This window comes from Kiloniella sp., assembly GCF_965205715.1.
Classification (GTDB): Bacteria; Pseudomonadota; Alphaproteobacteria; order Kiloniellales; family Kiloniellaceae; genus Kiloniella.
Map to the genome: position 1 here is coordinate 629,376 of NZ_CBDBHW010000013.1, position 57,671 is coordinate 687,046.

Below are 57,671 nucleotides of genomic sequence, written 5' to 3' on the forward strand. Positions count from 1 at the left end.
TGATGAGGAAGTTTGGCATGGAAACAGAGGATTCTGCAGGGATATTACCAAGCTTCGAAAAGACGAATTGTTACGTGCCGATGAGATCCATCGGGAGCGGGTTTATAATCGTATTCTTGAGATCGCTCGCAGTGAAATGGTTCCTGTTAGAATGCTTGTTTCTACGGCGTCGTGCTTAATCCCGGCGTTACCGGTTGATGCAGTAATGATAAGCCATTTTGATGGTGAAATTTGGCAGGCCGTTGCCGAAGAAGGCATGGCCTTGCAACTGGATGCAGTCGCAAGGGTACAGGCAGCGTTGGAAATGGGAGAAACGGTTTATCAGGAAACAAGTCCTGACGGTATTCTTGTTGCGGTCAGTACTAAATTCAGAGGGCAGGCTAATGGGGCGATATGTCTTTGGCGTAAAGGCGCAAATGTAAATTGGTCTGATGGTGAGGCGTAGCTTCTTGAGCGAATTCAGATACAAATAGGTATTTCTCTTCAACAGTTTGGGCACCACAGAGAACTGCAAACACTATCTAGTACTGACCCATTGACAGGGCTCTTAAACCGTCGTCATTTTGAGCACTTACTCTCAGGATTCCTGGAAGACAACATTGGCGATGAACGTACTCATTTATTGCTTTATTTGGCACTTCTCCGCTTTGTTGAGTAGATTTAGGATTTCAAATAGAGCATAGATTGATTATCTGGAATGGATGATTGTCTAATTTTGAGTTTGAAGTATTCGGTATCCTTGATGCCTCTGGCTCGCTTACGGATCATTCCTATACTGACATTACCAGCCTCTATCCTGGCGCTTGTGAGCTTGTGTTTGGCGTAGTTGCAGATGCCCACACAATGTTTCCGTAGGGATTTCGCGAACTTTTTTAGATAGAGCATCTGTGACTGATCTGCTATCAGGCACCAACGTTCCAGTTGCTCCGCCATCGCCTCAAATGAAGCGGCACTCCACAGCAGCTGAAGCTGTTCTTTCAAGACGTAAAGTGCATTCAGGTTGCTATTGCTCTCCAGCAACCTTTGCAGCTTGTCACTTTGTTTTTCACTCAACTTATCCGCATTTTTGAGCAACAGATAATGTGTCCCTTTCATCAACTCTTTACCACTTGGATCGGCCTTTCTGAACTCAAGTCGACGCTGATTATGGATAGCTTTGCTGTAGTTTTTCATGACGTGGAAACGGTCAAATACTATGTCGGCCAACGGCAAGGACTCTCTGACAGCCTTTTGGTAGGCAGGCCCCATATCCATCGCTACGGCCTTTATTTTGCAGGCTGTATCTGGTTGCAGTTGTTTCAAAAACCTTGAAAAAACCTCGGCAGTTCGGCCTGCTTCAACCCAGATCAGATGACCGCCAACCATATCGTAGACCACCGTCATGTAGTCATGACCTTTCGCCCGGGCAACTTCATCTACACCAATATATTCCAAGCCAGTTAGCTCTGCAGGATCAAGCGTAGGGAGAGTTTCAATAAGGTATGCCCTGTCGATATTCTTGACCGTTTCCCATCGTATATCCAAATGTCTGGAAACCGCTTGAATAGACATATGCCGACATAATCCACTGATCAGTCGGCAAAATCGGTGAGTGAAACGGCACCCTTTATCAACAAAATCACACCCCTCAATGCGGCGTTCGCCCTTGTTAATATAAACCTGCGCCAGCTCAATCTCGACCACACAAGGATACCCAAAAAGGGGGATGTCGTTTACTTGTCGGCGGACATGCTGGTTGATGCTTCCCTTCTGGCCTGTAGCAGGGTCTATAGCCCTCCTACGCGCGTCTCGGCTGCAGTGAATGACAATCTTAACACCGCCGTCATCCAGTTTAATTTCATTTACACGTTGCCCTTTGAGGCCTAAAATATGCTGCGAGATGTTGATTGTCATATACCTGCTCTATGTAAAGTTATCAGAAACCATACATATCAACAGGTTACTTGGCGGTCGGCATCTTTTTCTACTCAACAAAGCGGAGAAGAGCCAACAAAATTAAACACAGACTCTTCGCAGTTCAGGAATATAACAGACAATGAACAGACGGCTTTTTATCCGTAACGCCGCAACGTTTGCTTTAGGCTTTCCACTTGCAGCATCTCTTACATCAATCACACCAGCCTTTGCTGCCGGTGAAGTGACCGATCAAGATCGCATCCTCGGCGATACAAACGCCCCCGTCACTATGATCGAGTATGCTTCTCTGACCTGCCCTCATTGCGCAAACTTCCATCAAAATGTTATGCCAGACATTAAGAAAAATTGGCTCGACACTGGGAAAGCAAGATTGGTTTATCGCCACATGCCGCTGGATGGTGTTGCCTTACGCGGCGCTATTATCGCCGAATGCTTTGAAGGTGATCGTTACTTCTCCTTCCTGGATCTGCTGTTTAAGCAGCAACAAATGTGGGCCTTTGGCGGTGATCCGATGGCAGGGCTACAAAAAATCGCTCTACTCGCCGGCATGAACAAAGAGCGCTTCGATGAATGCCTCAACAACGAAGAAATTGCCAATCGAATCATTACACAAGCACGCGACGGCAAAGCTGTTTTCGGTATCAACTCAACACCAAGCTTTGTTATAAACGGTGACGTTTATCCAGGTGGCAGAGATTACGACGCCATGAATGATCTGCTCGAAGACGCCAGCTAGAAGCGGCACACTTCTCACAAAAGGCCCCTTGGATTCCATGGGGCCTTTTTTTGTGTCAAAAGTAAGCTCTGACCGCATGGTTGCAGAGTACTGCTCATCAAGTTACTCTTTGGATAATGACAACCGAAACAACAACATATATCCCGAGAGCTAAATTTATCCGGGCAATATATATTGAGCCGGAGATCCGTAACGTTGGTACAGTTTAACAAACTACGCCTGAGCGGATTTAAATCCTTTGTCGATCAGACTGAACTGCTGATCACATCTGGCATGACCGGAATCGTAGGACCTAATGGATGTGGGAAGTCCAATCTGGTCGAGGCTTTGCGTTGGGTTATGGGGGAAACATCTGCCAAACGCATGCGTGGCAGCGAAATGGATGATGTCATTTTTGCTGGTTCCGCCACCCGCCCCGCTCGCAACATTGCCGAAGTTACGCTGCTTCTGAATAATAGTGATCGTACCGCACCTGCCGCCTTCAACAGTTATGACGAAATCGAAATTGTCCGCCGCATTTCACGAGGGAGCGGATCAAACTACAAAGTCAACGGCAAGGATGTGCGGGCCCGGGATGTACAGCTCCTATTTGCTGACGTTGCTAGTGGCTCACAATCAACGGCACTCGTCAGCCAGGGACGCATTGGAGAGATCATCAATGCAAAACCAATAAGTCGCCGAGGCCTCCTCGAAGAGGCTGCAGGGATCACAGGCCTACACTCTCGCCGACACGAAGCGGAGTTAAGACTTAGGGCAGCAGAGGCTAATCTAGAGCGATTAGAAGACGTCCTCGTTACGCTCGGCGCTCAACTACTCGGCCTAAAAAAACAAGCCAGACAAGCCAATCGATACAGAAATTTAGCTGCGCTTATTCGCCAACACGATGCAATTCTCCTACATTATGAATCCCTCGATGCCAAAATCACTCTCGACCAGGCTGACAAACAATTGAGTTCGGCCCAAAAAGATGTCTCTGAGAAGACCTCATTAACAGCTCAAAAATCGACAATTCAAGTCAACATTAGTGCAACCTTGCCAAAACTTCGCGAAGCAGAATCCACCGAAGCCACAAAACTTCAAAGATTACTAATAAGTCAGGAAAACCTTCAGCAAGAAGAAGAACAGGCCCTAAGCTCTCTTTTACAAACCCAGAATCGATTACAACAATTAAACAAGGATCGATCTCGTGCAATCAGCATCAACTGTGATGCTCTTGAAGCCGAAGACAGCTTAAAGAACGAGCAAAATGAAATTACAGAGAGAAACAAAACAAACGTACAAGACCAAAAGGATTTGGACGAGAAATGCAAAACAGGATCAAGAGAAGTCGCTGAAACAGACCAGCTGATTACCAAAATCAGTACAGAAATTGCTGCAAACGAAGCACGTTCTTCTGCTCTAAACCGCCGCCGATCAGAACTTTCCCAACAGATAAAACGGCAGCAGATCCTCATCACACGACAAGAAACTCAGTACAACCAGCTTTCTTCTAAGCAGGAGGATGAGACAGAAATCAAAGAAGCCGCCGCCCTTTTAGCGAAGGCTGAAACCTCACTTCAACGATCAAAAGATAAGAGCACTGAGCTAAACCAAGCACTGAAAAATCACCGCAAAAGTGAAGAGCACCTTCGGCAAACTCTTCAAGAAGCACAAAACAGACATCACAAGATTACTGCTGAAGTCCGTGCTCTTACCGAATTGCTACACGATGAGAGCAGCAGTGTTTCAGACCCTATCCTGGATGAACTGACTGTAGAACCCGGGTACGAAAAAGCTTTGGGGGCGGCCCTAGGCGAAGATTTGAATGCCGGATCACGGGAAGAGGCCGTTGCTCATTGGCATGATTTGCCCTTGCGGACAGACCTTCCCCCGCTACCAGAAGGCATCCCACCTCTCCTCGATGTTGTCACGGCACCACCGCGCCTCCACACTCGCCTGTCACAGATTGGTTTGGTCAAGACCAAGTATATTGAAGAAGCAAGTTACACCAAACTTGCTCCGGGGCAGCGATTGGTTTCACGTGAAGGCACGCTTTGGAGATGGGATGGGCTAACTGTTCGCGATGACGCACCGTCACCTGCATCAATAAGGTTAGAGCAGAAGAACCGATTACAGGAGCTCACAAGGCAAAAACAAGCCACAGATATAGCTTATAAAGAAGCAAATAATAATCACACCGCAGCAAAAAGAGATTTAGAAAAAGTAACAGTAAAAGAAAAAGAAAACCAAACCACAATTAATAAGTCATTTAGTGATGCGACAGACAAAAGAGCCTGGCTCGTAGAGCTGACACAAAAAAGAGAACACCTTTCACTCCAACTTAAAACCGCTGAAGAAAGCTTGCTGCATTCAAGGCAGGAACATCAAGAAACAATCAAAAACAACGATACTGCTATAAGTGAACTCTCTAGCCTTCCCGACTTCGAGACAGAGAAACTTCGAGTGACCGAATTACGGCAAAAGCTCTCGACTTATCGACAAGAATTAGCATCAAACAGGGCAAATCTGGAGCAAGTAAAACGAGGTTCAGATGTTCGAAGCCGTCGACTTTTGAGCATAAATGAAGAATTGGCCTCTTGGTCTCGACGCACAAAAGAAGCCAAGCAGTATCTTAGCGAAATCGACAGTCGAATAAAACGGGCCGAATCTGAAATAGAAGTATGGAGAGTTAAGCATGAACAACTGCAAAAACAGCGAGCAGCATTAAAAAACTCATTAGAAGAAGCAGAGATAAAACAACAAAAGGCAGCTGAAAAGCTGCGGAATACAGAACTGCAACAAATTGAGGCAGACCAACAGCAAAGAGAATCTGAACACAACCTGTTTCAGGCGAGAGAAACAATGATCAGAGCAGAATCCAATGTTGCACAAGCCAATCAGGCCATTGAAGCTCTCACCAATCGTGTCCGGGAAAGGCTGAACTGCTCTTTAGAACAAATACTCTCTATTACTGAAATTAAACTCGGCGATGACCTCCCCATTAAAGAAGTCGTTATAAAAAAACATGCGCGCCTGATATCCGAGCGCGACAATATGGGACCGGTTAATTTACGAGCTGAACAAGAAGCAGAAGAACTCAACACCCAGATCAGCGCGATGCATGGCGATAAAGAAGACCTGATCCTTGCCATTAGTAAACTAAGGCAAGGCATAGCGGACCTTAACAAAGAAGGCAGAGAGAGACTTTTAGAGGCTTTTAATGTCGTAAATGCTCATTTTTCAGATTTATTTGTAAGACTATTCGGTGGTGGCAGGGCTCACCTTGCCCTCACAGAGGCCGACGACCCACTTCAGGCCGGTCTGGAAATAATGGCCAGCCCTCCAGGCAAACGTCTTCAAGTCATGTCCTTACTATCAGGAGGGGAGCAGGCTCTCACAGCTCTGTCACTTCTTTTTGCCGTGTTCCTGACAAACCCGGCACCCATTTGCGTCCTGGATGAAGTTGACGCCCCCCTTGACGACGCCAACGTCGATCGGTTCTGTAAACTTGTAGAAGAATTAATCCATAGTACGTCCACAAGGTTCATGATCATATCTCATCACAGAATGACGATGGCACGGGTCCATAGGCTTTTTGGTGTAACAATGAGTGAGAGAGGTGTCAGTCAGCTGGTTTCAGTTAATTTGGAAGCTGCAGATGAACTGATTGATAATAAAAAGGAAGTCTAATAAAGATTAAAAATTAAATTTGCCTCAAAGGTTCTCAAGGCAAATTCCAAGTATCTATATTCATCAAGCATTTACCTCTACATATTCCAACGCTCACAACCCCTTCTAAGCAATTGCGGAAAATTTACCGTGCATGCTATCCGGAATTAGGGCGAAAACAGGGCGGTTTCTCTCTTGACATAGCCATGAACCTACCAGTATGTTGCGCCCGCGTTTAACAGGTGCTACTTCAGCTCAATTAGTAGCTATCAGGGAGGCTTAAATTATGCCGGATCCTGAAGATCGTTCGTCTTTGACGGACCTGGATAAAAGACTGCGCGCGGCTCGCGAGCGTCAAGAGCAGGTAAACAAGCCTGCATCCAGTAACCGAGCTGAGGCAGCCGGCGGTATGGCGGTAGGTTTCCGCATATCGGTAGAAATAGTTGCAGCCCTGATCATGGGCTTCGGGATAGGTTATTATCTCGATTTATGGTTAGGGACAAAACCTTGGTTGATGATAATTTTCTTCTTCCTGGGTATCGGGGCGGCCTTCGTCAATGTGGTAAGGGTCGCTAAACAGTTAGAAAACAAGAAGCATTTTCGCGAAGATCGCGAAGATGACGCAGAGTAATTTAGAGGGGAAGGCTCGTGGCATCAGGTTCAATCGACCCAATGCACCAGTTTGAGGTAAATACGCTTTTACCAATTCAACTAGGTAGTTACGATATCTCCTTTACCAATTCAGCCCTATTTATGGTGCTGTCAGCTATTCTAATCACAGGTTTTCTTGTCTATTCAACCCGCGGCCGGGCTCTTGTTCCTGGTCGTTGGCAGAGCATGGCTGAGATGAGCTACGAGATGGTTGCTAACCTTCTCCGGGACAACGTCGGTTCGGCCGGTCGCAAATATTTCCCGTTTGTTTTCTCCCTCTTCATGTTTATCCTTTTCGGAAACATCATCGGTCTTGTGCCGGGATCGTTCACCTTTACCAGCCACATCGCGGTTACTTTTGCTATGGCAATCGTTATCTTCCTGGCTGTAACTGTAATCGGTTTTGCCCGTCACGGAGCTGGATTTCTACGCCTCTTCTTCCCACATGGTGCGCCATTGTGGACAGCGGTTATCCTGATCCCGATTGAACTTGTTTCTTACCTTTCACGACCTATCAGTCTGTCTGTTCGACTGTTTGCAAATATGGTTGTTGGCCACGTTCTACTAAAGGTCATCGGCGGTTTTGTAATCATGCTCGGTATTTTTGGGGTTTTACCTCTTGCCGTTCTGGTTGGCATTACAGCACTGGAATTCTTGGTGGCGGCGTTACAAGCTTACGTCTTCACTATCCTGACTTGTATCTACCTGCATGATGCGATCCATCTGCACTAAGATCCAAATCAGTAATCGTCACTTTATTTATCTATCTAACGCACAAGCGTTATAAGGAGCTCGAGAATTATGGAAGCAGAAGCTGCAAAACTCATTGGTGCTGGTCTTGCTACTCTAGGTATGATTGGTGCAGGTGTTGGTGTTGGTAACGTATGGGCTAGCTACTTTCAGGCCATCGCTCGCAACCCAGCGTCTAAAGACGAAATCGGTGCGAACATCTGGATTGGCTTTGCTGTTACTGAGGCTATCGCACTGTTCTCACTACTAGTTGCTCTGATCCTTCTGTTCGTAGCTTAATCGAAACAGATTGTTAGGCCGATTACTCTGGCATTCTTTTTAGTATGCTAATTTGAGTGTCGGCCTATCAGACTTTTATCTGGTTCGACGTTGTTAACAGAACGGGGCGCGTAGCACGATGCCACAATTTGATCCATCCACGTGGGTAAGCCAGGTTTTTTGGTTGGTTGTTACCTTCGGTTGTCTCTATTTTCTGATGGCGAAACTTGCTTTGCCGCGTCTTGCTTCCATTTTGGAAGAACGTGAAAATAGAGTTACTGGCGATCTGGAAAAAGCAGAACGCTTAAAGCAAGAAGCTGAAGAAGTCCTCGCGGATTATCAGAAAGCTATTGCTGATGCACGTGCTTCTGCTATTGCATCTCTGAAAGAATCTGCAGATGAAATCGCAGCTAAAGGCGCAAAGCGTCAGGCTGAGTTTAATGCACAACTTTCAGAAAAAACTCAGATTGCTGAAGACAAAATCAATGCCGCTCGCAGCGAAGCCATGGGCCACATCAAAGATGTAGCCGTTGAAGTCGCTAGTGCAGCAACGGGTAAACTCCTTGGTGCTGATATAACCGAGACCAAAGTCAGCAAAGCTGTTGACGAAGTTCTGGGAGAGAGAGGCTAGTCATGGAATTTTTGAGTAATCCCGGATTTTGGGTTGGCGTTTCTTTCTTCATTTTTATTGCACTCGTTGTATCAAAGGGTGGCAAGGGCATTATTGCTGGCCTCGATGCACGTGGTGAAGCAATTCGCAAGACGCTTGATGAAGCACAGAACCTTCGCGAAGAAGCCCAAAAGACTCTTGCTGAATACAAACGCAAGCAACGTGATGCTTTAGGTGAAGCTGAAGAGATTATTGAGCACGCTAAACAGGAAGCACAACGCCTCCAGGTTGAAGCTGCCAAGAATCTTGAAGAATCCCTCAAGCGCCAAGAACAACAATCCTTGGACAAGATCTCTCAAGCAGAGCAAGCAGCTTTGAATGAAGTTCGTGACCAAGCTGTTGAAGTTGCAATTGCGGCAACCAGAAACATTCTGGCCAGCAGCATGACCAAGGCAAAATCCAAAGCGCTGCTAGATGATTCTATCAGCTCACTTGGTGACAAATTTGACTGATCTATAACTCTATAGAACAGTCAAAAAAAACCGGCTCATTCGAGCCGGTTTTTTTGTGGATATAATTTGGGTTCGATCTAAAGCGATATAATTTCTTGGACGTGTGATTTATCAGCAATCAGAATATGAGATTCAGGAACCTTGTTCCAATCGGTATGATCATCGGTTAAAGGCTCAGAAACCACGACCAGGCGCCCATCTTGATTGCGCCAGTACAATGACGGTGCAAAACGGTCACTTGAATGCCTGAGGCAATACAATCGATCTCCATCGGTTATTGCCATGGTACAACGGAATGCTTCTTTAATATCGTATTTGTGCTGTAGATTGGTAACTGTTTCAACCATCTTTCTAATTGCCTTGAGAGGGTCCTGCTCAAGACCAAAATTGAATAACATATAGAACAAGGCCTCACTATCAGTCGTCCCCATACGTTTGGCGTAGTGTTCGTCCGTAATATGTGATTCGAGTGACCTCCTAAAGAGTTCGTACCCCCCGACCTGTCCATTGTGCATCCCCATCCAATTGTTATAGGCAAACGGATGGCAATTAGCCCGGGATGTTGCCGTTCCTGTAGAAGCACGAACGTGTGCAAAGAAATGAGAAGACCGGATTTGAGTAGCGAGATGTTGGAGATTACAGTCATTCCAGGCTGGCATAATTTCACGATACAAACCTGGTACAGTTTTCTGACCATACCACCCGACCCCAAAACCATCGCCGTTTGTTGCTACCTTAGCCTCGGTTGCATGTAGAGATTGCTCTACCAAAGAATTTTCAGGCTTAAAAAGTAGTTCATCCAGAAAAATTTCATCTCCGGAATAGGCGAGCCAGCGGCACATAAAAACGCTCCAACTTATTTAATTGATATAAGAGTAACCCCATAATTTTCAGAGGTGATGAACGGCAACTGATATGGGGAATGCCTCCATGGTACTCCCATTCCTTAAATCGGCAATAGACATCTTGGTGGCAATAAAATAAAAAAAGGAGTTCGCGTTTACACGCGAACTCCAGTCCCAGCAATGGGCGGGAATGGGGTGCGGCCCCTTTCCAAGTACGTTAAGCCGTCCCTTGCCTAACATACGCGCCCTATGAGGACGGAGAGATCAGATAAATGAGACACCCAGCAATGGCCTCATCTGGTCTATCCGCTGTAGCGACCTATTCGGCCGCGTCTCGATAGCTCTCGATTGAAGGGCAAGAGCAAACTAAGTTTCGATCACCATAGACGTTATCGACCCGCCCAACTGGTGCCCAATATTTACCATCACGCAAAGCTTCGACAGGATATGCAGCTTCTTGGCGTGTATAGGGATGATCCCAAGTCTCAGACAACATGGATGCCGCAGTATGTGGTGCATTGCACAACATATTGTCTTCCAGTGGCAGTTCACCCGAAGCAACCCGACCGATCTCTTTACGAATAGCAATCATGGCATCAGCCAAACGATCGATTTCGTACTTTGATTCTGATTCAGTAGGTTCAATCATTAGAGTACCCGGCACAGGGAATGACATTGTCGGTGCGTGGAAACCATAATCAATCAAACGCTTGGCGATATCATCAACAGTAACACCGATATCGTCTTTGATCGGGCGCACATCGATAATGCACTCATGCGCCACCATACCGTTCTTTGAGCTGTAAAGAACTGGATAGTGATCAGAGAGGCGTTTTGCCAAATAATTTGCATTCAGGATTGCCATTTGGGTGGCTTTTTTCAAACCAGCAGCGCCCATAAGCTTTAGATAGCTCCAGGTAATTGGCAGAATACTGGCAGAGCCCCAAGGAGCCGACGTTACGGCACCTTGACCGGTTTCAGGACCTGCTTCTGCAACGAGCGAATGGTTTGGCAAGAAAGGAGCGAGGTGTTTACCAACACCAATTGGACCGACACCCGGGCCACCCCCGCCATGAGGAATGCAGAATGTTTTGTGCAGATTGAGGTGAGACACATCGCCACCAAAATGTCCTGGCTTGGCAAGCCCAACCATCGCATTCATGTTTGCGCCGTCAACATAGACCTGACCACCGAAATCATGAACAATGCTACAGGTTTTACGCACCTCTTCTTCGAACACACCGTGCGTAGAAGGATAAGTAATCATCACCGCTGCGAGATTTTCCTGGTGCTTTTCAGCCTTCGCATAAAGATCTTCGTTATCGACGTAACCTTCATCGTCACAGTTGACAACCACAACTTTCATGCCAGCAAGCGCAGCAGACGCCGGGTTCGTACCGTGTGCCGATGCAGGGATCAGGCAAATGTTACGTTGGAAATCACCGCGGCTCTCGTGGTATTTACGTATAGCAAGCAGACCTGCGTATTCACCCTGAGAACCAGAATTTGGCTGAAGAGATACTGCGTCATATCCTGTGACCTCAACCAGCATATCTTCAAGATCTTTAATCAGCTCAACGTATCCTTGAGCTTGATCGAGAGGAACAAACGGATGGATTTCTCCAAACTCTGGCCAGGTGATAGGAATCATTTCTGTCACAGCATTGAGTTTCATTGTACATGAACCCAATGGGATCATCGCGCGATCCAAGCCGATGTCTTTATCACACAACTTCCGCAAATAACGCATCATCTCAGTTTCTGAGTGATAGCTGTTAAACGTCGGATGGGTGAGAAAATCAGTACGCCGCGTAAGCGCCGACGGAAGATTACTGTCAGTTGTCTTATCTAGTGCTGCTACTGTTTGACCATCAACACCAAAGATAGACCAGAGAACATCGATATCTTCGCGAGTTGAAGTTTCGTCAAAAGAGACGCCCAATGTATCACCATCGATAACCCGGAGGTTCATCTTGTTATCGCGCGCTTTCGCTGCGATATCGTCGGCTTTACCAGAAACTTTAATCGATAAGGTATCAAAAAATGCTTCATGCAGAAGCTCAATACCACCAGCTTTAAGACCAGCAGCAAAAATGGATGCTAGGCGAGATACCCGACGCGCAATAGTCTTAAGGCCTTCTGGCCCATGATACGTTGCATAAAACCCTGCCATATTGGCGAGTAGAGCCTGAGCAGTACAAATATTACTTGTCGCTTTATCACGGCGAATGTGCTGTTCACGAGTCTGCAGAGCCATACGCAAAGCAGGTTCTCCATGAGAATCCACCGACATGCCAACCAGACGCGCTGGAATTGAACGCTTATAAGAATCATGCGTCGCAAAATATCCTGCGTGCGGGCCACCAAATCCCATCGGCACCCCAAAACGCTGCGCTGAGCCAATGGCAAAATCAGCACCGAGTTCACCGGGGCTCTTGATAAGGGTCAGTGCCAATAAATCAGCAGCCAAACCAGCAAGGCCTTTGTTGCTTTGGATAGCAGCGATGAGGTCGCTATAATCATCAATCCGTCCAGAAACCCCTGGGTATTGGAAGAGAGCACCATAAACAGCCGTCGGGTCAAGATCCTTACGCGGATCACCAACAACAATTTCATATCCAAGAGCATCAGCACGCGTTTTGATCACGGCAATGCTTTGGGGTAAAAGATCCTGGTCGACGAAGAATACGGTCGCTTTACTTTTGGCTACCCGACGGCAGAAAGCCATCGCTTCGGCTGCGGCAGTTCCCTCATCAAGCATGGAAGAGTTGGCCAACTCCATACCTGAGAGGTCACTAATCATGGTCTGATAATTCAAAACCGCCTCTAGGCGCCCTTGGGAAATTTCAGCCTGATATGGCGTATAAGCCGTATACCAACCAGGATTCTCCAAAACGTTTCTTAAGATAACCTTTGGAACGTGTGTACCGTAATACCCCATACCAATGAAAGATTTGAAGACTTTATTCTTCTCAGCAAGCGAACGAGCATGTGCCAGCACATCTACTTCTGTCTGACTACCTTCCATGGCGAGAGCATCTGTCTCACGAATTGCTTCTGGTACAGTTTTGTCGGAAAGCTCTTCCAGAGATCCCAGACCAAGCAGTGCTAGCATTTCGATCTGCTCAGCATCATTAGGACCGATGTGGCGACGAACAAAGTCCGTTTTCTGTTCCAAGTCCACAAGAGACATTTTTGTATCAGACATGGCGAATTCCTTAATCATCAGACAAATGCCCAGCCCCAGAGGGGCTGGTATCAATCAAACGCACTCGTTAGTGCAATCTTTCAATAAAACGGGGTACCCAGACGTATTAGCCCTGGCCTTCAACGAAAGTTTTATAGGCGTCCGCGTCCATCAACTCTTCGAGCTGTGCAGGGTCGGAAATTTTAACTTTATAAAACCAACCTTCGCCCATAGGAGCAGAGTTCACTAGGCTTGGCTCATCAGCCAATGCTTCGTTACCTTCGATTACTTCACCATCACAAATGGCAAGAACTTCACTCGCAGCCTTCACTGATTCGACCACTGCAGCTTCATCACCCTGCTCGAGATCTTTACCTTCGTCTGGAACTTCAACGAAGACAACATCGCCGAGCTGCTCTTGAGCAAATTCTGTGATCCCAACCGTGCCAATGTCTCCATCAACAACGATCCATTCGTGGTCTTCACTGAATTTAACTTCGCTCATAATCCTGATCCTTTAATTTACATTTTTATTTACGGGCTTCGAAATTGGGACGTAGCCCTGTTTTATAGAGGGTATTTCCCTCAGAAATTCAGTCCAAAGGGACTTTACCCACGGAAATAACTTTTCTGTTCAAATGGCATCTTCACGACACGGCAAGGCATTTCCTTACCGCGCACCAACGCGTTCAAAGCAGTGTCCGGCGTTTTGTAATCAGAAGCGACATAAGCAATAGCAATGGGGCCACCAACAGATGGGCCGAAGCCGCCACTTGTAACTTTTCCAACAACTTCGCCACCGGCATTCGCAATCTCAACACCTGCGCGAAGCGGTGCACGCCCTTCAGGGAGAATGCCAACCAACCGACGCGGAGCGCCATCAGCGATTTGCTTTAAAATGACATCATCACCGGGGAAGCCGCCTTCGGCACGGCGGCGTTTTTGAATTGCCCAAATAAGACCAGCTTCGATTGGTGTCGTGGTGGTGTCGATATCGTTGCCATATAGGCAAAGCCCGGCTTCCATGCGAAGAGAATCACGCGCTCCAAGACCAGAAACTTCGACTTCAGGTTCCTCTAGCAGGCGGCGAACAATGCCGTCAGCCTTATCGCCAGGAATTGCGATTTCATAACCATCTTCACCTGTGTAACCCGAACGGCTTACCTGGCAGCTGACACCTTCTATTTCCAAAGACATGAAGGTCATAAACTTCATATCGGCACAGCGGGCATCAAAACGAGCCAGAACATCAACAGATTTTGGCCCCTGAAGAGCGATCAACGCATTATCGTACTCGACTTCAACTTCAACCTGATCGCCAATTTTGGATTTGATATGAGCAATATCTGCGTCTTTACAGGCAGCGTTAATTACCAAGCTTAATCCACCGGGCACTTTGGTGATCATAAGATCATCTAAAATGCCACCGGATTCATTGGTGAAGAAACTATAGCGAATTGAGTTTTCGGCCAAATTGGCTAAATCGGCTGGTAATAGGCTTTCAAGTGCCGGGATCGCATTTTCGCCCATCAAACGAACAATACCCATATGAGACACATCAAAAATAGCCGCTGCAGTACGGGTATGTTTGTGCTCGGTCATGATACCGGCAGGGTATTGAACAGGCATGGAATAACCTGCGAAAGGAACCATTTTGGCACCCAGTTCCACATGCAGGTCATAAAGGGGTGTTTTTTTAAGATCTTCCGACATTACCAAGCTCCAGAACACAAAGGACAAAACACAATAGTCAACTGACTATCGCATCCCCCTCTGTCTTCGAACCTGAGAGATTCACAAAGAAAAATGTCCTTTGCTTACTCCGTCGGTGCTTTACGTGATGCAAAGCTTTCCAGAGTTGCCTGCCTCTGCGGTCCGTGTGCCTGAGAGTTTCCGGGGCGGTTGCTCCTTCGGCGCCATTTAAAAATTTCCTGTAAGAAACTTTTTAATAGACTCTCCCGCGAGAGGTATTACGGCAAGTTATCAAATTGTATCACTACAAGTTGATTTCTATTGGTTTACGCTGTTCTGAAGAAAAGTCAACTACACACGACACAATTTTAAGTGATCGCGACAAGTCTCATTTGATTACAAACACTTATTTCCTAAAGGAAATTAAAAAAGAACCGGCTTTTAGAAATGACACGATCGGAAACAAATCAACTTAGGTAGATTCGTGCCCACAGAAAAACCGTCCCACAATCGACTTTGATAAGCACTTATATTTGGAAAAGAACCGTCTGTTTATAGCTTGGTTCTATTGTAATAAAGCTCACTTCGAGAAAGCTCAAAACCAATAAAGATTATGTAATCTTCACCCGTATCCCCGCGCCCCAATGTAATTGAAGGATAAATATTATCAACAATTGCGACCGAAGTCCTGTTACCCTCGAAAGGAGCAACAAGCGAGAAAGATTCTCTGGATAAAATCTTGCGATCTTGTGTTGCAACAGCAACAAAATAATTAAACTGGGCCCCACCATCGCTCGCAGGTCCCTGATTAAGTTCAAACCGCACCACAACTTGATTGTGCAGTCTGCCAGTCTCTTCATCCAGCTTACAGCCGCCGACAAAATTATTGATCGAGGCCTCAAAGGTTACATCGGTTAAATCACGGCCGTTACCCTGGAAACGGGTCATTTCTTGCGCTTCTTTAAGAACAATAATTTCAGGGCAAGCTGGCGGGGCTTTTTCTGGTTCGATTATTCCACAGCCAGCAAGCCCGAACAATGTAACTACAGCCAAAGAAGGCATAGATAACAGACGCGATACTGACCAATTCGTTAAACGACCCATAAACATTTTAATCCCATATTTAAAACCGGGGGCAATAATATGCCGGCCTCTTTCCTACTCATCGTAGCTATATCGAAAAGCTTCGTGAATGATTCGCGGCAACTTTAACGACTATTTGTATCGTTGCAAAGCATGAACGCATGCTTGTTTTTTTTACACTAAGGCAACTCTTGCTGTCTTTAAGGCTTTTCTAGCCTTGAGCTGTGTATTAGTTTGGCCCAGAATCAAGATGAGCTATTCTCTTGGCAAAATATGGATAAGCTTCATGACGAAACCAACTCTTACCGTTTTACTCGCAAGCCCAAGAGGTTTTTGCGCTGGCGTAGATCGGGCAATTGAAATTGTTGAACGCGCTTTAGTCAAACATGGTGCACCCGTTTATGTACGACACGAGATTGTCCATAATCGGTATGTCGTGGAGAACTTAGAACAAAAAGGAGCAATTTTTGTTCAAGAGATCGATGAAGTGCCAGAAGGGCTGCCTGTAATTTTTTCAGCCCACGGGGTTCCGAAATCTGTACCTGCGGCCGCTCAAGCGCGTGAACTCCTATATTTTGATGCCACTTGTCCGCTCGTGAGTAAGGTCCATAGAGAAGCCGAACGACACGAAAAAGATGGAAGGCAAGTTATCCTTATTGGTCATGCCGGACACCCTGAGGTTATTGGAACTATGGGGCAAATCGATGAAGGCTCTATTGTTCTGGTCGAAACCGAACAAGATGCAGAACAGCTAGAAGTCCCAGATCCCGAAAATCTAGCTTACGTCACACAAACAACTCTCTCTGTCGATGACACTGCATCCATTGTAAAGGTACTGTTGCGCAGGTTTCCCAACATGCTGGAGCCGAAAAAAGAAGACATTTGCTACGCCACAACAAATAGGCAAGAAGCGGTAAAGGCAATTGCCAAACGTTGTGATGCCCTCCTTGTCATTGGCGCTCCTAATTCGTCTAACTCGAAAAGATTGGTGGAAGTCGCCTTCAAACAGGGCTGTGAAAAATCAGCGCTCGTTCAACGCGCTGTTGACATTAAGTGGGATCAGTTATCCGGGGTAAGCACCCTTGGCATTACAGCAGGAGCTTCTGCACCGGAAATATTAGTTGAAGAAGTAATCGCGGCCTGCAATGAACACTTTGATGTAACCATTGAAGAAATTAATATCCGCGATGAAAATGTGGTCTTTAGAGTTCCCAAGACCCTGTTGGACACTACAGCAAACAAAGAAATTCACTGAGACATCAATGGCCGTATATACAGAAGTTCCCGACGATGAAGTCGAAGCCTTTATCACTGAATATGATATCGGCGATGTTCTTTCCCTCAAAGGGATCGCCGAAGGAGTTGAAAACTCTAACTACATTCTTCATACAACCCAGGGATTCTATATCCTCACTCTTTATGAAAAGCGTGTCGAAAAAGCTGATCTGCCTTTTTTCTTAGGTTACATGCAGCATCTCGCGGCAAAGGGAATCTCATGCCCGGTTCCCATTCCCGGGAAAGATGGTAATAATTTACGTGAACTCTGTGGTCGGCCTGCTGCTATAACAGCATTTCTTGAAGGCATGTGGCCCCGACGCATTCAACCATACCACTGTCGAGCACTCGGCCGCACAATGGCTGAAATGCATCTTGCTGGACAAGATTTCAAAATTGAAAGACCGAACTCTCTGTCAGTTAATGGTTGGAAGGAAGTTCTGAAAGCCTGTGAAGACAAAGGAGAACAAGTCAAGTCAGGATTGACCAAGACGCTTCAGGATGAATTTAATTTTCTTGCCGCTAACTGGCCCGCAAACCTACCCAAAGGTGTTATTCATGCGGATATGTTCCAGGATAACGTCTTTTTTATCCATGAAAAATTATCAGGTGTAATCGACTTCTATTTTGCCTGTAATGACCTGCTCGCTTATGAAATCGCTATTTGCCTAAACGCATGGTGTTTTGAATTAGACAATTCCTTCAATATCACCAAAGCACAATTACTTATTAAAGCTTACCAAGAGGTTCGCCCCCTTTCAGAATCAGAACTTAAAGCACTCCCAATTCTTGCTCGTGGCGCTTCCTTACGCTTTTTACTGACACGATTGTATGATTGGATAAATCATCCTGAAGGGGCTTTTGTTAAACCAAAAGATCCGCTGGAATACCTCAACAAATTAAAATTTCATCAGTCAGTTAAAAACGTTTCAGATTATGGGATCTCTTTATGAACAATAAAACGCCAGTAAATATTTATACTGATGGCGCCTGTTCTGGTAACCCCGGCCCAGGCGGTTGGGGCGCTCTTATGCTCTACAAAGATAATGAAAAAGAGCTCTGTGGGGGAGAAGCAGAAACAACAAATAATCGCATGGAACTTCAGGGAGCTATATCAGCGTTAAATGCGCTCAAAAAGCCTGCTTACGTCATACTGACGACAGATAGTGTTTATGTAAAAGACGGTATCACCAAATGGATATTTAACTGGCAAAAAAATGGCTGGAAAACAGCCAATAAAAAGCCCGTGAAGAATGTCGAGCTATGGAAGCAGCTTGTCGAAGCCTTAAAAATTCACGATGTAGAATGGCGGTGGGTCAAGGGACACGCTGGTCATCCAGAAAATGAGCGTGCAGATGAGCTCGCACGCCAAGGCATGGCTTCTTATAAATAAGGCCATTCCATAAAACCTTTCGAAAAGGGCTGTTTTAGCCCCTCACGATTAAGACCCTTTTGGGTTTTCCAGAATTCTCAGTAGAGCCTGAGGATCCTTGTTTGCTTGGGCCTGCACAGCAAGTTGAACTTCGTTTAAAACCTTAGAAGTCACAAGACTGGTTACCTTAGCTGCTACATCAGCATCTGCAAGAGCAGAATTTGCTGCTGCAACATTCTCAATTTGACTGGCGATATTTTCACCCGCGACCTCAAATAGAGAAATAGAAGCCCCGAGTTCAGCTCGAAAACCACTGACTGTTGTAATCGCAGTATCAATAGCCCCAACAGCGGCCGTCGCATTGGCAACTGTATCAACTGTAAGACCAGAAATTCCAAGGGCCGCGCCCGTCGCATCCACATTATCAAGAGATATTGCGTCACCCGGATCTGTGCCAACAAGGAAATTTTGGTTATTGGTATTGTCCAACAGGCCCTGGCCATTAAACTTAGTTTGCTCTGCTATTTGGGTAATCTCATCCCGAATTTGAACAAACTCAGCATTAATAGCTGATAGACTAGCAGGGTCCTGGCTTCCGGATAAAGCTTGTACAGCAAGCTCTTTTAGTCTGATCAAACCATCAGAGATCCGTTGAAGACCTCCATCAGCGATTTGTCCGATACTCCCGCCTTGAGCGGCAGTTGCTGCGTTCTGATTAAGAACAACAGTATCAGCTTGTAATACGGTAGATATCGCTAGAGAAGCCGCTGCATCAGAAGCTCTTGGAATGTTAGATCCGCTTGCTAATTTATTGATGTTAGTTTGTTGCAAACGTGTGTTCTGCAACGACGCCGCACCAAACGACGCGCCATTAACGGTAGGCATTTGACCGTCTCCAATACTTAGAGAGTGTTACGCGCATACCTGCGCACTGCACCAATACTTGTTGTACATAATACGCGATTATGAGAAAAAATCAATTATTTACACTTTCAAATAGATTTAAATTTTAATTAATTTTATTTCAAAGTTCTCAATATTTTTTTCATTTCTCGCTAAGCATTTTGTTTTCATGTGAAAACAGGGCCCAAATAGCGAATAAAAAGTCATTTCGACTATCTGGCGAACGAGAATCAAAACCAACTACAAGTTGTGTATTAATCAATTTACTACATACTGAATTTCTTATTTTTAAACTAAAACTCTTAGTGTTTCAGTTAAAGATCGGGAAAGTTCATGCCAAAGATCACTACCAAAAAGAAGATCAAGTTCGTATTTTCTTTCCTTATGCTTGCGCTCCCCTGCTCCTTGTCCACCCATGCAGCTGCGCAATTAAATGTAGATTTGGAATTAATACTCGCTATAGATTGCTCTTACAGCGTAGATCAAACTGAATATACCATGCAGATGGAAGGTATCGCTTATGCCCTGCGATCCCCTGAAATTCATGACGCGGTAAAAATTGGCAAACATCAACGCATTGGAATTACTCTAGTCCAGTGGTCCAATACATCAAATCAATCCGTCATACTTCCCTGGTCTGTCATCGGTTCCAGCGCTTCTTTAGAGGAGCTTGCGACCGAGATCGAACAACTCCCTCGAGCAGTTCCAATTGGATCGACTTCTATCTCTGCAGTTATTGCGAAATCAATGCATTTATTTGCAACAAGCCCATTTCAAAGTAATCGCCAGGTCTTGGACATTTCGGGGTATGGACGAAATAATGATGGCGTCCCCCCACATTTTTTGAGAGATGTTGCCAACTCTAGGGGGATCACAATTAATGGCCTTGCAATCACAGATGAAATTCCATCACTGCATTACTATTTTAAAAAAGAAGTCATTGGTGGATATGGCAGCTTTGTAATCAAAGCAAATTCTTACAGCGATTATAAACGTGCCATGCTGGAAAAACTGATCCGGGAGATTGGAAACCTTCCCATTGCAAGTAACCAACATCCGTGGCCAACCCTAAAATAAACACCTGAAGACAAGAAAGGGGTTTTTCTTTTCCTCAGGCGCTTATTCATTACAAATCTTTTAAAAGAACTTCGGCACTGGAAAACTCGTACCCACCTGCATCTTCTGTATGAAGGGCTGTCACTGCACCATCTTTAATCAACATCGAGAATCGTGCAGATCGCGTTCCTAGCCCGGCACCAGATGCATCAATGGTCAGCCCGAAAGAACGGGCAAGTTCACAATCAGCATCTGCAATCATAAAAATATCACCTTCTGTATCCAAGAGTTCTCCCCAGGCCTGCATAACAAAAGGATCGTTTACTGACATACAGGCGATAACATCGACGCCTTTGTTTTTGAACGATTGAGCGTTTGATTTAAAACTCGGGAAATGTTTTTCCTGACACGTCGGCGTATAGGCTCCTGGTACAGAAAAAAGAGCAATGGTTTTACCGGCACAAAATTCGGCAAAATTCAACTTATTCACGCCATCAGCGTCTTTATTCCAAACAGAAACAGAGGACACCCTATCCCCAACAGCAATTGTCATTTTTGAAGATCCTAAAAGATATAATTAAATTTGATTTACTGTTGCAGAGAAGCAGCCTGATCAAAAGCCTTTTTTGTCTGATCAAGAGTAAGCAGTTCAGAGAGAATAATCCCCTCGGGTGCACCGGGTCCATAGACTATATTGAAGGGGATACCATATCGATCATATCGTTTCAGATAGGCCGTTATTTCTTCACTTGGCAGGGTCCAATCTGCCAGCATGGGAACCACCTTGTCCTCCGTCAGGCGAGACTGGATTTCATCTGTATCAAGAACGAGTTTTTTGTTTACCTGACATGTAATGCACCAGTCAGCCGTAACATCGACAAAAACGACCTTACCCAAACGAACATGACTGGCGATATCTGCCTCGTTAAAATCCTGCCATACTTCTGATCTTAATGTTTGTTGTGGAGCCTCAGCTAAACCATAAGGAACAACCATCGAAAGAAGAGCCAGAATGCCCACAAGAGTTATCCGGTGGAACATCGATACCTTTTGCATGGCTAATACGATCAGGCCAATAAGCAAAAGAATTGCAACAGCCATCGTCGCAACCATTCCGACTTGGACATAAAGAACGCTTAAGAGCCAAACAGTCGTACCCAACAACATCAAACCCAACACGACTTTCAGCCATACCATCCACTTACCAGGTTTTGGGAGTACACTCGCAAGCTCTGGCTTTACAGCGACAAGAAGATAGGGGATCGACATCCCGATACCTAAGAAGGTGAATATTCCAAAAATTTCAAGCGTCCCTCTTGCCAAGGCAAAACCGACAGCTGTTCCCAAGAATGGTGCCGAACAAGGGGTTGCCAACAGAGTTGCGAACATTCCCTTGAGAAAATCTCCAGAGTTACCTTTGCGATCAGTTACTGTGATTGCTTTATCGGTAAACGCGGCAGGGGCAAATACTTCGAACCAGCCAAAAAGATTTGCTGCAAATAAGGTTACTATCCCCCCCATTGCGATGAGGAATAAGGGTTGCTGAAATTGAATCCCCCAACCGACAGAAACACCCGCAGCCTTTAAGCCAATAGCGAGACTAGCCAATAACCAAAAAGACGTAATGATACCTAGGCTTATGGCAAGAAAACTCGTTCTGAGTTCCTTCCCGTCTTTCCCCTCGTGTTTGATTACAGAAAGCAATTTTAAGGACAAAACAGGAAGCACGCAGGGCATAAGATTGAGAATAAAACCACCCAACAAGGCAATAGCTAATATTGTCAATAACTCGCTTGGGCTAGAGCTGCTAAAGCCGGCTACAGAGCCAAATTGCGCAATTTTTTCGACTTCAAATCCTCGAACACCATCGACCAATGAAAGTGTTACTAGCTTGCCCTCAAGAACGCCTTTACTTTCTTTTGCAGTTGTAACGGGAATTACAAACTCTGCGCTTAAAGAATTATCACTTGTTTGAATTTCAGGTTTGGAGAACGAAAACCCAGGGGGCCCCTCGACAATTAAATCAGGGGATTTAAAAGGCGTGTTCTTGGTTGATGCAGTAACAACAAGTTCAAGTGTTTCTCCTTCTCCGCGAAGCACTGAACTTTTAATATTTAAGCCCTCTTCGGCCCCAAGCCCTGGAACTTGACGTACATAAGCTGAAACTATCCCCTCTTCTAATGACGGGAATGCCTCCCCCGCTGGGATACGCATCTCCACTTCAGCATCAAAGGGAATACAGATCTCCTGGCAAAGAAGATAACTCACCTGTCCTTTGATATATGTATCCTTGGATGGGTCTTTTGCTTTCACCTTAAAGGGAAATACAACTTCCTTACTGTATCCGAAAGTTTCCAGGCCAAAGAGAGTAAAACGATGCGGTACCGGCCAGAAAAATTCCCAAGAAGCCAGGTTTTCACTTCCTTCAAGTTCCAAGGAAACGGGAAACCCTGCATCCCCAGGAGTACGCCAATAAGTTTTCCACCCCTCTTCAAGCTCGAACTGAAGCCCGAGCATCACTTCACCTTGTTCACCAAGGGTCTCTTGTCCCGATAACAAACGGACCCGGGAGAAATCCGTCTCAGACCAAGGAGTAAAGGATGCCGATGCAAAGCCAGAAAACGTGACGAGTGCTGTGATAAATACCAAGCAAAGGGTCACAGCCTGGGATAATTTTCTACTTATCCTGCCGTATAATTCCACAGATAATCCCACTGTCATTCCCACGGGCAACCCCACTCGTTCCAAAATTCCTGATCTACTCAATCTGATATTCGCAAATAAAATTGAATTCAGATTCTGTTTCAATCTTTTGTAATTCTTAAAGTATAAACCTATATACTATATAATAATTATAGCTATGCGACGGAATGACCTCTCCAAATTAAGTAGGAGTTGTACATAGAACAGCGATCATTGCCTAAATTGCGCATATTTTTCTCTCCTATATCTGCTCAGGAGGTACGAAATTACAATGACAAGTTCACAAGGTAACGGCTTTTTGACCGGAAAGTTACTTATCGCCATGCCCCAAATGACTGACCCTCGGTTTTCGCGATCAGTAATTTATGTCTGCGCCCACAACGAAGATGGTGCGATGGGCCTTGTCGTCAATCAACTTATTGAAAGCCTTACATTTGTAGATCTTCTTGAACAATTGGGAATTAAGAAGACTGATGCGGCATCTCAAATCCGTGTCCATTTTGGCGGCCCCGTAGAGTGCGGACGTGGCTTTGTCTTACATAGCAGTGAATATCAGCAAGACAGTACAATGCTTGTCGCAGGAACAATTGCCATGACTGCGACTTTAGATATTCTCAATGATATCGCGAACAATGAAGGACCGAACAAAAGCCTATTAGCCCTTGGCTACGCAGGTTGGGGACCCGGACAACTCACTGAAGAACTACATCAAAATGGTTGGTTAATCGCCGATCATGACGAAGATATTCTCTTCGGATCGGACCTGATAAATAAATGGGATTTAGCGATGTCGAAAATTGGGATTGATCCCAATTTGTTATCATCAGAATCAGCGCACGCCTGAACCTCACATATTATAAAATTTATAACTTCAATAGATCGTAATTAAATACGACCTTTAACCCAGCCCTTACGAGACAATCTAGGATCACTTTGCAAGAGCGCAAAGGTAATATGATCTTGCCACATACCATTAATCCTTAGATATCCTCGCGCATGCCCCTCTTCCTTAAACCCAACCTTACACAAAACCGCTTTACTTGAATCATTATGCTCCAAACAAGCGGCTTCCAAACGGTGGAGGCCAAGCTCTTCAAAGGCATAATCGATAAGGGTAGATAAAATCTCTGTCATGTAACCTTTACCCGCATGAACTTCGCCCATCCAATAACCGATGGTTCCCATGTGTGCGGCACCCCGGCGGACATTACCCAGAGTTATTCCCCCCAGCAGCCGATCATCAACTCGGGAAAAGGCATAAAATGTATAGCTGGCATCATGCCGCCAATCCATCCTGTAAACACGGAGCTTTTCCTTATAGGACGGCTTACTAAGGTTATCTTGAGACCAAGTGGGCTCCCAGGGCGTCAAAAAACTTCTGCTCATACGTCGGAGTTCTGCCCACTCTTTCCAGTCACCTGTCTGGGGTGCACGCAAGTATACGCGCTCATTCGTCAAGCGAAGCCTGCGCATATCCCAATGGCCCATCCCACTTAGTAACATCAGGCCACGAACCTCTTTTCCAGCAGATCATTACTCTCCAGATTTTTAAGCGGGCCTAAAGCTGCCATTGTCATCGGGCTCTTCAACATCTCTTTAGCAAAATCCTGCACGGTATTCACGTCGACAGCATCAATCTTTGCCACGGTTTCCTCTACGGGAATAGAACGATTGAAGATCAAAAGTTGTTGGGCAAGCTGTTCACATCGAACGCCCGTGCTCTCTCGGCCCATTAATATAGAGGCCTTTAGCTGCGTTCTTGCCCTGACGACTTCTTCTTCTGTAATTGAATCTGTTAACTCCAGCATCATGTCAGAAACAACCGGAACCAATTCAGCGATCTCTTTTTCGCCAGTACCTGCATAAATACCAAAAAGGCCATTATCCATAAAACTGGAAGCAAAAGAATAAATTGTATAAACCAGCCCGCGCTTCTCTCTTATCTCCTGGAATAACCGAGACGACATCCCGCCACCAAAAAGGGTAGAGAGAACATTCGAAGCATAATAATCCTGATTGAGATAATCAGTGCCCTTAAAGCCAAGCAAAAAGTGAACCTGTTCCAGATCCCGTTCTTCGCGGAAATCTCCGCCAATATAGCTTGCAGGTTCCAGCACTTTTGGGCCAATCTTTTGAAGACCACCAAATTGATCTTCTGCCAGTTTTACAAACTCACTATGTTCAACTTTCCCCGAAGCACAGACAACCATCGTATCGCTACCATAGTTACTGGACAGATAGCTTCTCAGATCCGTCGAAGAGAGCTGACTGACAACTTCACTTCTGCCGAGAACCGGGCGCCCAAGAGATTGAGAGCTATAGGCAGTTTCTTGAAAGTGATCAAAAATAATGTCATCAGGTGTATCGTTGGCCTGGCCTAACTCCTGAAGGACAACATGACGTTCCTTTTGGAGCTCCTCCTCATCAAACAGGGGCCTTTGGAGAATATCTGCTACCGTGTCCAAAGCGAGGGGAACATCGTCTGATAGAACCTTGGCATAAAAGGCTGTATTTTCACGAGAGGTATAGGCGTTTAATTGGCCGCCGACTGCCTCGATCTCTTCCGCGATATCGTAGGCGGAGCGCTTTTCAGTCCCCTTGAAAACCATATGCTCTAACAAATGAGCAACGCCGTTAACTTCAGCTTGCTCATTCCGAGCACCAACACCTATCCAGGCACCAAGAGAAACAGATTCAACTGAATCCTGTTTATCGGTCGCAACTCGTAATCCATTGGATAGAGTAGAGATTTCAATTGTCATAAGTTAACTGTTTCTCCGGCGGGATAAGACCATTTCTTTTAACTTGTTCAAATCATTGTCCATGACGGTGTACTTTTCTTCCCGATCAAACAAATCTGACATATGTTCGGGAAGCTCTGGGGTAATGCCTGAAGCTTTGTGAACGGCATCCGGGAACTTTGCAGGATGGGCGGTTGCCATACAAACCATTGCAGGAACGTCATCACGTATTTTCGCTTCGGCGGCAGCAACCGCAATCACTGAGTGGGGGTCAAACAGCTCACCGGTTTGTTTGTGGTATTTCTTGATTTCAGAAAGTGTTTGGTCATCATCCAAACGATATGCATCAAACAAGCGCATCGCACGTTGATGGCGCGTAGGCTCAAGATCAAAATTTCCATCATTACGAAACGCGTTCAAAGCAATTTCGACCGCCTCCCCATCGCGATCTAATAGATCAAAAAGCAACCGTTCAAAATTACTCGAAACTTGAATATCCATAGAAGGTGAAAGGCTCGGCTCTACCGGGTTCATGGTCATAGATCCGGTTTGGAAGAACCGTGTCAAAATATCGTTTCTGTTTGAACCGACAACAAGTTGAGAAACAGGTAATCCCATTCGGCCCGCGGCATAGGCTGCGAATACATTGCCAAAATTACCTGTGGGAACAGAAAATCCGATCGGACGATCGGGAGCACCCAGAGCAACACCCGCAGCAAAATAATAGGCAATCTGAGACATGATCCTGGCCCAGTTGATCGAATTCACAGCAGATAAATTAACAGTGTCCCTAAAGTTTTGATCATTGAACATTGCCTTCACATGGTCTTGGCAATCATCAAAGGTGCCTTCGAGAGCAACATTAATGACATTATGCGAAGTAACGGTTGTCATCTGTCTGCGTTGAACTTCTGAAACCCGCCCATGTGGATGCAGGATATAGATGTCGATCTGGTCACGATCCCGGCAGGCTTCGATAGCGGCGGACCCTGTATCACCAGATGTTGCTCCAACAATTGTTATCCGCTCCCCGCGTTGTTTGAGTACATAATCAAACAATCTGCCGAGCATTTGCAGAGCAAAATCCTTAAATGCCAAAGTGGGACCATGGAATAATTCCATCACCCATACGCGCCCGTTAATCTGTTTTAGAGGCGCGACTGCCGTGTGACGGAATTCAGCATAGCTATCTTCAATAATGGCTTTAAGATCTTCGTCTGGAATCACCCCATCAACGAATGGCTTAACAACCCTGAATACGATCTCGGGATAGGGTTTACCAGCCATATCCCGAATTTCATCAGCTGAAAATTCAGGCCAGGTTTCGGGAAGATAAAGGCCACCATCTCTGGCAAGACCTGCCAAAAGAACCTCATCGAAATTAAGGGCATCTGCCTGCCCACGGGTACTGATGTATTTCATGATTTCCTAGACCGTCACTTTTGTAACGAATTTCGTAACTATCAATTCAAGTCAGCAACTTTACTGTGCCCTCTAACAAGCGGCAAGTCAGATGCTATATAGAACAAAAGGACTCTTTTACGAATCCAAATAACGTGCTTTTAGATGTGCTTTAAATACCTGTGGATCGAGCGGATGACCAGTTACTCTTGTCAGCAATTCATCTGTCGACAGGAAAGATCCCCAAGCATGCACATTTTCATTGAGCCACCCCATCAAAGGTGAGAAATCGCCTCTACCTAGGGCTTCCGGTATTTCAGGAACAGCCCTCTTTGCAGCTGAGAAAAGCTGTGCTGCGGACATTGCGCCAAGCGTATACGTCGGGAAGTAACCCCAGGCCCCATCATACCAGTGGATATCCTGTAAACAGCCCAATGTATCGTTTGGTGGCCGAATGCCTAATAATTTCTCAAGACCATCCCCCCAGGCTTCGGGAAGGTCCTCCAGCTCCATCGAGCCCTTGATCAATTCTTTCTCAAGACGGTACCGCAATATCACATGCGCTGGATAAGTCACCTCATCCGCGTCAACGCGAATATAATCTGGCTTAACTTTATTATAGATCCGCTGCATGTTTTCAGGGGACCAGGAAGACCCTTGGCCGTTAAAGGCAGCCTTTGCTTTTTCAGCAACAAAAGAAATAAATTCCTCGCTACGGCTTGCCTGCATTTCAATAATCAAAGATTGGCTTTCATGCATCGTCATGCCACGTGCAGATCCAACAGGCTGTAATCGCCAATCCTTGGGCAAGTTGCGCTCGTACATAGCGTGACCTGTCTCATGGAGAACCCCCATAAGAGAGGTCATGAAATCGGACTCGTCATAACGTGTCGTGATACGAACATCATCTGGCACGCCACCACAAAAGGGATGCAAGCTGACATCCAGCCGACCGTGATTAAAATCAAACCCGACAGCTTTGATCATCTCACGACCCAACTTTTCCTGATCGGAAAGAGAATACGGACCATCAGGCATGACAGCTTCGGGTTCAGACGCCTGCTTTTCGATAACCGCCTGTGTAAAATCAGGCAGGAAAGCAGCGAGATCATCGAAAATTGCATCGATACGAATTGATTTACCACCGGGTTCAAAATGATCAAGTAATGCGTCGTAAGTATCGCATTCGAATAACTCAGCCTTAATCGCAGCTTCCTGACGGGTTAGGTTAAGCACTTCCTTTAAGGAAGGTAAAATTGAGGCAAAATCATTGTTTGGGCGGGCTTCACGCCAGATCATCTCACAGCGCTTACCAACCTTAGTTTGCGTTTCAACAAAATCACTTTCTAGTGCGGTAGCGTGACGCCAAATTCTTTGCATTTCCCGCAAATTAGCGAGTTGCCAACTCCCAAGTTCACCTTTTTTATTAAGGGCTTCCCCAAAGAGATCTTCCATCTCTGCACTTGTAAGAATTTCATGCCGGACACCGCTTAACGCAGCAAGCTGCTCCATACGAGCCTCTGCGCCACCGGATGGCATTACCGTGGACATGTCCCAGCCCAATACACCACTCGCTTCACCAATAGCATTCATACGGCGGAATTTTTTTTCAAGAGCAAGATAAGATGACATCTCTAAATCCAAAAGTTTATGGCCTATTCTAAGCTGTACCTAAAAACTGATTATTCGTCTTCAGGTTTCTCAACGGGACGATAATGAAAAATGAAATAAATCACGGCAAGAATCAATGCCATTGAATACCAAGTGATGACATAGGTCAGATGATTATTAACCAATTCAATTCTCGTTTGGCCACCAAGGGGGTACCCACCAGGATTAACAGCTGGTCCAGCATCCAAATAAACACTCTTCACTGGGTTGTTTAAATTTACGGCGCGATCCATTTCATCAATATCGACATAAAACCAAAAATTCTTTTGTGAGTCATTTTGAGGGCGAACAAATTCATATCCCTTCCACCCTCCCACTCTTAAAAGCCCTTCAATTCTCACTCGTCCAGATATCTGTGCTTCTTTACGAGTACTCGGATCTTTAAATTCTGATAAGACAAAACCACGGTTTATCAGAATTTCACGCCCATCGGTCATCACAAAAGGTGTTACAACCTGCAACCCCAGCCGTCGATCAAGCGAGCGTGCGCCCAAATAAAGTTCTTTATCGTGTTGAAATTCACCTTCAACCCAGACGTTAAGAAATTCGTCGGATTTAGGATTGGCGACTTCGCCGGAGTAGCGCTCACTAAAAGAAAAAGGCTCGGCAGTAGATCGTTCGGTGCGAAGTAAGATTTGATCTTCTTTCCATCCCATCTGATATATCTGCCAAGACCCCAGACACAGGGCCAAAATAATAACGGAAAGAGAGAATACAGTAGGCCAAAATGTTGGCTTAAATTGACGAGCTGTGCCTTTAGTCATAATCGACAGATCCTGAGTCGCTTGCTTTATGGTGATATTGGAGCGCCACCATAAGCCCTTTCAAGGGTCTGAGCAAAGCGATTGATCCGCCAATTACGATTAATGGCCATATAATTTAATCCGGTAAACCCCCGGCTATGCCGGGGGACTCTCAATGGTTTGACCGTTCCCACGGTCTTACATTTCTTTGTTTATTGACCAAAATAACAAAGGAATTAGCCGATGAGAGATTACAAAAGCCTTGCACATACGAGATGGGATTGTAAATACCACGTGGTTTTCATCCCTAAACGCAGGAAAAAAGTTATCTATGGCAACCTACGTCAGTATCTTGGTGAAATTTTCCATGAACTGGCCGGGCATCGCGAAAGTAAGATTGAGGAGGGCCATTTGATGCCGGATCACATTCACATGTGTATCAGCATACCGCCCAAACATGCTGTTTCAAAAGTCGTTGGATACCTAAAAGGAAAAAGCGCGATTGCCATAGCTCGAAAATTCAAAAATAAAGCACGGAATTTCAAGGGTGAAAATTTTTGGGCCCGTGGATATTTCGTCTCAACTGTAGGGCTCGATGAACAGATGGTGAGGGAGTATATCAGAACGCAAGAAGAGCGTGATAAGTACTTTGACCAAATGGATATATTCAATCCATAACCGCTTTAGCGGTTCCCAATTTGCCCCTTTAAGGGGCTCACCCGCTTAAGCCCCCGGCTTTGCCGGGGGTCATTTAACTAAATGAACCCATATCGGGGGCTCTAAAGAAAGCTCAAACCAAATCGCCATGGGCACCACAATAAAGCCGAGGATAAAAACAATGAATACCGCAGGCCCATCCCCACTATCCGATTTGGCCAGGTCAAATCCACATTCGGGGCATTGATCTCTAACTTTTAACAGCCCTTGAAATACGTTGCCTTTACCACACCTAGGGCACTTGCAAAGAAGGCCGGCCTTAACGGGAGAAGTTACAAAAACAATCTCATCGTCAGGCACGGCCTACTCCTCAATACTTTAAATCAGAGAAAACTCTGATGTCGTGGGACTTTATTAGCCACCCCACCAATAAACAGCCACAAACAAGAACAACCAAACAACATCGACAAAGTGCCAATACCAGGCTGCTGCCTCGAAACCAACATGAGCTTCGGGTGTGAAGTGACCTTTTTTAGTACGAATCAAACAAACAAAAAGGAAGATCGTTCCAATGATAACATGGAAGCCGTGGAAACCAGTCGCCATGTAAAAAGTGGAAGAATAGATCCCATCCGTAAATCCAAACGCAGCATGGCTATATTCAAAAGCCTGTAGGCTGGTAAAGATCAAACCCAGTGCAACTGTAATGATCAGTGCATTAACGGCTTGTTTTTGTTCTTTCTTAAGGATCGCATGATGCGCCCAAGTCACGGTACAACCGGACAGTAGCAGGATCAGCGTATTCAAGAATGGTAGATCGAATGCATCGAAGGTCTCGACATCAGCAGGAGGCCATACGCCACCAATGACTTCACTTGGGTAAAACGCTGCATTAAAATATGCCCAGAAGAACGCCACAAAAAACATGACTTCAGAGGCGATAAACAGCACCATACCATAACGCAAACCAATGCGTACGACAGGGGTATGGAGTTTGCGAACAACCGCTTCGTTGACCACATCGCGCCACCAAGCGGCCGCACATACGACAACGGCCACAATACCTGCATACAAAACATAATTTGTATAATCATGCATCATCATAATCAGGCCTGTGAACATTAGCCCTGCGGCAAATGCTGTGATCATAGGCCATGGGCTTGGATCAACCAGATGATACGGATGTTTTACTTCGTCGTGCCCTGCACTCATGATATCCCACCTTAACCAGACGCTAAGCGTTTTGTTAATTAATCTCTACTACCGGTTCATTTCCGGCGTCGTTACTCAAATCACTCACTTCCTGCCCCTCTTCTTCGTCATCTCTGAAGAAAGTATAGGAAAGAGTTATTGTCTTTACGTCACTGAGATTCGGATCATTCTCAATTTCCGGGTCCACATAAAATGTGACAGGCATATCAACTTCCTGTCCCGGCAAAAGAGTCTGTTCTGAAAAACAGAAACAATCAACTTTTACAAAATACTGACCGGCTTTAAGCGGTGTTACGTTGAAAGTTGCAACACCTTTGATCTTTTCATCGGACGTATTCTTCGCGCGATAAAACGCTATTCCTTCTTCCCCGACTTTCAAATCAACAGCTCTTTGAGCTGGTTTGAATTTCCAGGGAAGACCACCGTTAACCGTAGAATCAAATCTGATTGTCATGTCACGGTCAGTTACGACAAGATCTTCTTCAGCACCCGCCTCGGAAATCTGTGTCGTACCGCCAAACCCCGTGACCTGGCAAAACAGCCGATATAAGGGAACAGAAGCAAACGCGAGTCCCACCATACCAAAGACGAGACCGCCCAAGACCAGTGCTACACGTGTATTATTGCTTGCTGAATTCGCCATACTTATTTCAGCCCCATCTTAACAATAGTCACTGTATAAATTAACGCGATAAAACCCAACAACAGGCCCAAAAAAGCCCAATTACGACGTTTTCTTTGCTTATGGATCTCTTCAGAGTTTTCCACGGTTTCATACTTCACTGTTTTTTTCTCTTCCATTTTAACCTGCAATCAAACTCATGATACCTGGGGTCCGATCAATGATGAGCACTGCGAACAATACGAACAGATAAAAGATTGAGAACAAGAACATTTTCCGCGCATGACTGTCTTCATCAGAACGAAGAACTCGTATGTTCAGATAGAGGAAATAGAGGCTCGCAATCAGGGCTACAGCCCCATAGAACATGCCTGCGACGTTGAAATATACCGGCGCCAACACAATTGGGAAAAGCGCAATGGTATAAACCAACATCTGCCATTTAGTATTTTTGCGTCCAGAAACCACAGGCAGCATAGGAATTTTAGCGGCCGCATAGTCACCGTCTTTATAAAGCGCCAGAGCCCAAAAGTGTGGCGGCGTCCACATAAAGATAACTAAAAACAAAACGATTGATTCAACACTGACGGTGCCCGTAACCGCAGCCCAGCCAATCATAGGAGGGAATGCACCAGCAGCACCGCCGATGACAATATTCTGTGGCGTTCTGCGTTTAAGGAACATCGTATAGACAAAGACATAAAAGCCGTTGGCCAAAGCCAGAAGCACACCAGCAGTCCAGTTAACCGCTAGCCCCATCAGCATAGCAGAAAATACACTGAGGATTACTCCAAAGCTTAGGGCAACGTCCGGGGCCATACGACCGGCAGGTATCGGACGTCTTTTTGTCCGGGTCATAATCGCGTCGATATCGCGGTCATACCACATATTTATGGCACCAGCTCCACCAGAGGCGATTGCAATACAAAGGAGAGCCACAGCACCTAAGAAGGGATGAATTGTTCCCGGGGCAACCATCAACCCGGAAAATCCGGTAAATACAACGAGATACATAACTCCCGGCTTCATCAAAGCCCAGAAATCTGCTATCTGTGCAATCTCACCGCTATAAGAAGCAGTTTCGGCACTTGCTGTTGTATTTTCGATAGATGTATCGGCCACAATTTACTCCTGATTAAAACCGGCCACTACATAATGCAGTGGCCGGGTTATTCTAACTACCGTTATTTAATTTTTGGTAGTTCATTGAAGCAATGGAACGGTGGAGGAGAGGAAACTGTCCACTCCAAAGTCGTTGCACTTTCGCCCCATGGGTTGTCCGAAACGCGACGACCGTACTTGATTGTCCACATTGTCAGCAGAACAAAGAAGATTGTCGCTGCAAAAGTGATGTAGGAACCATATGAGGAGATCGCATTAAAGCCAGCATAGGCGTCAGGATAATCAACATAACGACGCGGCATCCCCTGAAGGCCCAAGAAATGCTGCGGGAAGAAGATCATATTCACGCCGACAAACGTCAGGAAGAAGTGAAGATATCCAGCCCACTCAGGATAATCACGGCCAGACATTTTACCCATCCAGTAGTACATACCAGCGATAATCGCGAAAACCGCTCCAAGGCTGAGAACGTAATGGAAGTGAGCAACAACATAATAGGTATCATGCATAGCAAGATCGACGCCTGAGTTGGCAAGAACAACACCCGTCACACCACCAAGGGTGAAAAGGAAGATAAAGCCAAGCGCCCAAACCATTGGCACTGTGAAGCGAAGAGAACCGCCCCACATAGTCGCAATCCATGAGAAAATCTTAATGCCGGTTGGCACCGCAATCACCAGTGTCGCAGTCGTAAAGTATGCACGCGTATTAACGTCCAGACCAACTGTGTACATATGGTGCGCCCACACAACGAAACCAACAAAGCCAATCGCACACATGGCATAAGCCATGCCGAGATAACCAAAGATCGGTTTACGGCTAAAGGTAGAAATTATGTGGGAAACGATACCAAATCCAGGAAGGATCATAATATACACTTCAGGGTGACCAAAGAACCAGAACAGATGCTGATACAAAATCGGATCACCACCACCAGTTGGATCAAAGAAGGTCGTACCAAAATTACGGTCGGTTAGTAGCATGGTGATCGCGCCACCAAGAACAGGAACCGCAAGAAGCAACAAGAACGCTGTTACAAGCATTGACCACACAAAGAGAGGCATCTTGTGAAGTGTCATGCCTGGAGCACGCATGTTAAAGATTGTCGTGATAAAGTTCACAGCACCCAGGATAGATGAAGCACCAGCCAAGTGAAGGGCAAAGATCGCCATATCCACAGAGGCTCCAGGATGACCAAGCGCAGAGGATAGCGGAGGATAGACTGTCCACCCCGTGCCCGCACCTTGACCAACGAGAGAAGACCCAAGGAGCAGGAGGAACGCAGGAACAATCAACCAGAAGGAAATATTGTTCATACGCGGGAAAGCCATATCAGGCGCACCGATCATCAACGGAACGAAGTAGTTACCAAAACCACCAATCACCGCAGGCATAACCACGAAGAACACCATGATGAAACCGTGCGCAGTAACGACAACGTTCCACCATTGACCATTTGGTTCACCATCTCCAGTCAGGAAATATTGAACACCTGGCTCTTGGAGTTCCAAGCGCATATACACAGAAAATGCACCACCGATCAAAGCGGCAATAACTGAAAAGACCAGATACAGTATGCCGATATCTTTATGGTTGGTAGAACAGAACCAACGGGTAAAGAATCCCGGCATGTGATCGTGATCGTGATGGGTTTCAGCTGCAGTACCCATATCTCATATCCTCATTTCGTTTTCTTCAGCGCTTCTATTTGGCGCTATAAACCGATTAAAACTATAAAGTGTCTCAGTTGAGTTGAGCCAGCTCTACAGAACGATCGGTCTCTACCTCTGCAAACTCTTCCTTAGCAAACGCAACCCATTTAGCGAATTCTTCCTTAGAAACCGCTTTGATCATGATTGGCATATAAGAATGACCTGTACCGCAAATCTCAGAACACTGACCGTAGTAAACGCCTTCTTTGCTTGCTTCAAACCAGGTCTCGTTAATACGGCCAGGCACTCCATCGAGCTTCAGACCAAAGGCCGGCAAAGCAAAAGAATGGATCACATCATCAGCAGCAACAAGCAGACGAATTTTCGTGTTTACGGGAACGACAACGGCGTTATCTGTTGCAAGCAAACGTGGCTCACCTGGCTCTAGCTCGTCTTCAGCTTTCATGTATGCATCAAAAGTGAAGTCGCCCTGATCAGGGTATTCGTATGACCAATACCATTGTTTACCAATAGCTTTGATTGTCATTTCAGTATTCGGGTTGCTATCCGCTGCGTAGAGCAGTTTGAAAGATGGGATAGCAATGACAACCAAAATAATAACGGGTACAGCAGTCCAGATAATCTCGATCAGCGTATTATGGCTTGTTTTGGATGGCACTGGATTACGTTTCTCAGAGAAACGCCACATCACATAGAGCATAAGAAACAATACAAGAAGCGTAACCGCTGCCATGATGTAGTGCAGTAGCGTATTAAAGCTCGTGATTTGCTCCATTACCGGCGAAGCGGCATCCTGAAGGCCAAGCCCCCAAGCCGTAGGCTGAGAAGCGTTAGCTGTTGCAGCTAATCCACCGATCAACGCAACAGCGCTAAAAATAAATGCAATCCGTTTCAGAAACGTCATGTACTCAACATCCTGTGTTTTGTGACCTTGATGCCAATTGATCGAAATCAAAGTCTTATCCCGATTCCAAGACTATAATTCATATTGGGTAAATAGGAATTCAGTCGGACTCTATTTGTTATTCTGGCGCAACCTACCCCATTGAAAGCTTAAAGTACAAGCCCCAGTCACCCCATAAGCACGCATATTGAGTGCTTTAGTGCGCCTAAAATTTATTTTTTGGCTGATTATACAGTACCTAAAGTACAATCAAGCCCCACATGCGACCTTATGACGCACGAAGCATACTGCCATCAAAAACACAAAATAAGCAAACAATATTAAGGACTTAATCCTGACTATCCCGCTCAACTATTTTTCGCACCCTTCGCACACCTAACCACAAAGCAGAGACAACAAACGGAATAGAAATCGCGGCCACCACAGAGGCATTAATCTCGAATCCGGTAGATTTTATTCCTTTAGATAAATAGTAAATCAAGCTGACGACATAGTAGCTGATTGCAGCCACTGACAGGCCTTCAACCGTTTCTTGAAGGCGAAGTTGGATGCGGGCTCTCTTGTCCATTGATTTGAGGAGTTCCGAGTTTTGCTCTTCCAGCTGAATATCAACCCGGGTCCGAAGCAACTGACCAGCTCTCGCCACCCTCTTAGAAAGTGTGTCTATACGTGCCGCCATGGCCTCGCAGGTTCGCATTGCTGGTGTCAGTCGGCGATCAAGGAAGCTTTCAATCTTCTGAAAGCCATCCATGTAACCTTCCTTAAGTTTCTGATTTCTCTGTTTCACGAGCTCATGATATGCCTTAGAAGCAGAGAATCTGTAACTCGTTGCAGCGGCAGCCTGTTCGATTTCAGCAGAAAGCTCTGTAAGCTCCCGCAGCAATTCTTTTTCATTCGCAACCTCACGCTGATCAGTCATACGTGTTGTAATATCAGTAAGTACACGTCCAGCTTTTGCTAATCGGGCTCCAAATTGTTGTGCCAATGGCAGCGATAACAAAGCCATCATTCGATAGGTTTCGATTTCCAACAAACGCTGAACTGCCCGACCAATCTGACGAGGTTTAAGCCCATAATCCTTTATGAGGATTCGTCCATAGCCGTCATCATTGATACTAAAGTCCATCCAAACCGCGGCAAGCCCCCCGCGAAGTGTACAAGCAGATAGATTTCCAGAAGGGAAAAATGCCACTTGCTCTTGCATCGTGCGCTCAGGCGCATCGTGGCCCTCAAGCTCCAAATGCACCCCTACGAGTCTTTCCCCTGGCACAGCCTTTAACCAGTCCATCGGCACAAGCTCAATGGCTGTCTTGGAAAAAGGCTCAATGGAGCGAGCTTTAGGCTTTGAAGCATCACAATCCTTACGATCGACATCACGCCTATTCAGGAAAAAAGTGTAAGTTGAAAACTCTGTGTGGCGCTCCCAAACCATAAAAAAATGGCCCATGTCAGCCATAAAATGCTTGGTGCCAGGAGACGGGGCGGCGATATTAAACCGCTGGCATAACATGCCAACATGTGCCCGTTCGTCTTCTGCCATATCTTCATCCGTCAGCATCCCCAGATGTGTAATTGTTTCTGGCCCCGTTAACTGGGTAAACGGCCTGGTATGCAACTCGTTACAGAGCTCGACCCTCAATGGATGATCGCGCAACATCTTCTTTCCTCTATCAACCCTATTTCCACAAATTTGTGGACTCTATTACTTGTCATTCCGGTTTAACCGAAATCTTTCAACCTTCGTCACCGGGAGTGTGGCAAGTTTCTATTTAATATGGAAGCCAATAACGTTGGCCTTATTGCTTAGTGCGCCTATATTGATAGCAACGGTATTTTTAAGGAATCTATTTATGAGTTACATTGCCACAACCGACGATCTTTTTTTCAATAAAACCGACCTTGATCAAAAGCGACTTGAAGGCATTGTTAATGGCGCTCTTTCAGGGGCAGACGATGGCGAACTTTACCTTGAATATCGGCAATCAGAAGGCATGGTATTTGATGATGGCCGCCTCAAGAATGCCAGTTTCGATACTTCACAGGGCTTTGGCCTCCGTACCATCGCTGGCGAGAGTGCTGGATACGCCCACGCCAGCGACCTCAGCGAAGAAGCAATAAAGCGCGCCGTAAACACTGTACAGGCTGTACACAGTGGGCACTCCGGCACAATGGCCGGATCTCCTCAAGGCACAAACAGTGCGCTTTACACAGAGGACAACCCCCTATCAGCTTGCGCATTTGAAACTAAAATCAAAGTATTGAGCGACATTGATGCCTACGCGCGCGGAAAAGATCCCCGTGTTGTTCAAGTCAGCGCCTCAATTTCAGGAGAGTGGCAGGCCGTTCAAATTATCCGAGCCGACGCCCATAGAGTCGCGGACATTCGCCCACTGGTACGATTAAACATATCAGTCACTGTTGCTGACGGTGATAAAATGGAAAGTGGCTCCTATGGCGGCGGTGGCCGTTTTGTATATGACAGCTTACTTGATCCAGCTTACTGGCAAAAAGGCACCGACGAGGCCATCCGTCGCGCACTTGTAAACCTTCACGCTGTACCAGCCCCAGCAGGTGAAATGCAGGTTCTTCTTGGCCCAGGTTGGCCTGGCATCCTGTTACACGAAGCTGTCGGCCACGGGCTCGAGGGAGATTTCAACCGCAAGAAAACCTCTACCTTTAGCGATCGGATTGGCGAGCGTGTTGCCTCACCAGGTGTTACTGTCGTGGACGACGGAACAATAGCAGACCGTAGAGGGTCAATTTCCGTGGATGATGAAGGAACTCCTTCACAATGCACAACACTGATAGAAGACGGCATTCTTGTGGGCTATATGCAAGATCGTCAAAATGCTCGATTGATGGGGCAAAGTTCTACTGGTAACGGACGACGTCAGAGCTATGCGCACATCCCAATGCCAAGAATGACAAATACAATCATGCTTAATGGCGAACACGATCCCAAAGAAATGCTTAAATCAGTTAAAGACGGCATTTATGCCGTCAACTTTGGCGGCGGTCAGGTTGATATCACCTCTGGGAAATTCGTGTTTGCTTGTACTGAAGCCTATATGGTCAAGGATGGTGTTGTCGGCGAGGCGGTTAAAGGCGCAACACTTATCGGCAACGGCCCTGAGGCTATGCAGAAAATTTCCAAAGTCGGTAATGACATGGAAATGGATGATGGTGTTGGTACTTGCGGTAAGAATGGCCAGGGCGTTCCCGTTGGCGTTGGTCAACCGACATTGCTTATTGATCAAATTACGGTTGGCGGCACTTCTTAAAAGCTACATATACCTATGATTGTGCTCTTAATCTTTTGTTAATACAATCTAACGTAGAATTGCCATCACAACCTCCTATCGACCCTTGTATCGATTTCTTGATGCCCCAGCTTATGCTGGGGCTTTTTTTATCCCTAATAAACTATCTCCATAAGAAAAGGGGCAGCTCAATACAGAGCCACCCCTTTGATCTTAGTTAAATAATATCAAGTCGTTAGTAAGCATTCTCAATAAATGCAGGATCTACCGACTGATTCCAGCGATCTTGAAAAGCTTTCAACTTCTCTTCAGCAGGCGTAACACCACTTTCTGCAGTCTCCATTAAAGTATCCAAGAAGTGGGTTTCATCACGCCCTTGCGCGTCAGTACGTCCTCTGTTCTCAAGTCCACTTGCTGCAATCTTCACGACTTCAACCGCTAGCTCCTGAATTTTCTTGCCCCGGATCTCAGCATTGAAGCCTTTTGCAGGCACTTCAGCACGGAGAAGCTGGCGTTCTTCATCGCTCCAACCCTTCACAAGATCCCACGCGGCATCCAAAGCTGATTGATCATACAGCAGACCAACCCAAAGAGCAGGCAAAGCACAAAGTGACTTCCAAGGGCCGCCATCAGCACCACGCATTTCAAGGAACTTCTTCATCCGGACTTCTGGGAAAGCCGTCGTAATATGGTCGTCCCAGTCTTTTATAGTCGGTAGTTCTCCTGGAAGAACCTTAAGTTTACCTTGCATGAAATCACGGAAAGATTCACCACTCGCATCGTGATAAATACCATTGCGATAAACGAAGTACATTGGCACATCGAGAACATAGTCGAGATAACGCTCAAAGCTCATGCCATCTTCAAATACAAACGATAACATACCGCAACGATCAGGGTCCGTATCTGTCCAGAGATGACTGCGGTAGCTCAAATAACCATTTGGCTGACCATTGCTAAAGGGAGAGTTTGCAAATAACGCGGTTGCGATGGGCTGAAGCGCAAGACTAGTGCGGAACTTTTGCACCATATCAGCTTCACTGGAGAAATCGAGGTTTACCTGAACAGTACAACTCAGGCTCATCATATCGAGGCCAAGATTCCCGCGCTTTGGCATATATTCGCGCATGATCTTGTAACGCCCTTTGGGCATCCAATTCACAGCGTCACGATTCCATTTCGGGTTATACCCCATACCCATCATATGGATACCAAGAGGTTCCGTAATTTCCTTAACCTGATGTAGGTGCGAATGAACTTCCCGGCAGGTATCATGAACGGTTTCCAACGGTGCACCAGACAACTCCAGCTGCCCACCCGGCTCAAGAGTTACCGAAGCACCAGCATCTGTAAGCGCAATAATGTTGTCGCCTTCATAACCAGGGGTCCACCCAAAACGATTGGCAAGCCCTTCGAGGATGACTTTGATGGATTTTTCACCATCATACTTAAGCGGCTTAAAAGTTTCATCACAATAGGCGAACTTTTCATGCTCTGTGCCAATTCGCCATTGATCTTTAGGCTTGTTTCCACTTTCAAAATAGGAAATTAGCTGGGCCTTATCTGTGATAAAGGCTGATGAGGAAGAAGCGTCGGACATAATTTATATTCCATAGATGCGGAAAGATTGCCTATTTAAGCAACCGTAACCGGCGTTGTTCCTTTTGGTGGGCGCATACCCCCATCTCCTAAAATCGCCTGCCAACAAGACAAGGCAGCGACAGCAGCGGTATCAGCTCGAAGGACACGGGGGCCGAGACCGATTGATGTCACATAAGGAAGGCGACGCAAAGCTTCAAGCTCTTCTTTTGCAAAACCGCCTTCCGGACCGATCAAAACAGCCCAGGGCTGTCGACCAGCATCTGGTTCTTCGACCAGTATATCTGTCAGAACCTGCGCAATTGGTTCGGCATCACCGAACTCTGCACAAACAAGAAGTCGACGATCTTGTGGCCAACTATCTAATAATTTATCGAGTGTGGTCGCATCATCAACTTCAGTCACCGATAAACGTTCACACTGTTCTGCGGATTCTTTTGCATGAGCCGCGAGCCTATCACGATTAATCCGTTTCACATCGGTATAGCGTGTAAAAATTGGGACGATACGTGAACAACCGAGCTCCCCCGCTTTTTCTGCAAGAAAGTCTATTCGTGAGCGTTTAATTGGGGCAAACACCAACCAAATATCAGGCTCGTCTAACGGAGCCCGCCGTTGTTCTTGTATCTGAAGAGAGCACCACCCCTTACCGAGACCGTCAATCAGCCCAAGCCATTCACCATCCCGTTCGTTGAACAGGCCGATTCGAGCTCCGGAACCAAGTCGAAGTACCGAGCGTAAATAGTGCGCACCGGCAGCATCAAGCCCGACTGTTGCGCCTTCGGACAAGCTGTCATTAACATAGAGTCTCGTAACGACCCGCTCCATCTCTCGAACCTACCTTCACAAAGACCTGCATCACGTGTATCTATCACGTTTGAAGTAAGTTGATAACACCCTCAAAAGAGATAATACAACGCCGGATATGACCAATAAAGCAAGTGACATAAAGAATGATCATCTGATTATTCGATTATCTCCAGCCTGGGCGCGACCTTATTTGCGTTTGGCGAGACTGGACAGACCCATTGGCACCTGGCTTTTGCTCTTTCCTTGTTGGTGGTCAATGATGCTCGCCGCTACCGCACCCGGATATCAGCTCGGCAGCTCATTTGCACCTACCTACTATCTAGCTTTATTTGCTATCGGCGCCTTGGTTATGCGGGGAGCCGGTTGCACGATCAATGATATGGCTGACCGTGATTACGACAGAAAAGTCGCAAGAACTGCAACTCGCCCCCTTGCAAGCGGGGAGTTATCAATGAAACAAGCCGCGCTATTTCTCGTCTTGCAGCTCACAATCGGCCTACTAATCCTGATACAGTTTAATCAATTCACGATGATCCTGGCAGCCTCTGCGATTCTCTTGGTCATCTGCTATCCTTTTATGAAACGCATTACCTATTGGCCGCAGGCATGGCTAGGGCTGACCTTCAATTGGGGCGCATTGGTCGGCTGGGCCTCGGTACGTGGGGAATTGTCACTACCAGCTTTACTTCTTTATATTGGCGGCATTGCCTGGACCCTTGGCTACGACACGATCTATGCACACCAGGATAAAGAAGATGACGCTCTGGTTGGCGTAAAATCCACGGCTCTTAAGCTCGGCAACAAAACGAAATACTGGCTTATCTTGTTTTACGGTATATGTTCAGGATGTTTTGCAGCTGCAGGATGGATAATGGGTTTGATCTGGCCATTTTGGCTCGGTGTTGGCGCCATGGCACTTCATTTTATCTGGCAGATAAGCACGGTAAAAATAGATAACCCACATGACTGCCTGGAAAAATTCAAATCTAACAGAATAATAGGCTGGATCTTCCTAGTCGGGATCTTTATGGCCGCAAACGTCAAATGACCCGACATCGCATAGCCTGATGATTGAGCGGATATTAGACCCTAAAGCCTTTATCAAAAATAACACGCGCCCTTCAGGCACGCCCCTTCTCGGTGATCGAATCCAGCTTTATCTCGCGGCTGAAGACCTCCCCCTATGGCAACATGGGGAAGAGGAGTTGGCTAAACTTGGATTAGATGTCCCCTTTTGGGCCTTTGCCTGGGCTGGAGGTCAAGCGCTCGCCCAATATATATTGGACAATCCCCACTTGGTTGAAGGCAAAAGAGTTCTCGATTTTGCGAGCGGCTGTGGCCTTCAGGGTATTGCAGCCCTGCAAGCTGGCGCAAAAGAAGTTCTTTCTGTTGATATAGACCCTTTTGCAATCGCAGCTGTAGAACTTAACGCTGAACTCAATGGCGTCTCCATCAAAACAAGCACGAAAAATTTGGTCGGAGGACCCAATCTAGGCTGGGATATTATTTTAGCAGGTGATGTTTGTTACGAAGGCCCTATGGCTCAACAGATCACACAATGGTTAAAAAATTTATCGCGCCAAGGTACAGTAGTTTTGTTAGGTGATCCCGGGCGTACATATCTGCCGAAATCAGGATTAACGCGTGTTATTGCCTATTCTGTTAGGACATCTTCATCACTGGAAGATACCGATGTTCGAAATGCCGTCGTTTGGGAAATTGAAAATGACTAAACTTTCTGACAACCCGCCTTAGCATCTATACTTTAGCATCTGTACTACGGTTTCGACCCCCAACAAGACGCATACGGACGACCTCTTTCGGAAATATAGGATACTTTCAGATGACAGAGTTAAACAAAACTGGACCTCTGCGGCAGGGCACGTTAAAGCTCTTTTTCATATAAAAACCAAACCATCAGGCTGATGAACGAGCACCTACAAAAACAGACCGAACCCTTTGTACTTCTGGATGATACGCTCTCCGGCAAAGGTTCTGTGCTGTTTATCAACCCGTCTAGAATCATAGCTTGCGAAACCCCATCTTCTCTATCTGCTGCCTTCGAACAGATGGCATCAGAAAAAGCCCACGGTAAACATCTGGCAGGTTACCTCTCTTACGAACTAGGGTATCTACTAGAGGACAAATTAAAACCATTGCTTCCACAACACGAAGATCGAAGTGTTCCTCTGCTCTGGTTTGGTGTTTTCGATCAATCGATAAAGCTGACCCCAGCTCAAACCAATAAATTTCTCGCACAGCAAAGAACTGGTGAATACCAACTCAAAGACCTTACCCCCTCAATGGATGAACAAAGCTATTGCAAGGCCATTGAGAAGGTCAGAGATTACATTGCCGCGGGAGACACTTATCAGGTCAACTACACCTTCAAACATAACTTTAAAATCTCAGGTGATACCGTCGCCTTATTCCAGGAATTAAGACAACGACAAAATGTTGCAAACGGCGCCTATATAAACACTGGCCAACAGGTTGTTCTTTCTCTTTCCCCCGAGATATTCCTCTCAACAGAAGGAACAAATGCGCGAACTCGCCCCATGAAAGGGACTGTTCAACGCGGCAGGACGCCAAGAGAAGATACAGAGAATAAAGTTTGGCTTACCCAAGATGAAAAATCTCGGGCTGAAAACCTTATGATTGTGGATCTATTAAGAAACGATATGGGGCGCGTATGTGAGGTTGGCACCATCAACGTTACCGAACTATTTACCGTAGAAACCTATAGATCTCTCCATCAAATGACTTCCAATATCATAGGTAAGCTACAAGAAGAGGTTACCCCCATTGACCTTATCCAGCGCCTTTTCCCCTGCGGATCGATAACAGGCGCGCCCAAAGTGCGCACGATGGAAATTATTTCCGAGTTAGAGCAAGAACCTCGGGGAATCTATACTGGTTCTATCGGTCACATAGCCCCCAACGGCGACACACAGTTTAACGTCGCGATCCGTACTCTCGTCATTGATAATAAGGGGCGGGGAGAAATGGGTATTGGAAGTGGCATCGTGTATGATTCAAGTCCTGAGGCTGAATATCAAGAATGCCTTTTAAAAGGCCAATTCTTGTCTGGCAACTTAGCAGGCTATGCCAAGCCTCTCTTTGACCTAATTGAGACGATGAGATGGGAAGAAGATAAGGGATTTTATCTACTGGAAGAACATCTGGAGCGCCTGGAAAGCTCTGCTGGCTTCTTTGGGTACCCTTTTGATCTTACGGCTATAGAGCAAGAATTAATCAGCCTTGATTTAACAGGGATTCAACGCGTCCGTCTGTTGCTTCTCAAAGATGGCAGCACCACAATCACCTCGACCGCCATGCAACTTCAGAATACGGAAGAACCGATTAGCTTCACTCTCTCAGAGAAAACTATCGATAGCAGTGATATTTTCTTCTATCACAAAACAACACGTAGAGAGTTTTTAGAAGATGAGCTTGCAATCCAGAACAAGAAAACCGGTTGCGATGAAGTTCTATTTACCAATGAGCACGGTGAAATTACCGAAGGCGCACGAACCAACGTCTTCCTTGAAATTGATGGTCAATTATTCACACCGCCAATTACAAGTGGTGTTCTTAACGGCACATTACGTACTCGGTTGATGAAAGATGGGTTCAAGGGTTTGAGTGAAAAAGTTTTAACCCCCGACGATTTAAGCAACGCGGATGTGATTTATTTTGGAAATTCCGTTCGAGACCTTAGGCCGGCAAAGCAAATAAATTGATTTTTTCATCAAAAAAGGAGCCCTAAGGCTCCTTTTAAAGTCGTATCGACGTAACCGAAAAATCAGGCAACTAGCTTTTGAACATACCCCGGCAAGGCAAACGCGGCTTTGTGAACTTCTGGCGTATAGTATTGAGTGACTATTCCAGAACGTTCATACCGTTCTTGCAAATCGGCTAGGGAAACATCTTTCAAGCCGACCTTATTTGTCCCCCACCCGAAAGCCATGGGACCACCAACATAAGTTGGAATTGTTGCCATGTAACAAGTCGTTTCAGCAAAAATCGGTCTGAAAAAATTCATCGTTGATTTTAGCTCATCGGCTTGTTGGAACGGTACTCCATTTTGAGTAACCAAGATTCCATTGTCAGACAGACAGCTTTTACAATCAGTATAGAAGTTATCAGTAAAGAGTACTTCACCAGGTCCGATAGGATCTGTAGAATCGACGATAATCAAATCGTACTCTTCACGGCATTCCTTCATGAAGAGGCAACCATCTTTGATTACAAGATCTAGACGCGGATCTTCAAAGGCATCACCACATATCATGGGAAAATGCTCTTTACTCAACTCGATCACGGTACGGTCTATTTCGACCATGGTAACTTTTTCAACGCTTTTATGCTTGAGGACTTCCTCAAGCATACCACCATCACCACCGCCAACGATCAAAACCTTCTTTACCGAACCATGGGCAAAGATAGGAAGATGAGCAAGCATCTCATGATATATGAACTCATCTCTTTCAGTTACTTGAGTAACACCATCCAGTGCCATAACCCGGCCATAGATTTCGTTCTCATAAATCACCAAATTCTGATGTTCTGTCTTATTGTCGAAAAGGATTTTGTTGACGCGAAAACTGGTTTTGAAATCTCCGTGGAGAGCTTCCGTTACCCATTCTCTCATCCCACTTCCTTCCCACGACGCATTTCATCAACGACAACTTTGGAAGGACTGAAGGCTTCTCTTAGAACTTCAATGGCGTTATGAGGCTCAGAATCACCACACATAAATACATCCAGAGCCGCATAGCCTTTTTCAGGCCATGTGTGGATTGAAATATGAGATTCAGCAAGCACTGCTACACCTGATACACCGCCATTAGGGGTAAAATGATGCAAATGAATATGCAAAAGCGTGGCTTTCGATTTCACAACACAATCGATAAGCGTCGCTTTAATGAATTCAAGATCATCCAGACGTGAGGCACCGCATAGATCTATGATCAAATGCATGCCAGCAAATTTCTCGCCGTCACGTTCGATAAAGAAATCCTTAGGCTCTTCATCAAATTGAACAACATTAGAGGCTTCGACCGCTACAGCGTCGATTTCATTCCGATAATCGGACTTATTTTCTTCCGTTTGGGTGGTGCTTGAATCTTGATTCAAGTCCATCCCCAATTGGAAGAGGGCGTGCGCATTGGACACTTTACATCCTCTCCAACCAGTAGATGACTTTGGCTCAATCGGGATCTATACATTTCCTACGACAGACCCCTGTAAAGCCGCATAGAAGCGCGGTCATAAAGAACCTGATTTTCAAATGCAAGAAAAAAAGAATGCCAAAGTATCGAAGAACTCACTTCAATATAGCATAAGAAGGATGAAAAACATCCAAAGATTGTTTTTTTAATGAACTCACAACCTGATTTCGATACGATTCAGAATCAATTGACTTTAGAATCGCCCGATCTAAATCCCCTCCAGGAGCAGGAATATCATGGACATAACTTAGCGCCTGTTCTTGAGACCAAGCGACAAGAGAACGGTTTCGGGTTGGCAGTGCAGAAATAGCCACAGGGCCATTATTGAAATTCAACATTCCAATTGAACTCCGATACACGGCGAGACCAAGAGGGTCTGATGGCAACACAAGACCATCAGCCGAATCCCAATTACTACTGATATGCCCATAAGAATAATGGCCGCCGGGTAACTCTGTCTCGTGCATTCTCTTTAACTGGGCCTGAGTAAGCCAAGTCAAAAAGATCTGCACCTGCGTGCCGGGGCTGTGTATTAATTCAGCCGCAACAGAGCCATACCTGGCAACATGGGCTGAATAAACAACATCATGATCATTCAACCATATCGCAGTCACCGGTATAGGCTCTTGACCAGAACTGTGTGATGCAAATTTACGTGCCAGTTGTTCAGGCGCACGATTTGAGCCATGAGCGATGACGGCTTTTCGCTCATTGAGCAATATCCCGTGCTTTTGAATATCGGAAAAAGGCTCCGCCTTCCCATCCACGAAGAGATAAGAAGTACTTGGAGCCTCAAAGGGATACCCTTTGGCTATTCGAAGCCTGGCACATTGGTCACGTGGAAGTTCCCAAGGCATCAGAAAACGTTATTTAGTCAGTACACGGCGGTGGTGCATCTTTATCAATCCGCTCGATACGGAAACGAGTTGTACACTCATCAACCGTAAGCCACGCCTTACGTGACCACTCTTTTTTTGCAGATTCATAATCGTCAAATGGGCCGATCCACTCTTCGCCCCCCCCAACAGCATCGCAGAAAGAAGTATCTGCATATTCGCCGCCAACCACAAAAAACTGTGCCATTACTGTCGCTCTACTAAATAGCCGAAATTGTCTCGGTACATACGTACTTATGGGTACTATATGCCTCTTCATAAAAGAGTAATAGTGAAAAATGGCGAAAATATAGGAAAAATGTGCATAGCTCCCATGCAACAGAATTGCACGGCCCCTGCTCCACACGAAATATAGTATCAAACTTGAGTATTTTTAAGAATTTCATTTCTTATTCAGTCAGGTATAGTCATCCTAACAGTTGCAAAATTATTTTAATTTTCATTCTTAGGGGTTCACATGCTTTCCGCCTTTTCCATTTTTGCGATCGCCGTCGTTGTATTGGCCGTCATTCTTGTTCTCATGGGAGTGAAATCTGTTCCTCAGGGGTCCGAATATACAATTGAACGATTTGGGCGTTACACAAAAACCCTAACCCCCGGGTTAAATTTAATCGTCCCCATTATAGACCGCATTGGCGCAGAACTGAACATGATGGAAACGGTAATGGACGTTCCATCTCAAGAAGTAATTACAAAAGATAATGCCTCAGTAGAAGTAGATGGTGTTGTCTTTTATCAAGTCATGGATGCTGCCATGGCGGCTTACGAAGTAAGAGACCTTCAACGGGCAATTTTGAATCTCACCATGACTAATATCCGTACTGTTATGGGCTCAATGGACTTGGATGAACTTCTTTCCAAACGTGATAAAATTAACGCTGAACTTATTAACGTTGTTGACGAAGCGACTTCTCCTTGGGGGGTCAAGGTAACTCGCGTGGAAATTAAAGATATTTCTCCTCCAAAAGATTTGGTTGAATCAATGGGCCGCCAGATGAAGGCTGAACGAGACAAACGTGCCAGCATTCTTGAGGCAGAAGGTGTGCGTCAGGCCCAAATTCTAAGAGCTGAAGGCCTTAAGCAATCTGCCATCCTAGAGGCGGAAGGTCGTAAAGAATCGGCTTTCAGAGATGCTGAAGCCCGTGAACGTGAAGCCGAGGCCGAAGCCAGGGCTGCTGAATCAGTTTCCAAAGCCATTGCTGAGGGAGACATTCAAGCGATCAATTACTTTGTTGCCCAGAAATATGTTGAAGCATTTGGTAAGTTTGCGGACTCTCCAAACCAGAAAACCATGATCCTTCCCATGGAAGCCACTGGTATCCTTGGGTCTATTGCTGGTGTCGCTGAATTGGCGAAAACGGTCATGGGCGATGATGGCTCGGCCTCATCAACGACCAAATCACCCTGGAATTCTAGCAACAATAAAGATGGGGCATAAGCTTTATGGAAAGCTTTACAGATGTTCAATTCTGGTATTGGTGGGTGTTTGCCCTATTTCTCATCGCAGTAGAAGTCTTCGCTCCTGGAGCAATCGCACTTTGGATGGGCATTTCGGCCGGGATCGTTGGCGCGCTTGTATATCTATTCCCCGACCTGCTTTGGGAAAAACAAGTTATTATTTTTGCCGTGTTATCCGTCGTTTCTGTCGCTGTATGGCGGGTATATGCAAAGAAACATCCCCCTGTTAGTGATAACCCAAATCTAAATAAACGGGGGCATGACCTCATTGGTCAATCTTTTGCCCTTACCAATGACTTAAAAAATGGAGTCGGCAGAGAGACTGTTAACGGCGTGATCTGGAAAATCAAAGGTGGGGATTTACCTGAGGGTACCAAGGTGAGTATAACCAGCGTAGAAGGCACGACCTTGATCGTTGAACCAGAACAAGCATGAACCTAAAAAATGCCATACTCGTCTTTGCGGGATTTTATATCGCACCTTGAAGAACAAGGGCGTCTTGTAAGAGTTTCTCATCCGGTTTCTCCTGAACTGGAGATGACAGAAATCCAAACCAGGCTTCTTGCTGAACAGGGCCCCGCTGTTCTCTTTGAGAATGTGGTTCACAAAGACGGCACTCCCTATGGCATGCCTGTTCTTGTAAACTTATTTGGTACCGTCGAACGTGTCGCTCTTGGTATGGAGCGCACACCTGAGCAGCTTAGAGAAGTCGGTGAAACCCTGGCTTTTCTAAGACAGCCTGAGCCCCCTGCAAGCCTCAGAGAAGCCTGGAGTAATTTACCTCTCCTTAAGACAGTCATGGCCATGAAGCCTAAGAACGTTTCTTCAGCGCCTTGTCAGGAGATTGTTTTAACTGGCGATGACATTGATCTCGCTAAACTTCCTATTCAAACCTGTTGGCCCGGCGAGCCAGCTCCTTTGATAACCTGGCCTTTAGTAGTAACTAAAGGGCCTGGCGACGAGAAGACCGACGTTTATAACCTTGGCATCTACCGTATGCAGGTTCTTGGGAAAGATAAGACCCTGATGCGATGGCTCAAGCACAGGGGCGGTGCACAACACTACGCACGTTGGAAAAAACAAAAACCTGAGCCCCTCCCCGCAGCGGTCGTGCTAGGCTCTGATCCCGGTACCATTATTGCTGCCGTGACGCCTGTGCCCGATACTCTGTCTGAATATCAATTTGCCGGCTTACTACGTGGCAAAAAAGTAGAGCTTGTCGATTGCAAAACTATTCCCCTAAAGGTCCCGGCGAATGCAGAGATCGTTTTGGAAGGTTATGTTAGCCTTGATGAGTACGGTGACGAAGGCCCTTACGGCGATCATACAGGTTATTACAATTCGGTAGAGCCCTTCCCTGTTTTCACCATCACCGCAATTACAATGCGGAAAGAGCCTATATATCTTTCAACCTTTACGGGACGTCCCCCTGACGAACCTTCTGTTTTGGGGGAAGCACTCAACGAAGTTTTCATCCCCCTTATCCAACAACAATTCCCAGAGATAACCGATTTTTGGCTGCCCCCCGAAGGGTGTAGTTATCGTATCGCTGTTGTCTCCATGAAGAAGGCCTACCCCGGCCACGCCAAACGTGTCATGCTAGGCGTCTGGTCATATCTACGTCAGTTCATGTATACTAAATGGGTTATTGTCGTGGATGACGACATTAATGCCCGCGATTGGAAAGATGTTATGTGGGCGGTGTCGACTAAAATGGATCCAGCCCGAGATATCACGGTGATCGAAGGAACACCGATAGATTATCTTGATTTTGCTTCACCGGAAAGCGGCTTGGGATCCAAGATTGGTCTGGATGCCACTGACAAGTGGGAACCCGAGACCAAGCGAGAATGGGGCGAAGAAATTCGCATGGATTCAGAGGTTGTAGAAAAAGTAGATGCTATGTGGTCAGAACTAGGACTTCCTGGTACTGGCAAGGCAATCTGGAAAAAATAAGAGTACCGAAAGAAAACTTGTGTTCGACCCAAATAAGATTCAGTCCGTTATAAATTTTGAAGTCTTCCAGTACTGGGACAAGATGAGAGGCGAGCGCTTGATGCCTGCGCGTGCCGATTTGGACCCTGCTGACCTTAGACATCTTTTACCCAACATTCTTATTCACGAAGTGCAACTTGAACCTTTGGACTTTAGATACCGCTTAATCGGGACAGAGATTAGCCGCCATCTCAACGAAAATCATACCGGCTCTTGGCTCTCAACGATACCACATCAGAAAAAACCAAGTAAGTTATGGGATATGCTGGAGAAAGCGGTCACAGACCGTGCACCCGTTATCGCAAATCCTCCTTACGTTGGTCCCTATAAAGAATTCAAAACCATTGAAGATATTGTCCTTCCCCTTTCCGTGGATGGGGAGAAGGTCAACATGCTCTTTGTCTGCGTTGATTTCCTTAAATCCAAAAGAAAACTAAACTGATTTCATAATCAGTTATTCAAAGCTTGACCCCACGTAAATTGCACAGCATCTTATAGCCATGACAAAAAGCGGAACCATTCTGAGTACTCGCCTCCTAGAGCGACTTATTAACCCGGCCTCCTAATTGAGAGAGTCGGGCTTAGTGCTATTTGCAACTCGGATTTTATTGGACTACCGCGAAATGTTACCTTCATCTGAAATCATTACAGAGTGTTATCCGTTAACACCTCTTGTTTCAAAAAAATTAAACAAAGACCAATTATCACAGATTGAGCTCTCAAGTGGCATCAGCTCTCTGACAGGACTCCTACGACTTATTGACGATCATCGAAGCCATTAAGCGGCCCCCGGTGATCGTATTATTTGCCGCTAACTTCAGACATCTAAATATTATATAATAAATACTGGGAGACTCGCCGAAACACGTGCGCCCCGGAAAGTTAGAGAGAACAAAGTTATGAACAAGATGCCATTTGAAAGATACCAGCCATTTGAAACTGTTTCCTTGGCAAGCCGTACATGGCCCGGGAAAACGATAGCAAAAGCTCCAATCTGGTGTTCTGTTGATCTACGTGATGGCAACCAGGCTCTGATCGAGCCCATGGATACCACCCGTAAAATGAAGATGTACCGGATGCTTCTGGATATGGGATTCAAAGAAATTGAGGTTGGTTTTCCATCCGCGTCCCAAACCGATTATGATTTTCTACGTACCCTGATCGAAGAAGACATGATTCCTGACGATGTAACAATTCAGGTCTTGACCCAATCACGCGAGCACCTAATTCGCAGAACTTTCGACAGTATTCGTGGTGCAAAGAACGTCATTGTTCACCTTTACAACTCAACGTCTGAATTACAACGCCGTGTAGTTTTCCGACAGGACAAACAGGGTATCATCGACATTGCTGTTGAAGGGGCAAAATTGATCAAGGAATTGATCTCAACCATTCCAGAAACCAAGATCGTTCACCAGTATTCCCCTGAAAGCTTTACAGGAACTGAGATGCCTTTTGCCATCGACATCTGCGAAGCCGTAATGGAAGTCTGGGAAGCCAGTCCAGAGAACAAAGTTATTCTTAACCTTCCGGCAACAGTTGAAATGTCGACGCCAAACGTTCACGCCGACCAGATCGAATGGTTTTGCAACAACCTTAACAAACGGGATTCCGCAATAATCAGCCTGCACCCACACAACGACCGAGGCACAGCAGTCGCCGCTACGGAGTTGGGTTTGTTAGCCGGTGCTGACCGGGTAGAGGGGACGCTTTTTGGCAATGGCGAACGTACAGGTAACGTTGATTTGGTCACACTCGCGGTCAACATGATGACACAGGGTGTAGATCCTGAACTGGATGTCTCTGACATCACACAAATCAAAGACACGGCCGAGTATTGCAACCAATTACCCGTGCATCAGCGTCACCCATGGGTCGGAGAATTAGTCTACACAGCTTTTTCCGGGTCTCACCAAGATGCCATCAAAAAGGGTATGGCGGCGCTTAAGGCTAATAACTCCGATCAATGGGAAGTTCCATATTTACCAATTGACCCACAGGATATCGGGCGTAGTTACGAAGCAATCATTCGTATTAACAGCCAATCTGGTAAGGGTGGTGTCGCTTATATCATGCAGAACGATTACCATATGGACTTACCTCGAGATCTTCAGGTTAACTTCTCCAAGAAAATTCAAAATATTGCAGAAACCTCAGGCAAGGAAATTACTCCAGAGGTCATCTGGGATAGCTTTGATAAAGCCTATCTGCGTACAACAACCCCGGTTGAATTCATTAGTCATACAACAGTTCCTGACACACATGCCGCAGAGATCCGTCATCTAACAGCCCAAATAAATCACTTTGGAGAAGCCAAAGAAATCGTTGGTAAGGGCAATGGTCCAATTGCAGGCTTCACGGATGCTATTGCAGAAAACTTAGGAGTACGACTGAGTGTCGAAGACTATCACCAGCACTCCCTAACTCACGGCACAGATGCAAAAGCTGTCGCTTACCTAGAGCTTAAAACAGCTGAAGGGGAAACCGTTTGGGGTGTAGGCATAGACCCGAACACCACTGTTGCATCTATCAGAGCTATTGTTTCCGCAACCAATCAGATTTTAGCCAGCTCATAACCCAATCCTGAGCTCTCTGAGGCCTTAATTATCAAGCAGCACCGAATTTACTTTGGTGCTGCTTTTTTATGGCATCTCCCTCAAGCGGCTATCCCAAGTTTTTCTAATCGATAAAAACCATTTACTCGGATCTCATATCAAACGATCTCAAACTAACAACACAACTTTCTTTAGTAATTCCAACCCGAAATAAGTTTGGAAAAAGAAAGAAAAGCTATATCTGCCGCTTTATCCCAAGCTCTAGCTAGCCTATATATGTAAGCATAACTTTTCTATGCAAGGAACCCTCATGACCTCTTTCTGTGAGTCACAAAATCTGCTCGAAGATTTGATCAAAAAAGCCAAAGCAGCAGGTGCTGACGCGGCTGATGCTGTTATGTTCCGATCAGTCTCTGTGTCTCATGCTCAACGTTTGGGTAAGATGGAAAAACTGGAGCGTGAGGAATCTAACGATTTAGGCCTTCGTGTCTTTATCGGAAAACGAAATGCCGTTGTCTCTTCAAGTGATGCTTCTCCACAAGCGATAAATGAGCTTGTAGAGCGTGTTATCTCCATGGCCAGAGTAGTTCCTGAAGATCCTTATGCCGGGATTGCCAGCGAAGATGAAATTGCCACGTCTTTACCTGAGCTGGATATCTATGACCCCACGGAACCTAGTGCTGATGAGCTCATCAAACGGGCCAAAGAGTGTGAAGAAGCAGCCCTTGCCACAGAAGGCGTAACAAACTCTGGGGGTGCTGAGGCAAGCTGGGGTGAAGCCACTATAGCACTTGCAGCATCCAATGGATTTTCCGGGTCATATAATTCCTCTGGTCACTCTGTTTCTGTATCAGTACTTGCTGGTGAGAAGGAGAGTATGGAACGAGATTATGATTTCTCTAGCGCCGTCTATGGAAGTGATCTTATGTCCTCTGCTGAGATTGGAAAAAGCGCCGGGTTAAAAACAATCCAGCGCCTCAACCCACGAAAGCCCGATACGACCAACAATATATCTGTTGTTTACGACCCCAGAGTTTCTTCAAGTATTATGGGGCACATGGTCGGCGCCATTACTGGCCCCGCAATCGCACGCGGAACCAGTTTTCTAAAAGAATCTCTCGGCGAAAAAATCTTTGCCGATGGGATAAGCATTGTCGATGATCCCCACATTAATCGGGGACTGCGTTCCAAGCCTTTTGATGGAGAGCGCCTCGCAAATAGAAAACAAAATATTATTGAAAATGGTGTCCTCAAAACCTGGTTATTGAGCCTCAGCTCTGCACGACAACTCAATTTAAAAAGCACGGGTCATGCATCTCGCGGAACCTCTGGAAATCCAGGGCCATCAACGACAAACCTCTATATGGAGGCGGGCAAGCTCAGTTTTGAAGATTTGATTAAAGATATAAAACAAGGGTTCTTTGTCACTGAAATGATGGGCTCAAGCGTTAACGGACTAACCGGAGATTATAGCCGTGGTGCGGGTGGCTATTGGATCGAAGATGGTCAAATTGCCTACCCGGTTTCAGAGGCGACTATCGCTGGGAACCTCAAAGATATGTTCTTAAATCTGACACCCGCTAACGATTTGACTTTCCGTTACGGTAGCAATGCACCGACCATCCGTATTGATGGTATGACAGTTGCTGGCAACTAATCTTTTTACAAAACGTAAAATATCTATCTTTTGCATTTGATAAAATGTGCAACTTTGAATGAGTAAAATGTCGAGTAAGAAAAGTAATAAAATGGCTTTGGGCGAAGCCTCAACCCGCTTCCTTATCAAGCGGTTATTCCGAGATTACGTCTCCAGCCAGATCGTCAAAATCGCATTGGCCCTTATTGCTATGGCGTTGGTTGCTGGCTCTACCGTTATGCTTGCAAAACAAATGGAACCGATAATCAACGATATCTTTCTCAATCGAAATGACGAACTACTGCTCCCAATCGCAATGGGTGTTGTTGGCATTTTTCTCGTAAAAGGTCTCGCCACTTATGCTCAATCAATGCTGATGCAACACGTTGGCTTGGAGATTATCGCAACCATACAAACACAACTGTTCACAAAATTGATGCGAACGGATCTTGCTTATTTTCACGAAGAATCATCCGGTAATTTGGTGTCCCGATTCACCAATGACGCCAACATGCTCAAAGGTGTGGTTTCGAACACTCTCACCTCTATCGGAAAGGATAGTCTGACTGCGATCGGTTTGATTGGCATGATGTTTTACCAAGATTGGTTCCTAGCAACTATCGCTTTTGCCGCCTTTCCTACCGCAATATTGCCAATTGCCAAGACTGGACGCCGGATCCGAAAAGTCTCTACCAATACCCAAGAGTCCCTAGGACTGCTCACAACTCGACTGGATGAAGCTTTCCAGGGCATTCGACACGTCAAAGCCTATAATATGGAAGACCACGAGACAAAACGCGTCTCAGATACCGTCTATAAAGTCTTACACCTCAACCTTAAATCAGCCAGAACGAGCTCGATCCTCTCTCCGATCATGGAAACTCTCGGCGGCATAGCTATCGCGATTGTAATTGTTTATGGCGGGAATGAAGTCATTCAAGGCACCAAAGATCCCGGATCTTTCTTTGCTTTCATAACGGCACTCTTACTTGCCTATGAGCCAATTAAAAAATTATCCAAGCTCAATGCCAGCATGCAAGCAGGACTCGCAGCAGCACATAGGGTTTATTCGGTCCTCGATAGTGAACCCACTATCACCGATGCTCATAATGCGAAAACTCTCAAGGTAACCCGGGGCGAGGTTCGCTTTGAGCAAGTCAATTTCAATTACGACGATGAAACGCCTGCTTTAGAGAAAATTGATCTCACAGCAAAAGCCAGCCAAACCATAGCTCTCGTTGGCGCATCAGGTGCAGGAAAAACATCGATTCTTAATCTGATCCCACGTTTTTATGATGTCACCGATGGCCGTATTACCCTCGATGGACAGGATATTCGTGAGGTTACGCTAAGTAGTTTGCGGCAGTCCATTTCTTTGGTTAGCCAAGAAATCCAGCTCTTTGATGACACAATCCTGGCCAATATCGCATACGGCAAACCAGATGCGAGTGAAGAGGAAATAATAACAGCCGCTCAAAACGCCCATGCGCACGAGTTCATTCAAACCTTGCCTGACGGCTACAATACTCTGGTCGGTCCACGAGGATCACGTCTATCGGGCGGGCAGCGTCAAAGAGTGGCCATTGCACGAGCGATGGTTAAAGATGCCCCCGTTCTTTTATTAGACGAGGCGACTTCTGCACTCGACACAGAATCAGAACGCCACGTGCAGACGGCTCTCAATACTCTTATGAAGGGACGCACCACTCTGGTTATTGCTCATCGCCTATCAACCGTTATTGACGCTGATGTTATTTATGTAATGGACCGTGGTCGCATCATTGAACAGGGATCCCACCCTGAACTCGTGGAAAAGGGTGGAACCTATGCCAAACTTTACGCTCTACAGTTTGCTGAAGAAGCCCAAGCAGTAAATATAGATATGAGCGGCTCTGAAGTATCAGTTACTAATTAACGATGAAGTTATCTAAACGGGTCCTCCGTTCTGTCTTCTTTCAGAATCTTATCGCTAGGCTAATTTCTAGTTACATCTCCCTTGTGCGTGCAACAACTCGCTGGGAAGAAAGAATGCCTGAGGATACCCGTCGTTATTTAGAGCAAGAGTCGAATATAATCGGCTGCTTTTGGCATGCTCGTATGATTATGATGTTTCATGCCTGGAAGCATAGTGATCGTAGTAAATTCCATATGCTCATTTCCGCTCATAGAGACGGTAGAGTCATCGCCAAATCAATTGAGAACCTCGGCTTTAAAACAGTAGAAGGATCAAGCCGTCGTGGAGGAGCTTCTGCTCTCGTCACCTTAAAGCGAACTTTGGATAAAG

At 45.9% G+C, this 57,671-nt stretch carries 55 protein-coding genes and 2 riboswitches (2 of these 57 cut by a window edge); of the genes, 26 read left to right on the forward strand and 29 right to left on the reverse strand.

Annotation, left to right across the window (positions count from 1 at the left end; all coding sequences use genetic code 11):
• Positions 1 to 445, forward strand: partial view of a PAS domain S-box protein gene (locus ACOGW3_RS14265; protein ID WP_419903589.1) — the 3' portion only. 647 nt of this gene lie to the left of the window's left edge; the window shows 445 of its 1,092 coding nt (coding positions 648–1,092); its start codon lies off the left edge, out of view; its stop codon occupies positions 443 to 445.
• A gap of 215 nt (positions 446 to 660) precedes the next feature.
• Here the strand turns inward: ACOGW3_RS14265 and ACOGW3_RS14270 are convergent, their stop codons facing one another.
• Positions 661 to 1,893: an ISL3 family transposase gene (locus ACOGW3_RS14270; RefSeq protein WP_419901077.1), complete on the reverse strand. Its 1,233-nt coding sequence runs from the start codon at positions 1,891 to 1,893 to the stop codon at positions 661 to 663.
• Positions 1,894 to 2,035: 142 nt separating this feature from the next.
• On the opposite strand from ACOGW3_RS14270, the gene ACOGW3_RS14275 reads away from it, so the two are divergent.
• The 7 genes from ACOGW3_RS14275 (at position 2,036) to ACOGW3_RS14305 (ending at position 9,082) form a co-directional block, all read left to right on the forward strand.
• Complete coding sequence (locus tag ACOGW3_RS14275; RefSeq protein ID WP_419903590.1) at positions 2,036 to 2,653, forward strand: DsbA family protein; 618 nt, start codon at positions 2,036 to 2,038, stop codon at positions 2,651 to 2,653.
• A 174-nt stretch (positions 2,654 to 2,827) separates the two neighbouring features.
• Positions 2,828 to 6,322 carry a chromosome segregation protein SMC gene (gene smc / locus ACOGW3_RS14280; RefSeq protein ID WP_419903591.1) on the forward strand — a complete coding sequence of 1,165 codons (3,495 nt, stop codon included), beginning with the start codon at positions 2,828 to 2,830 and terminating at the stop codon, positions 6,320 to 6,322.
• Between the two features lie 265 nt (positions 6,323 to 6,587).
• Positions 6,588 to 6,932 (forward strand): AtpZ/AtpI family protein, encoded by a 345-nt coding sequence (locus ACOGW3_RS14285; protein WP_419903592.1) that lies wholly within the window; start codon positions 6,588 to 6,590, stop codon positions 6,930 to 6,932.
• 41 nt (positions 6,933 to 6,973) lie between these two features.
• Positions 6,974 to 7,684 carry a F0F1 ATP synthase subunit A gene (locus tag ACOGW3_RS14290; protein WP_419904059.1) on the forward strand — a complete coding sequence of 237 codons (711 nt, stop codon included), beginning with the start codon at positions 6,974 to 6,976 and terminating at the stop codon, positions 7,682 to 7,684.
• 69 nt (positions 7,685 to 7,753) lie between these two features.
• Positions 7,754 to 7,981, forward strand: a complete 228-nt coding sequence (locus tag ACOGW3_RS14295) for a F0F1 ATP synthase subunit C (RefSeq protein ID WP_020591043.1) — start codon at positions 7,754 to 7,756, stop codon at positions 7,979 to 7,981.
• Positions 7,982 to 8,099: 118 nt separating this feature from the next.
• A complete protein-coding gene (locus ACOGW3_RS14300; protein WP_419903593.1) occupies positions 8,100 to 8,591 on the forward strand; it encodes a F0F1 ATP synthase subunit B' in 492 nt (163 codons plus the stop codon).
• A 2-nt stretch (positions 8,592 to 8,593) separates the two neighbouring features.
• A complete protein-coding gene (locus ACOGW3_RS14305) occupies positions 8,594 to 9,082 on the forward strand; it encodes a F0F1 ATP synthase subunit B (protein ID WP_419903594.1) in 489 nt (162 codons plus the stop codon).
• Positions 9,083 to 9,159: 77 nt separating this feature from the next.
• Here ACOGW3_RS14305 and ACOGW3_RS14310 read toward each other — a convergent pair whose 3' ends face one another.
• The 5 genes from ACOGW3_RS14310 to ACOGW3_RS14330 form a co-directional block, all read right to left on the reverse strand.
• Positions 9,160 to 9,924, reverse strand: coding sequence for a class II glutamine amidotransferase (locus ACOGW3_RS14310; RefSeq protein WP_419903595.1), 765 nt, complete (start codon positions 9,922 to 9,924; stop codon positions 9,160 to 9,162).
• A gap of 322 nt (positions 9,925 to 10,246) precedes the next feature.
• The gene (gcvP, locus tag ACOGW3_RS14315; protein ID WP_419903596.1) at positions 10,247 to 13,135 is read right to left on the reverse strand and encodes an aminomethyl-transferring glycine dehydrogenase; all 2,889 of its coding nucleotides are present in this window, start codon (positions 13,133 to 13,135) and stop codon (positions 10,247 to 10,249) included.
• A gap of 106 nt (positions 13,136 to 13,241) precedes the next feature.
• Positions 13,242 to 13,619: a glycine cleavage system protein GcvH gene (gcvH, locus tag ACOGW3_RS14320; RefSeq protein WP_419903597.1), complete on the reverse strand. Its 378-nt coding sequence runs from the start codon at positions 13,617 to 13,619 to the stop codon at positions 13,242 to 13,244.
• Positions 13,620 to 13,723: 104 nt separating this feature from the next.
• The gene (gene gcvT, locus ACOGW3_RS14325; RefSeq protein WP_419903598.1) at positions 13,724 to 14,827 is read right to left on the reverse strand and encodes a glycine cleavage system aminomethyltransferase GcvT; all 1,104 of its coding nucleotides are present in this window, start codon (positions 14,825 to 14,827) and stop codon (positions 13,724 to 13,726) included.
• 53 nt (positions 14,828 to 14,880) lie between these two features.
• Positions 14,881 to 14,975: riboswitch (glycine riboswitch) on the reverse strand.
• A riboswitch (glycine riboswitch) is annotated at positions 14,976 to 15,085 on the reverse strand.
• A gap of 273 nt (positions 15,086 to 15,358) precedes the next feature.
• Positions 15,359 to 15,910 carry a hypothetical protein gene (locus ACOGW3_RS14330; RefSeq protein ID WP_419903599.1) on the reverse strand — a complete coding sequence of 184 codons (552 nt, stop codon included), beginning with the start codon at positions 15,908 to 15,910 and terminating at the stop codon, positions 15,359 to 15,361.
• 265 nt (positions 15,911 to 16,175) lie between these two features.
• Between ACOGW3_RS14330 and ispH the strand changes: the two genes are divergently transcribed.
• Genes ispH through rnhA form a run of 3 tightly spaced genes read left to right on the forward strand, consistent with a single transcriptional unit; the run spans position 16,176 to position 18,557 of the window.
• Positions 16,176 to 17,144 (forward strand): 4-hydroxy-3-methylbut-2-enyl diphosphate reductase, encoded by a 969-nt coding sequence (gene ispH / locus ACOGW3_RS14335; RefSeq protein ID WP_419903600.1) that lies wholly within the window; start codon positions 16,176 to 16,178, stop codon positions 17,142 to 17,144.
• A 7-nt stretch (positions 17,145 to 17,151) separates the two neighbouring features.
• The gene (locus ACOGW3_RS14340; protein ID WP_419904060.1) at positions 17,152 to 18,117 is read left to right on the forward strand and encodes a homoserine kinase; all 966 of its coding nucleotides are present in this window, start codon (positions 17,152 to 17,154) and stop codon (positions 18,115 to 18,117) included.
• The gene (gene rnhA, locus ACOGW3_RS14345) at positions 18,114 to 18,557 is read left to right on the forward strand and encodes a ribonuclease HI (protein ID WP_419903601.1); all 444 of its coding nucleotides are present in this window, start codon (positions 18,114 to 18,116) and stop codon (positions 18,555 to 18,557) included. Before ACOGW3_RS14340 ends, rnhA begins: the two co-directional genes overlap by 4 nt.
• 48 nt (positions 18,558 to 18,605) lie before the next feature.
• Here rnhA and ACOGW3_RS14350 read toward each other — a convergent pair whose 3' ends face one another.
• Positions 18,606 to 19,421, reverse strand: coding sequence for a flagellin (locus ACOGW3_RS14350; protein WP_419903602.1), 816 nt, complete (start codon positions 19,419 to 19,421; stop codon positions 18,606 to 18,608).
• A gap of 351 nt (positions 19,422 to 19,772) precedes the next feature.
• Here ACOGW3_RS14350 and ACOGW3_RS14355 point away from each other — a divergent pair, with 351 nt between their 5' ends.
• Complete coding sequence (locus ACOGW3_RS14355; protein ID WP_419903603.1) at positions 19,773 to 20,516, forward strand: DUF1194 domain-containing protein; 744 nt, start codon at positions 19,773 to 19,775, stop codon at positions 20,514 to 20,516.
• A 49-nt stretch (positions 20,517 to 20,565) separates the two neighbouring features.
• Here the strand turns inward: ACOGW3_RS14355 and ACOGW3_RS14360 are convergent, their stop codons facing one another.
• Complete coding sequence (locus ACOGW3_RS14360) at positions 20,566 to 21,048, reverse strand: peroxiredoxin (protein WP_419903604.1); 483 nt, start codon at positions 21,046 to 21,048, stop codon at positions 20,566 to 20,568.
• Between the two features lie 35 nt (positions 21,049 to 21,083).
• The gene (locus ACOGW3_RS14365; RefSeq protein ID WP_419904061.1) at positions 21,084 to 23,216 is read right to left on the reverse strand and encodes a protein-disulfide reductase DsbD family protein; all 2,133 of its coding nucleotides are present in this window, start codon (positions 23,214 to 23,216) and stop codon (positions 21,084 to 21,086) included.
• A gap of 253 nt (positions 23,217 to 23,469) precedes the next feature.
• Here ACOGW3_RS14365 and ACOGW3_RS14370 point away from each other — a divergent pair, with 253 nt between their 5' ends.
• Positions 23,470 to 24,042 (forward strand): YqgE/AlgH family protein, encoded by a 573-nt coding sequence (locus ACOGW3_RS14370; protein WP_419903605.1) that lies wholly within the window; start codon positions 23,470 to 23,472, stop codon positions 24,040 to 24,042.
• Between the two features lie 41 nt (positions 24,043 to 24,083).
• Here the strand turns inward: ACOGW3_RS14370 and ACOGW3_RS14375 are convergent, their stop codons facing one another.
• The 6 genes from ACOGW3_RS14375 to ACOGW3_RS14400 all read right to left on the reverse strand — a co-directional run bounded on the left by ACOGW3_RS14375 (position 24,084) and on the right by ACOGW3_RS14400 (position 29,890).
• Complete coding sequence (locus ACOGW3_RS14375) at positions 24,084 to 24,701, reverse strand: GNAT family N-acetyltransferase (RefSeq protein WP_419903606.1); 618 nt, start codon at positions 24,699 to 24,701, stop codon at positions 24,084 to 24,086.
• Entirely contained in the window at positions 24,701 to 25,960 is a 1,260-nt protein-coding gene (locus tag ACOGW3_RS14380) for a M16 family metallopeptidase (RefSeq protein ID WP_419903607.1), read from the reverse strand. The genes ACOGW3_RS14375 and ACOGW3_RS14380 overlap by 1 nt, the downstream gene beginning before the upstream one ends.
• 3 nt (positions 25,961 to 25,963) lie before the next feature.
• A complete protein-coding gene (thrC, locus tag ACOGW3_RS14385; RefSeq protein ID WP_419903608.1) occupies positions 25,964 to 27,361 on the reverse strand; it encodes a threonine synthase in 1,398 nt (465 codons plus the stop codon).
• 117 nt (positions 27,362 to 27,478) lie between these two features.
• Positions 27,479 to 28,972 carry a carboxypeptidase M32 gene (locus ACOGW3_RS14390; protein ID WP_419903609.1) on the reverse strand — a complete coding sequence of 498 codons (1,494 nt, stop codon included), beginning with the start codon at positions 28,970 to 28,972 and terminating at the stop codon, positions 27,479 to 27,481.
• Positions 28,973 to 29,022: 50 nt separating this feature from the next.
• Complete coding sequence (locus ACOGW3_RS14395) at positions 29,023 to 29,775, reverse strand: SURF1 family protein (protein WP_419903610.1); 753 nt, start codon at positions 29,773 to 29,775, stop codon at positions 29,023 to 29,025.
• Positions 29,768 to 29,890, reverse strand: coding sequence for a DUF983 domain-containing protein (locus ACOGW3_RS14400; protein ID WP_419904062.1), 123 nt, complete (start codon positions 29,888 to 29,890; stop codon positions 29,768 to 29,770). The genes ACOGW3_RS14395 and ACOGW3_RS14400 overlap by 8 nt, the downstream gene beginning before the upstream one ends.
• A 107-nt stretch (positions 29,891 to 29,997) precedes the next feature.
• On the opposite strand from ACOGW3_RS14400, the gene tnpA reads away from it, so the two are divergent.
• Positions 29,998 to 30,432, forward strand: coding sequence for an IS200/IS605 family transposase (gene tnpA, locus ACOGW3_RS14405; RefSeq protein WP_419901075.1), 435 nt, complete (start codon positions 29,998 to 30,000; stop codon positions 30,430 to 30,432).
• Positions 30,433 to 30,501: 69 nt separating this feature from the next.
• Here the strand turns inward: tnpA and ACOGW3_RS14410 are convergent, their stop codons facing one another.
• The 8 genes from ACOGW3_RS14410 to ACOGW3_RS14445 form a co-directional block, all read right to left on the reverse strand.
• On the reverse strand, positions 30,502 to 30,771 hold the full coding sequence (locus tag ACOGW3_RS14410) for a DUF983 domain-containing protein (protein ID WP_419903611.1): 270 nt from the start codon (positions 30,769 to 30,771) through the stop codon (positions 30,502 to 30,504).
• 54 nt (positions 30,772 to 30,825) lie between these two features.
• Complete coding sequence (locus tag ACOGW3_RS14415; protein WP_419903612.1) at positions 30,826 to 31,623, reverse strand: cytochrome c oxidase subunit 3; 798 nt, start codon at positions 31,621 to 31,623, stop codon at positions 30,826 to 30,828.
• A gap of 34 nt (positions 31,624 to 31,657) precedes the next feature.
• On the reverse strand, positions 31,658 to 32,266 hold the full coding sequence (locus ACOGW3_RS14420; RefSeq protein ID WP_419903613.1) for a cytochrome c oxidase assembly protein: 609 nt from the start codon (positions 32,264 to 32,266) through the stop codon (positions 31,658 to 31,660).
• 2 nt (positions 32,267 to 32,268) lie between these two features.
• Positions 32,269 to 32,424: a hypothetical protein gene (locus tag ACOGW3_RS14425; protein WP_419903614.1), complete on the reverse strand. Its 156-nt coding sequence runs from the start codon at positions 32,422 to 32,424 to the stop codon at positions 32,269 to 32,271.
• 1 nt (position 32,425) lies between these two features.
• Positions 32,426 to 33,367 carry a heme o synthase gene (gene cyoE, locus ACOGW3_RS14430; protein ID WP_419903615.1) on the reverse strand — a complete coding sequence of 314 codons (942 nt, stop codon included), beginning with the start codon at positions 33,365 to 33,367 and terminating at the stop codon, positions 32,426 to 32,428.
• 62 nt (positions 33,368 to 33,429) lie between these two features.
• A complete protein-coding gene (gene ctaD / locus ACOGW3_RS14435) occupies positions 33,430 to 35,037 on the reverse strand; it encodes a cytochrome c oxidase subunit I (RefSeq protein WP_419903616.1) in 1,608 nt (535 codons plus the stop codon).
• A gap of 73 nt (positions 35,038 to 35,110) precedes the next feature.
• The gene (gene coxB / locus ACOGW3_RS14440; RefSeq protein WP_419903617.1) at positions 35,111 to 35,944 is read right to left on the reverse strand and encodes a cytochrome c oxidase subunit II; all 834 of its coding nucleotides are present in this window, start codon (positions 35,942 to 35,944) and stop codon (positions 35,111 to 35,113) included.
• Positions 35,945 to 36,272: 328 nt separating this feature from the next.
• The gene (locus ACOGW3_RS14445; RefSeq protein ID WP_419903618.1) at positions 36,273 to 37,601 is read right to left on the reverse strand and encodes a DUF3422 family protein; all 1,329 of its coding nucleotides are present in this window, start codon (positions 37,599 to 37,601) and stop codon (positions 36,273 to 36,275) included.
• A 193-nt stretch (positions 37,602 to 37,794) separates the two neighbouring features.
• Between ACOGW3_RS14445 and tldD the strand changes: the two genes are divergently transcribed.
• Positions 37,795 to 39,225, forward strand: coding sequence for a metalloprotease TldD (gene tldD, locus ACOGW3_RS14450; protein WP_419903619.1), 1,431 nt, complete (start codon positions 37,795 to 37,797; stop codon positions 39,223 to 39,225).
• 214 nt (positions 39,226 to 39,439) lie between these two features.
• Here the strand turns inward: tldD and ACOGW3_RS14455 are convergent, their stop codons facing one another.
• Complete coding sequence (locus ACOGW3_RS14455) at positions 39,440 to 40,804, reverse strand: glutamate--cysteine ligase (protein ID WP_419903620.1); 1,365 nt, start codon at positions 40,802 to 40,804, stop codon at positions 39,440 to 39,442.
• 35 nt (positions 40,805 to 40,839) lie between these two features.
• The gene (locus ACOGW3_RS14460; RefSeq protein ID WP_419903621.1) at positions 40,840 to 41,631 is read right to left on the reverse strand and encodes a 16S rRNA (uracil(1498)-N(3))-methyltransferase; all 792 of its coding nucleotides are present in this window, start codon (positions 41,629 to 41,631) and stop codon (positions 40,840 to 40,842) included.
• 97 nt (positions 41,632 to 41,728) lie between these two features.
• On the opposite strand from ACOGW3_RS14460, the gene ubiA reads away from it, so the two are divergent.
• The 3 genes from ubiA (at position 41,729) to ACOGW3_RS14475 (ending at position 45,356) form a co-directional block, all read left to right on the forward strand.
• On the forward strand, positions 41,729 to 42,661 hold the full coding sequence (gene ubiA, locus ACOGW3_RS14465) for a 4-hydroxybenzoate octaprenyltransferase (RefSeq protein ID WP_419903622.1): 933 nt from the start codon (positions 41,729 to 41,731) through the stop codon (positions 42,659 to 42,661).
• Positions 42,662 to 42,680: 19 nt separating this feature from the next.
• On the forward strand, positions 42,681 to 43,346 hold the full coding sequence (locus tag ACOGW3_RS14470; protein WP_419903623.1) for a class I SAM-dependent methyltransferase: 666 nt from the start codon (positions 42,681 to 42,683) through the stop codon (positions 43,344 to 43,346).
• 192 nt (positions 43,347 to 43,538) lie between these two features.
• Complete coding sequence (locus ACOGW3_RS14475) at positions 43,539 to 45,356, forward strand: aminodeoxychorismate synthase component I (protein ID WP_419903624.1); 1,818 nt, start codon at positions 43,539 to 43,541, stop codon at positions 45,354 to 45,356.
• Positions 45,357 to 45,418: 62 nt separating this feature from the next.
• Here ACOGW3_RS14475 and speE read toward each other — a convergent pair whose 3' ends face one another.
• From speE to ACOGW3_RS14495, 4 genes are all read right to left on the reverse strand, one after another.
• Positions 45,419 to 46,267 (reverse strand): polyamine aminopropyltransferase, encoded by an 849-nt coding sequence (gene speE, locus ACOGW3_RS14480; protein ID WP_419903625.1) that lies wholly within the window; start codon positions 46,265 to 46,267, stop codon positions 45,419 to 45,421.
• The gene (speD, locus tag ACOGW3_RS14485) at positions 46,264 to 46,791 is read right to left on the reverse strand and encodes an adenosylmethionine decarboxylase (RefSeq protein WP_419903626.1); all 528 of its coding nucleotides are present in this window, start codon (positions 46,789 to 46,791) and stop codon (positions 46,264 to 46,266) included. Before speD ends, speE begins: the two co-directional genes overlap by 4 nt.
• A gap of 151 nt (positions 46,792 to 46,942) precedes the next feature.
• Positions 46,943 to 47,704, reverse strand: coding sequence for a hypothetical protein (locus ACOGW3_RS14490; RefSeq protein ID WP_419903627.1), 762 nt, complete (start codon positions 47,702 to 47,704; stop codon positions 46,943 to 46,945).
• A 13-nt stretch (positions 47,705 to 47,717) separates the two neighbouring features.
• Positions 47,718 to 47,930 (reverse strand): DUF4170 domain-containing protein, encoded by a 213-nt coding sequence (locus ACOGW3_RS14495; RefSeq protein WP_419903628.1) that lies wholly within the window; start codon positions 47,928 to 47,930, stop codon positions 47,718 to 47,720.
• Between the two features lie 270 nt (positions 47,931 to 48,200).
• Here ACOGW3_RS14495 and ACOGW3_RS14500 point away from each other — a divergent pair, with 270 nt between their 5' ends.
• The 8 genes from ACOGW3_RS14500 to ACOGW3_RS14535 form a co-directional block, all read left to right on the forward strand.
• On the forward strand, positions 48,201 to 49,181 hold the full coding sequence (locus ACOGW3_RS14500; RefSeq protein WP_419903629.1) for an SPFH domain-containing protein: 981 nt from the start codon (positions 48,201 to 48,203) through the stop codon (positions 49,179 to 49,181).
• Between the two features lie 5 nt (positions 49,182 to 49,186).
• Positions 49,187 to 49,636, forward strand: coding sequence for an NfeD family protein (locus tag ACOGW3_RS14505; protein ID WP_419903630.1), 450 nt, complete (start codon positions 49,187 to 49,189; stop codon positions 49,634 to 49,636).
• Between the two features lie 9 nt (positions 49,637 to 49,645).
• Positions 49,646 to 51,157, forward strand: a complete 1,512-nt coding sequence (locus ACOGW3_RS14510; protein ID WP_419903631.1) for a UbiD family decarboxylase — start codon at positions 49,646 to 49,648, stop codon at positions 51,155 to 51,157.
• A 19-nt stretch (positions 51,158 to 51,176) separates the two neighbouring features.
• A complete protein-coding gene (locus ACOGW3_RS14515) occupies positions 51,177 to 51,638 on the forward strand; it encodes a PAS domain-containing protein (protein ID WP_419903632.1) in 462 nt (153 codons plus the stop codon).
• A 457-nt stretch (positions 51,639 to 52,095) separates the two neighbouring features.
• The gene (gene leuA, locus ACOGW3_RS14520) at positions 52,096 to 53,772 is read left to right on the forward strand and encodes a 2-isopropylmalate synthase (protein ID WP_419903633.1); all 1,677 of its coding nucleotides are present in this window, start codon (positions 52,096 to 52,098) and stop codon (positions 53,770 to 53,772) included.
• Positions 53,773 to 54,061: 289 nt separating this feature from the next.
• The gene (locus ACOGW3_RS14525; RefSeq protein WP_419903634.1) at positions 54,062 to 55,408 is read left to right on the forward strand and encodes a TldD/PmbA family protein; all 1,347 of its coding nucleotides are present in this window, start codon (positions 54,062 to 54,064) and stop codon (positions 55,406 to 55,408) included.
• A gap of 67 nt (positions 55,409 to 55,475) precedes the next feature.
• Entirely contained in the window at positions 55,476 to 57,302 is a 1,827-nt protein-coding gene (gene msbA, locus ACOGW3_RS14530) for a lipid A export permease/ATP-binding protein MsbA (RefSeq protein ID WP_419903635.1), read from the forward strand.
• Positions 57,303 to 57,415: 113 nt separating this feature from the next.
• Positions 57,416 to 57,671: the 5' portion of a lysophospholipid acyltransferase family protein gene (locus ACOGW3_RS14535; RefSeq protein WP_419903636.1), read on the forward strand. The gene runs 362 nt beyond the window's last position; 256 of the gene's 618 nt are visible here — the first part of the coding sequence; its start codon is at positions 57,416 to 57,418; its stop codon lies off the right edge, out of view.

What these genes read in the sequence shown, in the direction of transcription:
- ACOGW3_RS14295 (WP_020591043.1), top strand. Translation starts at nt 7,754, where the DNA reads ATGGAAGCAGAAGCTGCAAAACTCATTGGTGCTGGTCTTGCTACTCTA.
- ACOGW3_RS14380 (WP_419903607.1), bottom strand. Translation starts at nt 25,960, where the DNA reads ATGACAATTGAAATCTCTACTCTATCCAATGGATTACGAGTTGCGACC.
- ACOGW3_RS14445 (WP_419903618.1), bottom strand. Translation starts at nt 37,601, where the DNA reads ATGTTGCGCGATCATCCATTGAGGGTCGAGCTCTGTAACGAGTTGCAT.
- ACOGW3_RS14415 (WP_419903612.1), bottom strand. Translation starts at nt 31,623, where the DNA reads ATGAGTGCAGGGCACGACGAAGTAAAACATCCGTATCATCTGGTTGAT.
- gcvT (WP_419903598.1), bottom strand. Translation starts at nt 14,827, where the DNA reads ATGTCGGAAGATCTTAAAAAAACACCCCTTTATGACCTGCATGTGGAA.
- ACOGW3_RS14355 (WP_419903603.1), top strand. Translation starts at nt 19,773, where the DNA reads ATGCCAAAGATCACTACCAAAAAGAAGATCAAGTTCGTATTTTCTTTC.
- ACOGW3_RS14510 (WP_419903631.1), top strand. Translation starts at nt 49,646, where the DNA reads ATGCCATACTCGTCTTTGCGGGATTTTATATCGCACCTTGAAGAACAA.
- coxB (WP_419903617.1), bottom strand. Translation starts at nt 35,944, where the DNA reads ATGACGTTTCTGAAACGGATTGCATTTATTTTTAGCGCTGTTGCGTTG.
- ACOGW3_RS14275 (WP_419903590.1), top strand. Translation starts at nt 2,036, where the DNA reads ATGAACAGACGGCTTTTTATCCGTAACGCCGCAACGTTTGCTTTAGGC.
- ACOGW3_RS14395 (WP_419903610.1), bottom strand. Translation starts at nt 29,775, where the DNA reads ATGACTAAAGGCACAGCTCGTCAATTTAAGCCAACATTTTGGCCTACT.
- ACOGW3_RS14310 (WP_419903595.1), bottom strand. Translation starts at nt 9,924, where the DNA reads ATGTGCCGCTGGCTCGCCTATTCCGGAGATGAAATTTTTCTGGATGAA.
- ACOGW3_RS14350 (WP_419903602.1), bottom strand. Translation starts at nt 19,421, where the DNA reads ATGCCTACCGTTAATGGCGCGTCGTTTGGTGCGGCGTCGTTGCAGAAC.
- ACOGW3_RS14340 (WP_419904060.1), top strand. Translation starts at nt 17,152, where the DNA reads ATGGCCGTATATACAGAAGTTCCCGACGATGAAGTCGAAGCCTTTATC.
- ACOGW3_RS14525 (WP_419903634.1), top strand. Translation starts at nt 54,062, where the DNA reads ATGACCTCTTTCTGTGAGTCACAAAATCTGCTCGAAGATTTGATCAAA.
- rnhA (WP_419903601.1), top strand. Translation starts at nt 18,114, where the DNA reads ATGAACAATAAAACGCCAGTAAATATTTATACTGATGGCGCCTGTTCT.
- ACOGW3_RS14455 (WP_419903620.1), bottom strand. Translation starts at nt 40,804, where the DNA reads ATGTCCGACGCTTCTTCCTCATCAGCCTTTATCACAGATAAGGCCCAG.
- ACOGW3_RS14305 (WP_419903594.1), top strand. Translation starts at nt 8,594, where the DNA reads ATGGAATTTTTGAGTAATCCCGGATTTTGGGTTGGCGTTTCTTTCTTC.
- ACOGW3_RS14290 (WP_419904059.1), top strand. Translation starts at nt 6,974, where the DNA reads ATGCACCAGTTTGAGGTAAATACGCTTTTACCAATTCAACTAGGTAGT.
- ACOGW3_RS14360 (WP_419903604.1), bottom strand. Translation starts at nt 21,048, where the DNA reads ATGACAATTGCTGTTGGGGATAGGGTGTCCTCTGTTTCTGTTTGGAAT.
- ACOGW3_RS14470 (WP_419903623.1), top strand. Translation starts at nt 42,681, where the DNA reads ATGATTGAGCGGATATTAGACCCTAAAGCCTTTATCAAAAATAACACG.
- ACOGW3_RS14365 (WP_419904061.1), bottom strand. Translation starts at nt 23,216, where the DNA reads ATGACAGTGGGATTATCTGTGGAATTATACGGCAGGATAAGTAGAAAA.
- msbA (WP_419903635.1), top strand. Translation starts at nt 55,476, where the DNA reads ATGTCGAGTAAGAAAAGTAATAAAATGGCTTTGGGCGAAGCCTCAACC.
- ACOGW3_RS14300 (WP_419903593.1), top strand. Translation starts at nt 8,100, where the DNA reads ATGCCACAATTTGATCCATCCACGTGGGTAAGCCAGGTTTTTTGGTTG.
- ACOGW3_RS14285 (WP_419903592.1), top strand. Translation starts at nt 6,588, where the DNA reads ATGCCGGATCCTGAAGATCGTTCGTCTTTGACGGACCTGGATAAAAGA.
- ACOGW3_RS14375 (WP_419903606.1), bottom strand. Translation starts at nt 24,701, where the DNA reads ATGTTACTAAGTGGGATGGGCCATTGGGATATGCGCAGGCTTCGCTTG.
- ACOGW3_RS14495 (WP_419903628.1), bottom strand. Translation starts at nt 47,930, where the DNA reads ATGGCACAGTTTTTTGTGGTTGGCGGCGAATATGCAGATACTTCTTTC.
- ACOGW3_RS14270 (WP_419901077.1), bottom strand. Translation starts at nt 1,893, where the DNA reads ATGACAATCAACATCTCGCAGCATATTTTAGGCCTCAAAGGGCAACGT.
- thrC (WP_419903608.1), bottom strand. Translation starts at nt 27,361, where the DNA reads ATGAAATACATCAGTACCCGTGGGCAGGCAGATGCCCTTAATTTCGAT.
- tldD (WP_419903619.1), top strand. Translation starts at nt 37,795, where the DNA reads ATGAGTTACATTGCCACAACCGACGATCTTTTTTTCAATAAAACCGAC.
- ctaD (WP_419903616.1), bottom strand. Translation starts at nt 35,037, where the DNA reads ATGGGTACTGCAGCTGAAACCCATCACGATCACGATCACATGCCGGGA.
- ACOGW3_RS14420 (WP_419903613.1), bottom strand. Translation starts at nt 32,266, where the DNA reads ATGGCGAATTCAGCAAGCAATAATACACGTGTAGCACTGGTCTTGGGC.
- ACOGW3_RS14460 (WP_419903621.1), bottom strand. Translation starts at nt 41,631, where the DNA reads ATGGAGCGGGTCGTTACGAGACTCTATGTTAATGACAGCTTGTCCGAA.
- leuA (WP_419903633.1), top strand. Translation starts at nt 52,096, where the DNA reads ATGAACAAGATGCCATTTGAAAGATACCAGCCATTTGAAACTGTTTCC.
- ACOGW3_RS14500 (WP_419903629.1), top strand. Translation starts at nt 48,201, where the DNA reads ATGCTTTCCGCCTTTTCCATTTTTGCGATCGCCGTCGTTGTATTGGCC.
- ACOGW3_RS14475 (WP_419903624.1), top strand. Translation starts at nt 43,539, where the DNA reads ATGAACGAGCACCTACAAAAACAGACCGAACCCTTTGTACTTCTGGAT.
- ACOGW3_RS14490 (WP_419903627.1), bottom strand. Translation starts at nt 47,704, where the DNA reads ATGCCTTGGGAACTTCCACGTGACCAATGTGCCAGGCTTCGAATAGCC.
- ACOGW3_RS14425 (WP_419903614.1), bottom strand. Translation starts at nt 32,424, where the DNA reads ATGGAAGAGAAAAAAACAGTGAAGTATGAAACCGTGGAAAACTCTGAA.
- ubiA (WP_419903622.1), top strand. Translation starts at nt 41,729, where the DNA reads ATGACCAATAAAGCAAGTGACATAAAGAATGATCATCTGATTATTCGA.
- ACOGW3_RS14370 (WP_419903605.1), top strand. Translation starts at nt 23,470, where the DNA reads ATGACAAGTTCACAAGGTAACGGCTTTTTGACCGGAAAGTTACTTATC.
- ACOGW3_RS14505 (WP_419903630.1), top strand. Translation starts at nt 49,187, where the DNA reads ATGGAAAGCTTTACAGATGTTCAATTCTGGTATTGGTGGGTGTTTGCC.
- ispH (WP_419903600.1), top strand. Translation starts at nt 16,176, where the DNA reads ATGACGAAACCAACTCTTACCGTTTTACTCGCAAGCCCAAGAGGTTTT.
- tnpA (WP_419901075.1), top strand. Translation starts at nt 29,998, where the DNA reads ATGAGAGATTACAAAAGCCTTGCACATACGAGATGGGATTGTAAATAC.
- speE (WP_419903625.1), bottom strand. Translation starts at nt 46,267, where the DNA reads ATGAGAGAATGGGTAACGGAAGCTCTCCACGGAGATTTCAAAACCAGT.
- ACOGW3_RS14390 (WP_419903609.1), bottom strand. Translation starts at nt 28,972, where the DNA reads ATGTCATCTTATCTTGCTCTTGAAAAAAAATTCCGCCGTATGAATGCT.
- gcvP (WP_419903596.1), bottom strand. Translation starts at nt 13,135, where the DNA reads ATGTCTGATACAAAAATGTCTCTTGTGGACTTGGAACAGAAAACGGAC.
- gcvH (WP_419903597.1), bottom strand. Translation starts at nt 13,619, where the DNA reads ATGAGCGAAGTTAAATTCAGTGAAGACCACGAATGGATCGTTGTTGAT.
- ACOGW3_RS14330 (WP_419903599.1), bottom strand. Translation starts at nt 15,910, where the DNA reads ATGGGTCGTTTAACGAATTGGTCAGTATCGCGTCTGTTATCTATGCCT.